Below are 47,159 nucleotides of genomic sequence, written 5' to 3' on the forward strand. Positions count from 1 at the left end.
GGCGCGTGCGGGGCGCCGCCGTCGCCGCCGCGGACGTGGACGCGGCGAGCAGGCCATGGTGCCCGAGGCGCAGTTCTCCTCGTACTACGGCAAGCCGGTCCTGAAGAAGCCGGTCTGGGCGCCCCTCGACATCGCCGGATACCTGTATCTCGGCGGGCTCTCCGGTGCCTCGTCGCTGCTGGCCGCCGGCGGGCACGTCACCGGGCGCCCGGGGCTGGCCAGGTCGGCGAAACTGGCCGCGGCGGGCGCCATCTCGCTGTCGCTGGTCGCCCTGGTCCACGACCTTGGCCGGCCGGTGCGATTCCTCAACATGCTGCGCGTCTTCAAGCCGACCTCTCCGATGAACCTGGGGTCGTGGCTGCTGGTCGGCTACGTCCCGCTGACGATGATCGCGGCCGTGAGTGACGTCACCGGCCGCGGCCGGCTCGTCGGCTCCGCCGCCACGGGGGCCGCGGCGCTGCTCGGCCCGGCGGTCACGACGTACACCGCCGTGCTGATCTCCGACACGGCGGTGCCCTCCTGGCACGAGGGGCACCGTGAAATGCCGTTCGTGTTCGCCGGTTCGGGCGCCACCGCGGCGGCGGGGCTCGCGCTGGCCACGGCCCCGCTCGCGCAGACCGGTCCCGCGCGCCGGTTGGCGCTGCTGGGGGCGGCCCTGGAGCTGGGGGCGTTCCATTTGATGAAGCGGCGCATGGGGCTGGCGGCCGAGCCCTACGAGGAGGGCGGGCCGCGGGCGCTGATGCGGTCGGCGGAGGTCCTCACGGCGGGCGGGGCGGCGCTCGCGGCATTCGCGGGCCAAGAGCGCCGACCGCTGGGCGCGGTGGCCGGGGCCGCCCTGCTGACCGGTTCGGCGGCCCTGCGCTTCGGTGTGTTCCACGCCGGTGTGGCCTCGGCCGAGGACCCGAAGTACACCGTCGTACCGCAGCGCGAGCGGCTGCGGGCCCGCACCGGCTGACGGAGGTGGGCCGCAGGCTCGGGTCCCCCGCGCACTCGGGGAACGCCCGGCACCGTGCCGCTACGCGCTGATCGAAGGTGCCGGCATCGCCGTACCGCGGGACAATCATCCACAGGAGAGCCGGAAGCAGCCGGGAGCAGCCGGAAGCAGCCGGGCGACGCCGAGGTCGTGCGGGTTGCCGGCCGCGCGGGAAACGGGTGGGAGGTCCCAGTGATGGGCGTGCGCACCTGGATCGACTCATGGCCGGTCTACCGCCAGCTCACGGGCACCGACCCGCTGGGCCGCGGGGCCGCCGCCAAGAGCGCGCGCAGCGCGCGGCTCACCCCCCGCACCGCAAGCGCGGACCGCGTGGTGAAGTCGGTGTGCCCGTACTGCGCGGTGGGCTGCGGCCAGAACGTCTACGTCGAGGACGGGCGGGTCACCCAGATCGAGGGCGACCCCGACTCCCCCGTCTCTCGCGGCCGGCTGTGCCCCAAAGGCTCGGCGAGCCTCCAGCTGACCACCGGCGACGCCCGCGAGCACTACGTGCTGCACCGGCGCCCGTACGGCACCGAGTGGGAGCGGCTCGATCTCGACCGGGCCATGGACATGATCGCCGACCGGGTGATCGAGGCGCGGCGGGCCGGCTGGCAGTGGGAGGTCGACCAGGCCCGCACCCGGCGCACGCTCGGCTTCGCGAGCCTGGGCGGGGCCACCCTCGACAACGAAGAGAACTACCTGATCAAGAAGTTGTTCACCGCGCTCGGCGCCATCCAGATCGAGAACCAGGCGCGCGTTTGACACTCCTCCACCGTTCCCAGTCTGGGAACCTCGTTCGGACGCGGCGGCGCGACCACCTTCCAGCAGGACCTGCAGAACTCGGACTGCATCGTAATCCAGGGCTCGAACATGGCCGAGTGCCACCCGGTCGGGTTCCAGTGGGTGACGGAGGCCCAGGCCCGCGGCGCGAAGGTGATCCACGTCGACCCACGCTTCACCCGCACCAGCGCGCTGGCCGACCTGCATGTGCCGCTGCGCGCGGGCACGGACATCGTCTTCCTCGGCGGGATCATCAACTACGTCCTGGAGCAGGAGAAGTACTTCCGCGACTATGTCGTGGCGTACACCAACGCGCCCGTGGTGCTGCGGACGGACTTCCGGGACACGGAGGACCTGGACGGCGTCTTCTCCGGACTGGACCCGGACAACCGCCGCTACGACAACGCCACTTGGCAGTACGAGGGCATGGAGGTCCAGGCGGCCTCCGGCGAACGCGAGCGCCGGATCGAGGACCGCACGGACGGCCGCAGGTCGGTGGCCGAGGCCGCGCGCGGCGAGGCGCACGGAGCGGGCGGCGCGCACATCGGCGCGGGCGAGCCCGAACGGGACGAGACGCTGAGCCACCCCCGCTGCGTGTTCCAGGTCCTCAAGCGGCACTACGCCCGCTACACACCGCAGATGGTGGAACAGATCTGCGGCGTGCGGCAGGACGTCTTCCGCCAGGTGTGCGAACTGGTCACGGACAACTCGGGCCGGGACCGTACGACGGCCTTCGCCTACGCCGTCGGCTGGACCCAGCACACGGTGGGTGTGCAGTACATCCGCACGGCCGCCATCCTTCAGCAGCTGCTCGGCAACATCGGCCGGCCCGGCGGCGGCATCCTCGCCCTGCGCGGGCACGCCTCCATCCAGGGGTCGACGGACATCCCCACCCTGTTCGACCTGCTGCCCGGCTACATCCCGATGCCGCACGCGCACCTGAACCAGGATCTGGACGCCTTCGTCGAGGCGGACTCGGCGCGCAAGGGCTACTGGGGCAACATGCGTTCCTACCTGGTGAGCCTGCTCAAGGCGTACTGGGGTGAGGCCGCGAGGGCCGAGAACGACTTCTGCTTCGACTACCTGCCGCGCCTGACCGGTTCCCACTCCACCTACGAGACGACCATGGCCCAGCTGGAGGGCACCTGCAAGGGCTACTTCCTGTACGGGGAGAACCCGACGGTGGGCAGCGCCAACTCCAAGCTGCAGCGCCTGGGCATGGCCAACCTGGACTGGCTGGTGGTACGGGACTTCTCCCTGATCGAGTCGGCCACCTGGTGGCAGGACGGCCCGGAGATCGAGACGGGCGAGCTGCGCACCCAGGACATCCGCACCGAGGTGTTCTTCCTGCCGGCCGCCGCGCACACCGAGAAGGACGGCAGCTTCACCAACACCCAGCGCATGCTCCAGTGGCACCACCAGGCCGTCGAGCCGCCCGGCGAGGCCCGCAGCGACCTGTGGTTCACCTTCCATCTCGGGCGGCTGATCCGACGCAAGCTGGCCGGCTCGACCGACCCGATGGACCGGCCGGTCCTCGATCTGACCTGGGAGTACCCCACAAAGGGCGAACTCGCCGAGCCGGACGCGGAGGCCGTCCTCGCCGAGATCAACGGCCGCGCCGCCGACGGCACCCCGCTGTCCTCCGCCCAGCAGCTGAGCGACGACGGCTCCACCGCGTGCGGCTGCTGGATCTACTGCGGGGTGTATGCCGACGGTGTCAACCAGGCGGCCCGCCGCAAGCCGGGCGCGGAGCAGAACTGGGTGGCGGCCGAGTGGGCGTGGGCCTGGCCGGCCAACCGCCGCATCCTGTACAACCGCGCCTCGGCCGACCCGGACGGCAGGCCGTGGAGCGAACGCAAGGCGCTGGTGTGGTGGGACGCGGCGAAGGCCCAGTGGGTGGGACACGACGTCCCCGACTTCCCCCGGGGCACGTCCCCGCGGTACCAGGCGCCGCCGGACGCGACCGGCGCCGAGGCCCTGTCCGGCACGGACGCGTTCATCATGCAGGCCGACGGCAAGGCATGGCTGTACGCGCCTTCAGGACTCACCGACGGCCCCCTGCCCGCGCACTACGAGCCGCAGGACTCCCCGTTCCGGAATCTGATGTACGCCCAGCAGCGCAACCCGGTACGGCATGTGATGCCCTCGCTGCCCGACAACCGCTACCAGCCGAGCGCCGACGATGCGGGCACGCGGGTGTTCCCCTACGTCGCCACCACCTATCGGCTCACCGAGCACCACACGGCGGGCGGCATGTCCCGCTGGCTGCCCTATCTGGCGGAGCTGCAACCGGAGTTCTTCTGCGAGGTCTCGCCCGAACTCGCGGCGGAACGCGGTCTGGCCCACACCGGCTGGGCGACGATCGTCAGCGCCCGCAATGTCATCGAGGCGCGGGTGCTGATCACCGACCGGGTGCCGCCGCTGACCGTGCAGGGCCGGACCCTGCATCAGATCGGGCTGCCCTACCACTGGGGTCCGAACGGCTACAGCACGGGCGACGCCGCCAACGAACTGCTGCACCTGTCCCTCGATCCCAACACCCACATCCAGGAGGCCAAGGCGATCGCCGTCGACATCCGGCCCGGACGGCGCCCCCGAGGACCGGCGGCCGTACAACTGGTGCGCGCCTACCGGCTGCGGGCCGGCATCGACGAGCACACCGGCACGGAGATGTGACCGGCCCCCGGACTCATCGGAGCACGGAGATGTGACCGACCCCAGGGCTCACCGGAGCACGAGGGTGTGCGGTCCGCGGGGCACGAGTTCCCCGATCACCGGTGCCCCGGGCACCTCACCGGCGACCAGCAGCCCGCCGGAGGTCTGTGCGTCGGCCAGAAGCACACGTGTGTCGGCGTCGGTCGTGCCGAAGTCGGTGGACGCAGCCACCCATTCCAGGTTGCGCCGGGTGCCGCCGCTGACGTACCCGTCCCGTACGGCCTCCCGTGCGCCGTCGAGGTACGGCACGGCGGCCGTGTCGATCACCGCGGTCACCTCGGAGGCCCGGGCCAGCTTGTGCAGATGGCCCAGCAGCCCGAAACCGGTGACGTCGGTGGCGCAGGTCGCCCCGGCCGCCAGGGCCGCGGCGGATGCGTCCCGGTTCAGGGCCGTCATCGTGGCGACGGCCTGCTCGAAGCGTTCGCCGGTGGCCTTGTGCCGGTTGTTGAGCACGCCGAGGCCGAGGGGTTTGGTCAGCGACAGCGGCAGGCCGGGGCGGCCGGTGTCGTTGCGCAGCAGCCGCGCCGGGTCGGCGAGTCCGGTGACGGCCATGCCGTACTTGGGTTCGGGGTCGTCGACGCTGTGCCCGCCGCCCACGTGGCAGCCGGCCTCGGTGGCGATCCGCAGCCCGCCGCGCAGCACCTCGCGGGCCAGTTCGTACGGCAGCACGTCACGCGGCCAGGCCAGGAGGTTGACGGCGAGGACGGGCCGGCCGCCCATCGCGTACACATCGGACAGGGCGTTGGCCGCGGCGATGCGCCCCCAGTCGTACGGGTCGTCGACGACCGGGGTGAAGAAGTCGGCGGTGGACACCACGGCCTGTGCGGGGGCGCCGTCCGGCGTGGGCAGCGCGATGACGGCGGCGTCGTCGCCGGTGGCCAGGCCGATCAGGAGCGGCGCGTCGGCCGTGGCCGGCGGGGGTGTCGTGAGGGCGCCGAGCACGTCCTCCAGCTCGCCGGGCGGGATCTTGCAGGCGCAGCCGCCGCCGTGGGCGAACTGCGTGAGTCGTGGGGCGGCGGGGCGGGTTGTGGTCATGTCGGTCTCCTGCGCGCGTAGCCTGGCGGTCGGTGGAGGCGTGTGGGTGCCTGGTGGCCCTCCCGGTCTTCAAAACCGAGGTGTCCGAGGATCTCGGGCAGGCGGGTTCGATTCCCGTCCGCCTCCGCTTGCCGTGCTGTTCCGGCAGCGCCGCCGCCGGTCGTCGATGCGCTCCGTGTACCCCTGGGCGTCCAGGTACTCCAACAGCGGCACGGCCACCCGGCGGGTGGTGCCGAGGGCCTGCCGGGCCTCGCTCAGCGTGAACGGCTGGGGCAGCCGGGCGAGCACGGCGGCGGCCCGCGCGTCCGCCCCGGGCAGCAGGACGATCCCGTCGGCGATCCGCAGCAGCGCGCCCACGGCGACCGCGGCGGCCACCGTCTTGCGGGTCAGACCCAGTTCGGTGAGGCGGTCGGCCTCCGGCGCGCTGAACGGCGCCTCGGCCAGCTCCCGCCCCACGGTGTCGACGGCCGCCCGGACGGCGGACGGCAGGGTCGGCCGGAGGCTTTCGGAGCGGTACAGCCTGCCCTGACGGCAGATGAGCGGACAGTCACCCGGCGCCTCGGCCAGGGCGTCCACCAGCGCCCGGTCGGGCAGGCCGAGCAGTTGCCGGGCCGCCTCCGTGGGCAGGCCGGGTTCCAGGGGGTGCCGGTGCGCGTACCGTTCCGCTTCGGCGGCCAGGTGCTCCCGCAGGACGGCCCAGTGCGCCGGGTCGGCGAGCCAGTCCCCGGCGACCGCGGGCACCGGGGCCGGCACGCCCATGGCGAGCAGCTCCGGACGACGGATCAGCCCGCGGCGCCGCAGCTCCGCCACCCCGTCCGGAACACCGGTCATGGCGGCCAGTTGCGCCGCCCTGGCCCGGCCCGCGCCCCGGCGGGCCAGCAGCGGCGGACGGACGTCCAGCACGGTCACCCCGCACGGCACCCGGCGGCCTCCGGGTTCGCGCAGCACGGCACGGTCGCCGACCCGCAGGGGCAGGGCTCGGTCCAGCGTCAGCCGGGCGGTGTCCGGGCCGAGCGGGCGGACGGCCACCGGGACGGCCGCGGTGCCGATGTGCAGGGTGACCGTCCGGGGCAGGTCGTCGACCGGTGCGCCGACGACCCGGACGTCGACGAGGTCGGTGAGCAGCCATCGCTGCGGCGCGAGCAGCACCTGACCGCGCCGGAGCGCTCCGGCCGCGGCACCGTGCGCGTTGACCGCGACCCGCGCCACCCCGCTGACGGCGGAGCGTGCCTCGTTCAGTGTCTGCAGGCCGCGCACACGGACCGTGGCCGCCCCCTCGCCCGTCACCAGGCGGTCGCCCACCCGGAGGGTGCCGGCGCCGAGCGTGCCGGTCACCACCGTGCCGTGCCCGCGCATCGTGAAGGCGCGGTCCAGCCACAGCCGTACGTCCGCGTCGGCGGGCGGGACCGGGAGCGCGTCGGCCAACCGGGCCAGTGCCTCGCGTAGTTCGTCAAGACCGGCGCCGGTCACCGAGCTGACCGCGACGGACGGTACGGCGCCCAGCGAGGTGGCCGCCATGCGGTCCAGGGCGGCGCCCCGGACCGGTTCGGGGTCGGCCAGGTCGCTGCGGGTCACGGCGAGGACCGCGTGTCTCACCCCGAGTGCGTCGAGGATCGTCAGGTGTTCCTCGGACTGGGGCTGCCAGCCCTGGTCGGCGGCCACCACGAACAGCACCGCGGGCACCGGCCCCGCCCCGGCGAGCATGGTCGGGACGAACTTCTCGTGACCGGGCACGTCCACGAAGGCGACCTGCTCCCCGTCCGGCCCGAGCCTGGTCCATACGAAGCCGAGGTCGAGGGTCAGCCCTCTGCGCCGCTCCTCCTCGAAGCGGTCGGGTTCCATGCCGGTCAGCGCCCGCACCAGGGCGGACTTGCCGTGGTCGACATGGCCGGCGGTGGCCAGGACGCGCATGCCGGCTACCCTCCCGCGGCCGAACGGACCGCCTCGGCCAGCCGTTCGTCGTCCTCGGGCGGCACCGCCCGCAGATCCAGCAGACAGCGCCCCGCCTCCAGCCGCCCGACGACCGGAGTGGGACCGGTGCGCAGCGCGGCGGCGAACGGCTCCGGCAGGGACAGCGCGGCACTGGGCAGGGTCACCCCGGGCGCGCCGCCTCCGCCGACCGTGGCCTCGCTCTCCACGGACCGGACATCGACGCCGTATGCGCTCAGGGCCGAGGCGAGCCGGTCGGCGCGGGCCCGGAGGGCGGCCGGGTCGGCGGTCAGCGCCTCGGCGGTCGGGGTCGGCGGTCCGGTGAGCGTGGCCTCCAGGGCGGCCAGAGTCAGTTTGTCCACGCGCAGGGCGCGGGCCAGCGGATGCCGGGACAGCGTGCGGACGAGGTCCTCCGCGCCCAGCACAAGCCCGCACTGGGGTCCGCCGAGCAGTTTGTCCCCGCTGGCGGTCACCAGCGAGGCACCGGCCCGCAGCTGGGTCTCGGCGTCCGGCTCGTCGGGCAGCACCGGGTGGGGGGCCAGCAGCCCGGAGCCGATGTCGACGACCACCGGGACGCCCAGCGCGGCCAGCTCCCGGACGTCGGCGCCGCGGGTGAAGCCGGTGATGCGGAAGTTCGAGGGGTGCACCTTCAGCACAAACCCCGTCCCGGGTCCGATCGCCGCGGCGTAGTCGGCGGCGGTGGTGCGGTTGGTGGTGCCGACCTCGTGCAGCCGGGCCCCGGTGGACACCAGGAGGTCGGGGAGCCGGAAACCGTCTCCGATCTCCACCATCTCGCCGCGGCTGATGACGATCTCCTTGCCGGCGGCGAGCGCGGTGGCGGCCAGGGCCAGGGCGGCGGCGCCGTTGTTGACGACGTGCGCCGCCGCGGCGGACGGCACCCGGTCGGTGAGGGCCCGTAGCGCCGTGCGTCCGCGCCGCGCCCGTACCCCGGTGGCCAGGTCCAGTTCCACGTCGGTGGGGCCCGTTGCCTCTCCCACGGCCCGGCGTGCCACCGCCGACAGGGTCGCCCGGCCGAGGTTGGTGTGCAGCAGGACCCCGGTGGCGTTGATCACCGCGCGCAGTCCGCCCGCCGTCCGAGGCAGGAGCGCGACGGCCGTGTCACCGATCCGCTCCGGCGGGATGCGACCGGTCCGCGCTCGTTCCTGTGCCTCCCGGACCGCGGCCTTGACGACGGACACCCCCAGCCGGCCGGCCGCCTCGGTCAGGCGCGGCTCCCGCAGGAGGGCGTCGGTACGGGGAATCCTCCGCCGCACGTCCCCGGCCGGACCGCCGGGCGTCTCCTGGGGCCCGGGCATGGCGGCCTGCGCCCGTCCCTTCCCGGTTTCCTCCGCTGCGACCTGCGGCTCCACGCGGCCCTGCCTTTCCGCCCGCCTCCGACTGTCGGAGATGTCTGAGATATCCATCGTCTCCACGTGCGTCTCCACGTGCCCGGACCGGACTGCCCGACACGCCGAGGCGAACGAACTCCCTTCGCAGCACCCCGGTCCCGGGTTTCCGGCCGCCGAACTCGTGAAACCCGTCGTACGTCCTGTGAAACCCGTCGGTACATCCTTCGGATCCGGACCTGCACTCGGACTTCGTCGACGTTGCGAGGCGCGCCATGAACTCCCCGGCCAGCATGAACTCCCCGGTCAGGAAGAAATCCCGTGACCAGACGGAAAAGGCGATCGTGCGGGCGTTGCTCGACCGGCAGAAATCCACCTACCCGGCTCAGGCGGGTATCCGGCTGGCCAACACACCCGGCCCGCTCTACCGGACACTGGTGCTCGCCGTGCTGCTCAGCGCCCGGATCAAGGCGGACATCGCGGTGGCCGCCGCACGCGCACTGTTCGAGGCGGGCATGCGCGACCCGCGCTCGATGGCCGATGCGTCATGGCAGCGGCGCGTCGACGCCCTCGGCGAGGGCGGATACCGGAGGTACGACGAGCGCACCGCCACCATGCTGGGCGACGGCGCGGAACTGCTGCTGGAACGGTACGGCGGCGATCTGCGCAGGCTGCGTGCGCAGGACGACCCGAAGAAGGCGCTCCGGAGGATTCCCGGGCTCGGCCCCACGGGCGTCGACATCTTCCTGCGCGCGGTCCAGACCGTGTGGCCGGAGTTCGCGCCCTACGTCGACCGCAAGGTGCGCGACGGCGCCGAACGGCTCTCCCTGCCCACCTCGCCCGATCGCCTGGCGAGCCTGGTGGGCAAGCGCGAACTGGCTCGGTTCACCGACGGACTGGTCCACGCGGCGCTGGACAAGCCGCTCGCGGACGATGTCCTCGCCGAGGCGCGGTCGGCATAACGACGTCGACATAGCCGTCGGCTCATGAAGGCCCAGGGCTGAGGGCCCACGCGTCATCGGGCCGGGGGCGGTGGTGCTACGCGGCCGGGCCCGCGTGTCCGGTGCGGACGGGTCGTCCTACGACGGTGGTGGGCGGCTCCGCCGGCCACCATGGCCAGGCCCAGGCAGAACAGCAGGGCCAGTGCGAGGCCGGAGCAGAAGACGCCGAGCGGGCCGAGGGTGACGATGTGATGGCCGAGCACCGACACCGCGTAGTCCGGCCCACCCGACAGATTGCCGACGATCGCCAGGGCGGTGAAGGCGGCCGTCGCCAGGAGGAGGAGCAGTCCGAGGAGCACCATCTCATTCATCTCCTCTTCAGGAAGTCGTTCATGAGGAAGTCGTTCATGAGGAAGTCGTTCTCCGGCATCGAGTACCTGCAATACGGCCGGTTCACACCGTGCCCCGGGAGCGGTGAGCCGCGCTCGCCGACGGCACACGGCGTCAACCGGTCGCCGGGGCGTGTGTGTCACTGCGGTACGCAGTCCATGCCGCCGTGGCCGCCGTTGCGGAAGAGCGGCCGGAGGACGGCTGCTGCCCCGACAAGGCGGCTACGGCCCCGACGGAGGGGGCACTTCCCAGGGGCCGTAGCCGTGGACGCGGTGCCGGTTCAGCAGGTGATGGTGCCCCTGCGCAGGGCGTGGCCGCTGTCATTGTCGTCGTCGGCCCAGTAGACGGGCTTGGAGCCGCCCACACACTCGTCGGCCCCGGCCACCGAGAAGCCTTCGTTGTTGATGTTGGCCATGCCGCTGGGACGGTCGTAGACCGCGAGGGTGGCGAAGGCACCGGAGCCGTTGACCCGCATGGTCCGGTGCCGGCCGTCGCAGGTGTTGTCGCAGACCACCCACAGCCGGGACGCCTGGGGCTCCCACTGCAGTTCCATGACGGCGGCCATGCCGCTGCCGAAGGATGCGACGCGGGTGAAGGCGCCGGTGTCCTGAAGGACGTAACCGTAGATCATGCCGGTGCCTTCGACGCTGACGAAGAACACACCGCCGGTGTGGGCACCGTAGCGACTCGGGGCGTAGGCCGCTCCGGTCGACTCGTCCTTGAACCCGGCGCCGGTCAGGTAGGTGTCGGGGACCCAGGTGATCCCCTCGAAGCCGAGGTTGGAGTCCACGGACGGCAGATCGGAGGTCAGGTTCCATTCCCTGGTGGCCGTCAGCGTGCCGCCGGTGCCGCTGACGTCGTACCGGAGCACGGACAGGCGGCTCGTCCCGGACGCGTCGCCGTTGCGCTCGCTCGCGACGAACACGCCGCCCGCGGAACCGGAACCGGTGAGGGTGACGCCCTCGCTGTCGGGGCTGCCGGAACCGCCGGGGAAACGGAGGGTCTTGCCCGAGGTCCAGCCGCTCGCGGTGTCCGGCTTCCAGCCGCCGGAGCCGTTCGGCACCAGCCGCCAGAGCTTGCCGGAGTTCTGCGCGCCCCACATCACGCCTCCCTCCTGGACGAGGCCGCTGAGGTCCTTGCCGAAGACATCGGAGGCGTCGGCGTTCGTGACGGAGCCGCTGCCGGGCCAGGCCGCCGGTGCGGTGCTGCCGCCCCCGCCGCAGTCGTTCGCGGCGCCCAGGGTCAGGGCAGCCGCCCGGAAGTCGCCGGTGCCGTCGGGGCAGCGCGACCAGGAGGGGGCGGAGTGGCCGCTCCAGCTGAAGCTGTCGACCAGGGTGGAGCCGTCGGGAAGGTACAACCGCGCCTTGTCCGCGGAGCCAAGGCCGAACGCGCCGTGCACATCGAAGGCCCGGAACGCCCCCGGGGCGAGTGTGGTCCCCGAAGCGATCTTGTACTTGGAGCTGTTGTTGTCGTCCTTGAGGATCCAGCCCGAGACATCGACGGCGGCCGTGCCCTTGTTGTACAGCTCGATCGAGTCGTTGACGTTTCCGGTCGTCACCACCTCGTTGATCCGGATGTCGTCTGCCGGTGCCGCCTGGGCGGGCGACGCCATCAGCGTGCCCGCGGCCAGCGCGGGGCCGGCCACGACGGCGAGAAGAAGAGCGAGGCGACGGCGCCACCCGGGCGCGCGTACTTCGGTCACGGTGTCCGTCCTCACAAGAGTGTTGTGACAGGGCGGCACGAGGCTTCCCGGCCGGACCCAACGGCCGCCTTCCGGTGGGTGGTTGTCGTGTGAACGGAGATCGAACCGGGGTCCGACGGCCCACGGTCGGCCGATCCGGGATCGGGCCGGTCGATCTGGGATCGGGCCGGTCGATCTGGGATCGGGCCGGTCGATCTGGGATCGGGCCGGTCGATCTGGGATCGGGTCGGTCGATCCACTGCCTCCCAGAACCATCGAGCGGTGTTCAGCCTTGCCCGCTCTTCGGGAGGGGCCTGCCGGAAGACCGGTGTTCACCATCGGCCGAACCATGTGGGACGGATACATGAGCACTAGCGCAGGTGCGGTGGGCAACACCATGTCGGCAGCCGTTCGAGGGCTCTTACCGTCCCCACCATCAACAACCGCGCCGCCGCCGTCCGTCGCACATGTCCGCCACACTCCAGGGCACGGACCGGCGCGGCCTCCACCCCCCAGGAGCCGGTCGATGCCCACCATGCCCACGCACTCCGCACGCCCCCGCCGCACCAGAATCCTCGCCGGGGCCGCCGTCGCGGTCGCCGCCCTGCTCGCCTCCGGCTGTACCCAGGCCGGCACGGCGGGCTCCGATTCCGCCGGTGACGCCAAGGGCAAGGCCGTGAAGGTCGGCCTCGTCTACTCGAAGACCGGCCCGCTCGCCGCCTACGGCAAGCAGTACATCGAGGGTTTCAAGGCCGGTCTCGACTACGCCACCAAGGGCACCGGCAAGGTCGACGGCCATACCATCGAGATCACCGAGCGCGACGACGCCGGTGACGCCTCCAAGGCCGTCGCCGCGGGCAAGGACCTGATCGGCAGGGGCACGAAGATCATCGCGGGCAGCACGGACTCCGGCATCGCCCTGCAGATGGCCCCGCTGGCCGCCCAGAACAAGGTGCTGTTCATCGACGGCCCGGCCGCCACGGACGCCGTGACCGGCATCAACAAGTACACGTTCCGCTCCGGTCGGCAGTCCTACCAGGACATCCTGACCGCCGCCGCGATGCTCGGCGACGCCAAGGGCAAGAAGGTCACCGTGCTGGCCCAGGACTCCACCTTCGGCCAGGCCAATGTCGCCGCCGTGAAGGCGGTGCTCGGCGGCGAGGGCGCCACGGTCTCCTCCGTGCTGGCCCCGCCCAGCGCCACCGATCTGACCCCGTTCGCCCGGCAGGTCAAATCCGCCGCGCCCGACCTGGTGTTCGTGGCCTGGGCGGGCGCCACCGCCCCCGCACTGTGGACCGCTCTCGACCAGCAGGGCGTGCTGACCTCGTCGAAGGTCACCACCGGCCTGGCCGGAATCGCCTCGTACCCCGTCTTCGGGACGGGCGGCGAGAAGATCACCTTCCTCGCACACTACTTCCCGGGCGCGGCCGGCACCGACGCCGAGAAGGCCATGACCGCGTCGGTCGAGAAGGCCGGCGGCACCCCCGATCTGTTCACCCCGGACGGCTTCACCGCCGCCCAGATGATCGTGCGCGCCGTGGGGGCCGACGCCACCGACACCGACGCCATGGTGAAGTCCCTGGAGGACTGGACGTTCGACGGCGTCAAGGGCGAGCAGCGGATCCGCGCCGAGGACCACGCCCTGCTCCAGCCGATGTACCAGGCGCGGCTCAAGGGCAGCGGCAAGACCGCCGAGCCCGAGCTGGTCCGGACGCTCCCGCTGGACAAGGTGGCCCCGCCCGTCAAGCCTCTGGCGGGCTGACCCGTGACCACGGCATCCCCCGGCACCGGGCCCGCGCCCGGTGCGACGGCGGCGCCCGCCGCCGTCCTCGGCCTGGAATCCGTGGGCTGGAGCGTCGGCGGCGCGACCATCCTCTCGGACGTCTCCCTGGACGTGTACGAGGGCGAGTTCCTCGCCTTCATCGGTCCCAACGGGGCCGGCAAGACCTCGCTGTTCAACCTGATCAGCGGGCTCGTCCCGGCCACCGCCGGCCGGGTCGTCCTCGACGGTAGGGACATCACCGGCGAGGCCCCGTACGCGCGGGCGCGGCGCGGCCTCGGCCGCACCTTCCAGACGTCCAGCCTGTGGCCCGCGATGAGCGTCGCCGAGCATGTGCGGCTCGCCGCGCAGGCCGCGGTCGGCGGCTCGTACCGGTTGTGGCGGCGGGCCTCCCAGTACCGGGACAAGGTCGACGACGTGCTGACCCGCACCGGCCTCGCGCATCGCGCCGACGTGCCCGCCCAGTCCCTCTCGCACGGCGAGAAACGGAAGCTGGAACTCGCCGTCCTGCTGGTCGGGGAGCCCCGGCTGATGCTGCTGGACGAGCCGATGGCGGGCGTCAGCGCCGAGGAAGTGCCCGCCCTGACCGAACTCATCCGCACCCTGCACCGCGACGAGGGCCGCACCGTGCTCATGGTCGAGCACCACATGGACGTCCTGCTGGGCCTGGCCGACCGGCTCGCCGTGATGCACCACGGCAGCCTGCTCGCGCTGGACACCCCCGAGGCCGTCACCGCCGACGCCACCGTCCAGCAGGCATACCTCGGGGAGGCCCTGTGAGTCCCGACCGGACGGCCGGGGCCGTCACCGGCGCACGCCGCGCCCCGGGCGCCGCCGCCCTGCTGACCGTGCGCGGCCTGCGGGTGCTGATCGGCGGCCGGCACATCCTGCACGGCGTCGATCTCGATGTCGCCGGACAGGGCGTCACCGCCCTGCTCGGCCGCAACGGCGCGGGCAAGACGACCACCGTGCGCGGCGTGCTCGGTCTGGTGCCGCGCACCGGCAGCGTGCTGCTGGACGGCGAGGAGACCGTGGGCCTGCCCACACACACCCTGGTGCGCCGCGGCATCGGCTACGCCCCCGAGGACCGCGGTGTCTTCGCCGGGCTGACCGTCGCGGAGAACCTGCGCCTGGCCGAACGCGGCGACGGCGCACCGGACTACGACCTCGTCCACGAGCTCTTCCCCGAGCTGCTCAAGCGGGCCGGGCAGGCGGCCGGCACCCTCTCCGGCGGCCAGCAGCAGATGGTGGCCATCGGCCGCACCCTGCTGAACGGCAATCGGCTGATCATCGCGGACGAGCCCACCAAGGGCCTGGCCCCGAAGGTCGTCACCGAGGTCACCCAGGTGCTGGAGCGGGCCGCCGAGGCCGTCCCGGTGCTGCTCGTCGAGCAGAACCTCGCCATGGTCCGCCGGCTCGCCACGCACTGCGCGGTGCTCGCCGACGGACGCACCGCCCACCAGGGGCCCGCCGCCGACCTGCTGGGCGACCCGGACGCCACCCGCCGTCTGCTCGGTGTGGGCCGGGCCCCCATCGCGCCCGCCACCCGCGCGGCGTCGGCATCGGCCCCGCCCACCGAATCCAGTGAATCCGCCGAGTCCGCCGACGCCGACGCGCCCGCGGGGCCGCGGTCCGACCGTACGGAGGCCGACGCCTGATGGACACCGTCGTCCTGCTCACCCTGACCGGACTCGGCCTGGGCGCGCTGTACTTCCTCGTCGCCTCCGGGCTGTCGCTGATCTTCGGCCTGATGGACGTGCTCAACTTCGCGCACGGCGCGCTGCTGTCCATCGGCGCCTACGCCACCTGGTGGGCCGCCTCCGGCAATCTGCCCGGCGCGGGCTCCGGCGGTCTCGGCTTCGTGTTCGCCGTCGTCTTCGGTGTGGTGGTCGGCACCCTCGCGGCGGTCCTTCTCGAACTGGCCGTCGTGCGGCCGCTGTACGCCAGACCCCGCGAGCAGGTGCTCGCCACGGTCGGCGTCTCGCTGGCCGTGCCCGCGCTGCTCGCGGGCATCTGGGGCACCGACGCCCTGACCTTCCCCGGGCCGAAGGCGCTCAAGGACACGATCGGCGTGCTCGGCGCGCAGATCCCGGCCAACCGGTTCGTGCTGATCGCCGGGGCCGTCCTGGTCTGGGCGGGCCTGAAGCTGTTCCTCGACCGCACCCGGCACGGACTGGTGGTCCGGGCGGGTGTCGAGGACCGGGCCATGGTGACCGCGTTGGGCATCGACGTCCGCAAGGCGTTCACCCTCGTCTTCGCCATCGGGGGTGCCGCCGCCGCGCTGGGCGGCGCACTCGGCGGCCTGTACTTCGGTTCGGTCGACCCGCGCCAGGGCACCTCGCTGCTGATCTTCGCGTTCGTGGTCGTCGTGACGGGCGGCATGGGCTCGGTGACCGGCGCGGCCGTCGCGTCCGTCGTGATCGGCCTCGTCCAGCAGTTCGCCAACTACTACACCACCGCCGGACTCGGCGACCTCGCCGTCGTCGTGCTGCTCGCCGCCCTCCTGCTGGTGCGCCCGCGCGGTCTCACCGGGAGGCTCGCATGAGCACCGTCACCGACACCGGCGCCCGGGTCGCGGCCGGCCCGGAGCGGTCCACCGCCCGCCGCCTGCTGCGCTGGTGGCCCGTGGGTCTGTTCGTCCTGCTGTTCGTGCTGCCGTACAGCGCCGTCGAGATACCCGGCCTGCTGGACGGACCCGTCGGCAGCCCCGGAAGTCTGCAACTCCTCGCGCTGTGCCTGCTGTTCGGCGCGCTGGCGACCGGATACGACCTGCTGCTCGGCCGCACCGGGCTACTGTCCTTCGGCCATGCGCTGTACTTCGCGGCGGGCAGCTATGCCACCAACACGATGATGCAGGAGGCCGGGCTGTCGTTCGGGCTGTCCGCCGTGCTCGGCCTGGTCTTCGGCATCGCCCTCGCGGTGCTGCTCGGCTCGGTCAGCCTGCGGGTCACCGGCATCGCCTTCTCGATGGTGACGCTGGCGTTCGCACAGGCCGCCGCCATCCTGGTCGCCCGCGACCCGGGCGGCTTCACCGGCGGCGAGGAGGGCCGCGCGGTCGTCGGCGACCTGCTGCCGTCCGCACTCGTCGGCATCGAGAACACCGCCAACCTGTACTGGATCACCCTCGCGTTTCTCGCCCTCACCCTCGTGGTCGTGCACTGGACCACCCACTCCCCGACCGGGCGGGTCTGGGAGGGCATCAAGGAGAACGAGCGCCGCGTCGAGGTTCTGGGCCTGCGCCCGTACGGGTTCAAGCTGGTGGCCTTCACCGTCGCGAGCGGACTGGCCGCGCTGGGCGGCATCGTGCACCTGATGCTGACCGGCGGCTCCACCCCGCACACCACCAGTTCCGATTTCACGCTGTCGCTGCTGGTGATGGTCGTCCTCGGCGGCTCCGGCACCCGTTGGGGCCCGCTGCTGGGCGGCGTCCTGTACACGTGGGCCGACCAGCGCCTCGGCGACGTGGCCAACTCGGCGGCCGTCGCGGACCTGCCCGCGGTGCTGCGGGTGCCGCTCAGTCAGCCGCTGTTCCTGCTGGGCGTGCTGTTCGTGGTCGTCGTCAACGTGCTGCCCGGCGGTCTCGCCGCCCTGCCCGGCCGGATCCGCGCCGCACGTGCCACCCGCCGCGGCGCCGAGGACGGCCCTGGGAGCGGGGGCGGCGGTCACAGGAGAGAATCGGACCCCGACGGCGGGTCCGGCAGCGGCGACGCACCGACCCCTCCCGCCGTCCGGCACAACAGGGCGTCGGCCGCCTCCGCCGACGCCGACGTCAACGAAAGGCAAACGTCGTGACCACCGCCGACACCCCGCCCGCCGCCGCTCCCGCGGGCCCCGAACCGCTGCCCTTCGAGGAACTCCACGTCCCCGTGCCGGGCGGCGACCTGACCGTGCTGCGCTGGGCAGCGGCCGATCCCGGGGCGCCCACGGTGCTCGCCCTGCACGGCATCACATCCAACGGGCTGGCCTGGGGACCGGTCGCCCGCCGCCTCGCGGGCCGCGCCACTCTCGTCGCCCCCGATCTGCGGGGACGCGCGGGCAGCCGGGACCTGCCCGGACCGTACGGCATCGCCGCGCACGCCGACGACGCCGCCTCGGCGGCCGAGGCACTGGGACTGGGCCGGCCGGTGCTCGCCGGGCACTCGATGGGCGCGTTCACGGCGGCCCTGGCCGCCGTACGCCACCCCGAGCGGTTCGGTCCCCTGTTGCTCGTGGACGGTGGGGTCGGGTTCCCGGCTCCCACCCATCTGTCCCCCGACGAGCTGCTGACCGCCGTCATCGGCCCGGCCATGGACCGGCTGTCGATGACCTTCCCCGACCGGGCCGCCTACCGTGCGTTCTGGCGGGTCCACCCCGCGTTCGCGGACCGCTGGACGCCGGAGGTCGACGCCTACATTCAGCGCGATCTGGTCGGCGAGGAACCGGAGTTGCGGTCCTCGTGCCGTCTGGAGGCGGTCCGCACCGACGGCGTCGGCCAGCTCGAGGAGGACGTGCTGACCGCGGTCCGCCACCTGCCCCGCCCCGCCACGCTGCTGTGGGCGGAGCGCGGTCTGATGGACGAGCCGCAGGGGCTGTACGACGAGGAACGCCTCGCCCGCGCCAAGCTCGACGGCACGGGTGTGACACCGCTGCGCGCTCCGGACACCAACCACTACACGGTGCTCACCGGCGAGGAGGGTGCGGCGCTCGTCGCCGACCTGCTGCTGAAGGCCGCCGGGCAGACCACCGCCTGACCGACGGCCCGCCGACCCGCGCGGGTGGCGGCCCGGCCGCCACCCGCCGGGAGGGAGCGGGTCAGCCGCTCAGTTCCCGCAGCCTCAGCGCCAGCTGAAGCTCCAGCGCGCGGTCCGGGCGGCTCCAGTCCGCGCCGAGCAGCGCCTCGATGCGGTCCAGGCGTTGCACGACCGTGTTGACGTGCACGTGGAGTGTGTCCTTGGCGCGGGTCATGCTGCCGCCCGCGCCGAAGTAGGCGGCGAGCGTGGGGACCAGCTCGGTGCCCCGCCGGGCGTCGTACTCCAGGAGCGGCCCGAGCGTGCCGCGCACAAACCCGCTCACATCCTTCTTGTCGCCCAACACCACGCCGAGGAACCCGAGTTCCTCGGCGGACGCGCCGTCGCCATGGCGGCCCAGCACATGCAGGGCGCGCAGACAGCGCACCGCCTCGGCGTGCGCGTCCGCGATCCGGGGCGCGCCGGACACCGGACCTGCGGCCGCCACCGTGACCGGGGCGCCCGCGAGGTGCCCCAGCTGTACGGCCGCGGCACGGGCGGACTGACCGGGCCCGAGCCGCTCGTCGACCACCGTCAACAGGACGACGGCGCCGGCGTGTTCGGCGGCGGCGCAACCGGCCGGAGCCCCGAAGAGATAGCGTACGGCGGCCGAACCGAGCCGTTCCCGGGCCGCGGGCTCGGTGTCGGCGACCAGCACCAGATACGGCTGGTCGAGGTCGACGCCCAGTCTGCGGCCTCGGTCGGCGAGCAGCGTCGGGTTGCGTCCGGCATCGGTCAGCAGGTCGGTGACGAGTTCGCCACGCACCCGGTTCTCGGTCTCCGCGACCGTGCGCCGCAGCAGCATGAGCAGGCCGGTGACGACGCCCGCGCGCTCGAACATCCGCCGGTCGGCGTCCTGCAGCATGCGGTGCCGGTGCAGCACCATGATGGCCAGCAATTCGTGCCCTGCCAGCACCGCGCAGATCCACCGTCCCGAGCGGGCCACCGCGCGCCCCGCCGTACGGGACTCCTCGGCGGCCGAGACCAGCCAGCCCGCGTCCATCGAGTCGGCGGCGAACGGCCCGCCGTCGTAGCGGACCGCGGCAAGCGGCCGGCCGGCCGGATCGTGCACGGTGAGCGCCCCGTCGAGCAGTCCGGCCACCGCGACGGCCACCTCGCGCACGTCCCCGCCGCGCAGCACCAGGTCGGTGAGCCGGTCGTGCGCCTCCTCGGCCCGCTGCACGGCCGCCGCGTGCGCCCGCACGACCTCGTTGACCTCGGCGAGTTCGGCGAGCGCGGCGCGGGTGTCGTCGAGCGCGCGGGCCGTGTCGATGGCGATGGCGGCGTGCGCGGCGAGCGAGGAGAGCAGCGCCACCTCGTCGGGGCTGAACGGGCGGGGGCTGCGGTCGGCGGCGAACAGCACGCCGATCACCTTGCGGTCCCCGCCGTGCACCGAGCCGAGCACCAGGGGAACACCGAGGATCGCGATCAGGCCCTCCTCGGCCACGCCCGCGTTGATATTGCGGGTGTGGCGGAAACGAGCGTCGGTCGAGTAGTCCGGGGTCGCGTACGGGCGGGCGGTCTGCGCCACCAGACCACCCAGCCCTTCGCCGAGATCGAGCCGGAGGTTCTGGAACACCGAGGACACGGAGCCGTCGGTGACCCGCATATAGGTGTCCCCTGCCTCCTCATCCGGCAGCGTCAGATAGGCCGTGTCGGTGCCCAGCAGCATCCTGGCCCGCCGGACGATGGCCTTCAGCACCTCGTCGAGGTCGCGGGAGGCGGCGAGGTCACCGGCCGTGTCGAACAGGGCGGCGAGTTCGAGTTCACGACGGCGATGCGCGCGCAGCGAGCTGCGCACCCGCAGCGCGGTGGCCACGGCCCGTTCGGTCTCCGCCAGGTCCGCCCCGTCGACGCCCGCCTCGCGCGCCTCTCCGCTGACCGCGCCCAGCGCCTCGGCGGGCGCGTCGGTGGCGAGGAGTTCCAGCAGGCGCCGCAGGTGGGGGGCGGCGGATGCATCCTGCCCGGTGGCCGCCTGCGCGGCCGGGCCGGAGGTCTCGTCGACGCTCCCGATCCGGTCCGTACCGCTTACCGCCTCGCGGTCGCCGCTCCCCGTGCGGTCCGCCTCCCCGTCGAGGACGCGGGGCAGGGGCTCGGTGGCGCGGGCCGGGGGCACCGGCATCGCGGCGACGGGCGGCCCTTCGCCGCCTGCTGCCGTGCTCGCGTCCATGTCCGCCTCCCGTGTCGTTCCCTCCGCCCCTGCCTCGCGGGTCGGATCGGTGCCGCGTGCGGGCACACCCTCGTACGGGGCGGCACCACTCGGGCGGCGGGCGATCAACCAGCCGATGCGCAACCTTGCCAGCCCGGCCCGCCTACGTCACCCCCGTGAACTGGCGTTAGACCTGTGTTAGTTCTGCGAAGGTAGGGTGAGTGTCCCGGTGAACGATGTCGATGCCGTCCCATGCTGCGGACGGTGGTCCCTGCGTTTCCTGGCCGCCCACCGTAGGAAGCCGAACCGGCCGAACACACAGGGGCGGCCCATATATTCCCGCGCCCAGTCATGGTGTCCGGCCCCATGGAATCGGACCACAAGGGGAGACGCCCGTTCGCCGGGCGTGCCCGGCGACGACGACCCGACCCGACAGCCGGGTGAGAGCGTCGGACACTTGGCACTTGGCGCACTTGGCGCTTGACGCAGATTCAGGCAACGGCCCGTACCCACACGTCCCGGGACGCCCGATGGCGCACAACCACATGTCCGCACCCTCCACACTGCGCCTACGTTCCAAAAGACCGCCAGCGCCGCGCGGGATCCGGTCAATCCTTCCGGCTTCCGTGCGCCCCACGCCTCGGAGGTATTACAGTGCGCCCCACACTTCTCAGCCGACTCGCCCGGCTGATCGGACGGTTCGCCGTGTCCGGTCTGCTCATGGCGGCGGCCGGGACCACCGTCCTCGCCCAACCTGCCTCGGCCGCAGGCGGGTTGACCGAGGTCACCGGGTTCGGTTCCAACCCCGGCAATCTCTCCATGTACACATACGTCCCCGCGGGCCTGCCCGCCGGCGCCCCGCTCGTGGTCGCGATGCACGGCTGCACCCAAACGGCCAACGACTACTACGCGAACTCCGGTTGGACCAAGTTCGCCGACCAGTACGGCTTCGCGGTGGTGTTCCCGCAGACCAACTCGGCGAACAACATGACGTCCTGCTTCACCTGGTTCGACCCGGCCGACTCCACCCGCGACAAGGGCGAGGCCGCCTCCGTCACCCAGATGGTCACCAAGGCCGAGTCGCTGTACGGCTCCGACGCGAAACGCGTATATGTGACCGGCCTGTCTGCGGGCGGGGGCATGGCCGCGAACCTGCTCGCCGCGTATCCGGACGTGTTCGCGGGCGGCTCGATCGACTCCGGCCTGCCCGCGCAGTGTGCGACCAGCCTGCTCGGCGCGTCCAGCTGCCAGCTCGGAAGCCTGGGCCTCAGCCCGGCCCAGTGGGGCGACAAGGTCCGCGCCCAGTACCCCGGGCACACCGGACCGTGGCCGCGCGTCGCGATCTGGCAGGGTGCCTCGGACTTCACGGTCTACCCCGTCAACGCGACCGAGCTGCGCGACCAGTGGACCAATGTCCACGGCATCTCGCAGACCCCGTCCAGCACCGAGAACCTGCCCGGCGGCACCACGCTGACCAACTATGACGACGCGTCCGGACAGCCCGCCGTACAGCTCTACCAGATCAGCGGGATGGGCCACGGCCTCGCCGTCGACCCTGGCTCCGGCGCCGAGCAGTGCGGCAGCACGGCCGCGTACTTCCTCGACACCATCTGCTCCACCTACTACACGGCGAAGTTCTGGGGACTCGACAAGGACGGCACCACCGGACCGGGCGAGGGCGGTGAGAAGCTCCCCGCGCCGACCGGCCTCGCGGCCGGCTCGGCCACCGACACCTCGATCGCCCTGAGCTGGACCCCGGTCGAGGGTGCCGCGTCCTACCGCGTCCACCGGGGCGGCACTCAGGTCGGCACACCCACCGGCACCACATTCACCGACTCCGCCCTGACCCCGGCCACGACCTACACCTACACGGTCGCGGCGGTCGCCGCCGACGGCACCGTCGGCACGACCTCCTCGACCATCACGGCCACCACCACCGGCAACGCCCCGACCTGCACGAAGGCCACCAACTACGCCCACGTCACCGCGGGCCGGGCCCACACCAGCGGCGGCTCCACCTACGCCAACGGCTCCAACGAGAACATGGGCCTGTACAACACGTTCGTCAGCCATACCCTCAAGCAGACGTCGTCCGGCTACTACGTGGTGGCCGACTCCGGCTGCTGACCCAGTCGGTCACCCGTTCCCGACGCGCCGTCGTCTCCCCTGTCCTCTCAAGTCCTCCCCTGTGATCCAAACCGTCCGCCGCACCATGGCGCGATTTTCAACCGAGTGGTAGAAAAGTGCCGACGGTTCCGGACCAGAGGGTGGGAGAGGGCATGAGACAGCGGCGCGTCGGCCTGGCCGCGTCTAGTCCAGCTAGTCCAGCGGGATGGTCAGCACCTGCTGGAGAAAGAACCTCAGCGGGCTCACCAGATCCACTTCGTCGGGATTGGTCAGCCACTGGACCTGGAGCCCGTCCATGAGGGCGATGAAGCTCATGGCGGCCGTTCGCGGGTCGACTCCCTCCCGCAGATGCCCGCCTCGGGCCATGGCGGAGAAGGCGGAGTGCATGTAGTCACGCGCGTCCCGGTAGTGCCGGGTGAAGTAGTCGTGCGCCGGATGCTCGGGCGTGATCGCCTCGGCCGCCAGGCGAACGTACAGCTCGACGATGCCGGGGTGGCGCGCGTTGTGGGTCGCGAGAGCGAGAAGGTGGCGTACGCCACCGATGCCGACGGGTTCCCGGGGAAAACCACGGGCGTCGTCCTCCTCGTCGCGCCGCTCCAGCACGGCGGCGAGCAGCGCCTCCCGGTTGGGGAAGTAGTAGATCAGCGTGGCATGACTGATGCCGACCCGCTTCGCGATCTCCCGCAGCGATGCGCCGTGGTATCCGGCATCGGCGTACACGGACGCGGCCGCGGTGACGATCTCCTCACGACGCTGTCGGCCTTTGGCATAGGCGGGAGTGGTGCCCGCCGTGCGGGTCTCGGCAGGAGTCATGCGCCCATCATGCCCCAGCCCCGGCAGTGATCAGCGGTCGCGTCCCGCTGCCCCTCCCACCCCGGATCGGCAAGTCAGTGACGAGGAGAGAAGTGATGGCCGAGCCGGCCAGGAAGAAGACAGCCCCGGCCCGCGCACCGGTTCGCGCCACCGCGAACCGGCCCTGGCCGTCGCCCCGCCGCCTGCGTCTGCGTCTGCGCTGAATGCCTGAACCCGGCCCGCCCTTCCCGCCCCGTCTCCGCCGTCACATCCGAATCTGTCATTACCTCTGTATCCGCCCCTGCATCCACCTCTGCATCTATCTCTGTATCCACCTCTGTATCTGCGTCACGGACAGGAACGACACATGACCGACCTCCTCTACCGCGATCCCGCACTTCCCATTCCGGCACGGGTCGACGACCTGCTGGCGCGCATGACACTGCCGGAGAAGGTCGGGCAGATGCTCCAGCTCAACGCGAAGGACGGCGTCACCCATCTCATCGAGGACCTGCATGTCGGATCGATCCTGCACGCGTCGCCGAAACGCATCGTCCAGGCCATGGAGCTGGCCGAGGCCTCCCGCCTGGGCATCCCTCTGCTGATCGGCGAGGACTGCATCCACGGGCACTCCTTCTGGCCCGGCGCCACCATCTACCCCACCCAGCTGGGCATGGCCGCGTCCTGGGACCCGGAGCTGGTGGAGCGCGTCGCGCGCGCGAGCGCCGTCGAGATCTCCACCACCGGCGTCCACTGGACCTTCTCCCCCGTGCTGTGCATCACCCGCGATCTGCGCTGGGGACGGGTGGGCGAGACCTTCGGCGAGGACCCGTACCTGCTCGGCGAGTTCGGCTCCGCGATGGTGCGCGGATACCAGGGCGACGGCCTGGACGACCCCACCGCCGTCCTCGCCTGTGCCAAACACTTCGCCGGCTATTCCGAGACCCAGGGCGGCCGTGACGCGAGCGAGGCCGATCTCAGCCGCCGTAAGCTGCGCTCCTGGTTCCTGCCGCCCTTCGAACGCGTCGCGCGCGAGGGCTGCCGCACCTTCATGATCGGATACCAGTCGATCGACGGCGTCCCCATCACCATGAACCAGTGGCTGCTGCGTGAGGTCCTGCGCGACGAGTGGAACTACACGGGCACCCTCGTCACCGACTGGGACAACGTCGGCCGCATGGTGTGGGAGCAGCACGTGTGCGCCGACCACACCGAGGCCGCGGCACGGGCCGTGCGCGCGGGAAACGACCTCGTCATGACCACCCCGCAGTTCTTCGACGGCGCGCAGGACGCCGTGGCCCGCGGGCAGTTGACGGAGGCCGAGATCGACGCCGCCGTACGTCGCATCCTGACCCTGAAGTTCGAACTCGGGCTCTTCGAGAACCCGCGCCGGCCCGACCCCGCACGCCAGGCCGCCTCCATCGGTTCCTCCGATCACACCGCGCTGAACCTGGAGATGGCGCGCCGCAGCCTCGTCCTGCTCTCCAACGACGGCACGCTTCCGCTGCTCGACGAGGCGACGCCCGATGCCTCGGGGCGGGTCGCCGCCCCGGCCGGGGCCGCCCCGCGGCGCATCGCGGTGATCGGCCCCAACGCCGATGCGGTCGACGCACAACTCGGCGACTGGGCCGGTTCGTCCGGGCAGGCCGACTGGCTGCCGGACGGCCATCCGCGGCATTTGACTCAGACCGTCCTGGACGGTCTGAAGGCGGTCGTGCCCGCCGACTGGTCGGTCACCCATGCCCGTGGCTGCCACATCGCGGAGTTCGTGCCCGACCCGAACGGGCCGCTGCTGCCCGACGGGCAGCCCGCTCCGGACGTCGTCGTCCCCGCCCGGCCCGACCCGGTGCTGCTCCGTGCAGCCGTCGCCACCGCCGAGCAGTCCGATCTCGTCGTCGCCGTCGTCGGCGACACCATCGGCCTGATCGGTGAGACCCGTTCCACCGCCACCCTGGACCTGGTCGGCGGCCAGATCGAGTTGCTCGACGCCCTCGCGGCCACCGGCAAACCCATGGTCGTCGTGGTGATCAGCTCCAAGCCACAGGTGCTGCCGCCGTCGGCGGTCGACGCGGCAGCGCTCATCCAGGCGTTCAACCCGGGCATGCGCGGCGGACGCGCCATCGCGGAACTCCTCCTCGGCCTGATCGAGCCCAGTGGCCGCCTCCCGCTCACCATCCCGCGGCACGTCGGCCAACAGCCCGTGTACTACAACCAGATCCGCGGGCAGCACGGGGACCGCTATGCCGATCTGACGCAGGACCCGCTGTTCGCGTTCGGTGAAGGACTCGCGTACACCGACATCACCTACTCGGACCTGCGGATCCACACGCCGGAGGTCGGCCCCGGCGACGACGTGCGTGCGACGGTCACCCTCGCCAACACCGGCCACAGGCCCGCCCGCGAGACCGTCCAGATCTACATCCGCGACCTGGTCACCTCGGTGACCTGGGCCGACAAGGAACTCAAGGCCCATCGTCAGGTCGATCTGCGGCCCGGCGAGAAAGCCGACGTGGACATCGTTCTGCCCGCCGCCGCCTGCACCCTCGTCGCCGCGGACGGGCGCCGGGTCGTGGAACCCGGCTCGTTCGACCTCCTGGTCGGCTCCTCGTCCCGTGACCGCGACCTGCTGGTGGGGCGGTTCACGATCGGCTAGGCCGCCGGCCGGAGGCGAACCGGACGAGCATCGCGGCGTCGATGATTCCTCGCACATTTCGTCAGGTCCCTTGAGTTTCGGCGAGGCCGACCGGAAGTCGGCCGACTGGTACGGAAAGCCCGCCGAAACTCAGGCAACAAAGCCTTCCAAATACCCTGGCAAAGAAAAGAGAAAGATGCGGAATTGAGATTGCCAAGTCCCCTGATTCGCCTCTGACCAGCGGCGTTGTGAGGTGATACGCGGGGCCGTCCGGGCCGGGTGACTTCTGGGCAACCGGTATGGGCGGAGTCGGCTGATATCCGTTCGAAGAACGTTCAACTCGCTGTCTGCGCATGGGCTGTGTGTGGTCCTTAAGGTTCCTGTGGTTTTCGAATGAAGGGGCCTCATGGACACACCCTTGGCAATCCGGGCTCGCGGAATCACAAAGTGTTTCGGCGATGTCGTGGCGCTCGACGGCATCGATCTGGATGTGACGCAGGGTCAGATCCACGGCCTGGTGGGACCGAACGGCGCCGGCAAGACGACACTGCTCGGCCTCCTGCTGGGCCTCTCCGTCGCCGACGGCGGCACCCTCGACATCCTGGGTACGCCGGTCGGCCGGACGCTCGCCGTCCCCGACGGCGTCGCCGGTTTCGTGGACGGCCCCGGTCTCTACCCCGCGCTCACCGCCCGGCAGAACCTCGCCGCGCTGGCGGCCCTCCGCGGCCAGGACGCGCGAACCGCCGGGATCGACGACGCGCTGGACCAGGTCGGGCTCACCGATGTCGCCGACGACCGGGCCCGCGGCTTCTCCCTGGGCATGCGTCAGCGGCTCGGGCTCGCCGCGGCCCTGCTCACCAGGCCCCGACTGCTCGTGCTCGACGAACCGTCCAACGGTCTCGACCCGGCCGGCAAGAGACACGTACACGGTGTCCTGACCCAGCTCGCGGCCGACGGGACCAGCGTCGTGCTCTCCAGCCACCGCATGGACGACCTCGAAGCGCTGTGCTCCGAGGTCACCATTCTCACCACCGGGCGGGTGGTCTTCTCCGGTCCGCCCGGCAAGCTGGCCGCCGAGAACCGTGAACTCGACTACCGGCTGCTCACCTCCGACCCCGAGGCCGCCCGCCGGCTGGCCGCCGACACGGCCGGGATCCGGACCGTGGACGGCACCGGGCCCGCACGGCAGGACACCGGGGTGATCGTCGTGCGCGCGGCGGTGCCCGCCCTCGACGAACTGGTGGCGCGGCTCGTGCGGTCGGGCATCGCGTTGCGTGAACTCGCGCCCGTGGTCTCGCCGCTCGAGGCCGCGTTCCTGGCCCTCACCGAGCGGCAGACCGAACAGCGGGAGGGCGGCCGATGACCGCGACCCTCACCGACGGCCCGGCCACCGTCGCCCGCCGGATTCCGCTGACGCGCTGCTACCGCTTCGAACTGGTCAAGCTCGTCTCGCAGTGGCGGATCCGCCTGCTGGTACTCGCCTGCTGGAGCGCGCCCGCGCTCTTCGTGATGGCGGTGAGCCAACAGAGCACGCTGCCCACCGACACCCTCTTCGGCCGCTGGATGCACGCCACGGGATGGGCCGGAGCGCTGGTGATGCTCGGTTTCGCGGGCACCTGGGCGCTCCCGCTGCTGACCTCGGTGGTGGCCGGCGATGTGTTCGCCTCCGAGGACCGGCTGGGCACCTGGCGTCATCTGCTCGTGGCGGTCCGCTCCCCACGGCGGATCTTCGTGGCGAAGGCGCTGGCCGCCCTCACCGTCATGGTGCTGCTGGTGGCCGGGCTGGCCTGCTCCAGCGTGGTCGGCGGGCTGGTGTCGGTCGGCAACCGGCCGCTGGTCGGCCTCGACGGCCATCTGCTGACGCCGGGCGACGCCGCCGGCAAGGTCCTGCTCGCCTGGGTCTGCGCCCTCGCCCCGACACTGGCGCTCGCCGCGATCGGTCTGCTCGGGTCGGTCGTGCTGGGGCGGTCTCCGATGGGCTTGCTGCTGCCCGCGCTCGTCGCGCTCGTCATGCAGCTCGCCCAGATGCTGCCGCTGCCCGTCGCCGTACGTCTCGCCCTGCCCGGTTACGCGTTCATCTCCTGGAACGGGCTGTTCACCGATCCGGCGCAACTCGGTCCCCTCCTCGTCGGCATCGTCGTCAGCCTGGTGTGGGCCGTGACCGCCACGGCGCTGGCCTATGTGCTGTTCCTACGGCGGGACTTCACCAACCCGACGTATGACGGCTCGGGGCGCCGCGCGGTCACCGTCGGTGCCCTGCCGATGGTCGCGCTCCTGGCCGCGACGGTCGCGGTCCTCGCCCCGGCGACCGGGGCCACGGGCTCGGGGATCGAGCAGGCCAAGGTGCAGCGCTCGGTCGCCACGGCGTTCGCCCACCTCTATCGCCTGCAGACCGAGGAGCTCAACCGCCCCGCCGTCACCGAGGCGCAGCTGAAGGCCACGGCGGCCTGCACCAAGGGCGGCGTCCAGGACTCCTCCGCCCAGGGGTCGGGCAACGACTGGCGTTGCGTCGTCTCCTGGCATCTCCCCGACGTCGCGGCCACAGGCACGGCCGTCTATCAGCTCGACGTCACTCCAGACGGGCGGTTCGTCGCCGATGGCGACGGACCGAAGGAAGTAAATGGCTACTTCCTGGTGCGGACCCCGCAGGGCGACGCGCCGAACCCGCTATGGCAGTTCGACGGCAACGTCGAACTGCCGGCCGACACCCCGAAGGGATAACTTCCATGCAGGTATCACGCCGTAGGCGTGTCGAGAAGGACCGTTCCGGCCTTCTCGGTAGAAACATCGGCCGCCGCACCCCCCTGGTGACCGCCGGCATCACCGCCATGGGCCTCCTCGCCGCCGGTACCGCCTTCGCCCAGACCCGCCAGTTCGGCACCGACCAGGTCGGCCAGACCACCCCCCAGGGCCAGGTCGTCTCCGGCAACCAGTACATCGATCCGTACGGTGACCACACGGTCATCAACAACGGCAAGATCATGTCGTCCACGGTCAGCCCGGACGGCACCCACCTCGCAGCCTCGGTCACCGATGGCGACTCGGCGCTGGTCATCGTGGATCTGAAGACCCGGCAGGTGGTGCAGCGCGTCGGCAACTCCGCGACCGTGGACCTGAAGATCACCGGCAAGGACGTGGGCCAGGAGGGCCCCACGTACTCGCCCGACGGCAAGCAGCTGTGGCTGGGCCGGACCAACGGCTACACCAAGTTCACCGTGAACGCCGACGGCACCCTCGCCAACCCGGTGAGCGTCTCGATCCCGGCGGACGGTCCCCGGCACGCGCTGGCGAGCGCGGCCGTCTTCTCCGCCGACGGCGCCACCGTGTACGCGGCGGTCAACGGCCAGAACCGGGTCGTCGCCATCGACACATCGACCGGCACCATCAAGCAGAGCTGGGCCACCGGTAACGCCCCGCGCGGGATGGTCCAGGTCGGCTCCAAGCTGTACGTCAGCAACGAGGGCGGGCGTCCGGCCGAGCCGGGCGACACCACCATCAACTCGTACAACACCCAGGTGCCGGCGGACCCGAAGACCGGGGCCACCACCACCGGCACGGTCAGCGTCATCGACCTGGCGGATCCGGCTGTCGCCCCCCTGAGCATCACCGTCGGTCTGCACCCGACCGCGCTGTACGCCAAGGACGGGGCGGTGTTCGTCACCAACACCGGCACCAACGACGTGTCGGTCATCAGCACCGCCACCAACAAGGTCGTGCAGACCATCGCCACCCAGCCGTGGCCGGAGGCTTCGGTCGGCTACGAGCCGAACGCGGTGACGCTCACCGATGACGGTCACCTGCTGGTGACGCTGGGCCGCGCCAACGCGGTCGCCGTCTACACGTACACGAGCCCGCAGGAGCCGGTCGGTTATGTCGGCCTGCTCCCGACGGACTACTTCCCGTCGGAGATCACATCCGTCGGCAAGCAGATCGTCGTCTCCAACACCCGCGGTATCGACGCCCGCCGTCCCACCACCAACGCCGGGCACGGCACCCACGACACGACGTCGAGCCTGCAGTACTTCACGCTGCCGAGCGACAAGGTCATCAAGTCCGAGACGGCCAAGGTCTTCCAGCAGAACGGCTGGACCAACGGCTCGGTCAAGCTGGCCCGGGGCAAGAGGGCGAAGGCCGTGCCCGTACCGGGCCGGATCGGTGACCCCTCGACGATCAAGCACGTCTTCCTGATCGTCAAGGAGAACCGGACCTACGACCAGGTCTTCGGTGACATACCGCGGGGCAACGGCGACCCGTCGCTGGCCCAGTTCGGCGAGAACGTGACGCCGAACCAGCACGCTCTGGCCGAGCAGTTCGGGCTGTACGACAACACGTACGACATCGGCACGAACTCCGCCGAGGGCCACAACTGGCTGATGCAGGCCGACAACCCGGAGTACACCGAGTCCTCGGCCGGCGAGTACCTGCGCAGCTACGACACCGAGGACGATGCCCTCGGCCACCAGCGGACCGGTTTCATCTGGTCCGGGGCGCAGGACGCCGGCAAGTCCGTGCGGAACTTCGGCGAGTTCCACCAGTTCCTGTCCAAGCCGGCGGGCGCGAGCTGGCAGAACCTCTACTGCGACGCCAAGAACATGGCGGCGACGGGGCAGGACACCGCCTACAAGCTGACCTCGTCCTCGCCGATCCCGTCGCTCAACAGCGTCTCGGTGCCCGGATTCCCGAAGTTCGACACCAGCGTCCCGGACGTCTACCGGTCCGAGATCTGGAAGAAGGACTTCGAGCAGAACGGTCCGGCGAACCTGAACATGTTCTGGCTCTCCAGCGACCACACCGGTGGCCCGGTGAACTCGGCGTCCCAGGTCGCGGACAACGACCTGGCGACCGGCAGGATCGTCGACGAGATCTCGCACAGCAAGTACTGGAAGGACTCGGCGATCTTCGTCGTCGAGGACGACTCCCAGGCCGGCCAGGACCACGTCGACGGCCACCGTGCCCCGGTCCAGATCATCAGCCCCTGGGCCCAGCACGGACAGGTCGACAGCCACTACTACTCCCAGATCAACATGGTCCGGACCATCGAGCAGATCCTCGGGATCAAGCCGATGAACCAGAAGGACAGCGCGGCCACCCCGATGAGTGCGGCGTTCACCAAGACCCCGGACTACACGCCGTTCACCGCCCTGCCCAACCGGATCTCGCTGACCAACGGTCTGGCCACACAGCCTTCCTGCGGCCCGGACGTCCCGGCGCCGCAGAACCCCGACGCGGCGGCCGTGCCGTCGGCGAAGGTCCCGGCGGACAAGCAGTCGATCGAGGCGAAGTGGCAGGACTGGCAGTCGCACCAGCGACTGACCGGGTCCAACGCCGTTCCCGACTTCGCGAACCCCGCGCAGATGAACCACTTCACCTGGTACCAGACGTACGGGTACACGAAGCCGTACCCCGGCGAGCACAGGATCTACGCGCCGAAGGACGTGCCCGGCGCCTACATCCCGTCGTCGGAGTCCGACGGCTGACCCAGTCCCCTCGCGTCCTGGGCCCCTGGCCGACGTCACCGTCGGCCGGGGGCCCTTGGCGAGCGACAAACGACAACAGGCCCCAGGCGTACGGCAGTTTCCCGCCCGGCCACCGTGAACCGACTTCTTGAGCCGCGCTCATCCTGCGGGCCGACTCCCCCCGTCCGACTGTGCGAGGAGGCGCCGGAGCCAGCGGGTGCGGGCGGCGCGCGCGTCCTGGCTGAGGGCCGCCCGCGGTGCCACACTGTCGAAGCCGTGATAAGCACCGGGCCACACGTGCAGTTCGGCCTGGCCGCCCGCCTGCCAGATCGCATTCGCGTAGGCCACGTCCTCGTCCCGGAACATCTCGGCCGATCCGACCTCGACATACGCCGGGGGCAGCCCGGAAAGGTCCGTGGCACGGGCGGGGGCCGCATAGGGCGGCAGGTCCTCAGCGCCGTACCGGTCGCCCAGCAGTGCCTTCCACGCCGTCGCGTTGGAGGTGCGGTCCCACAGGCCGAGGCCCGTCATCTGATGGCCGGAGAAGGTGTTGTCGCGGTCGTCGAGCATCGGGCACAGCAGCAGTTGCCCCAGTGGCACGGGACCGCCGCGGTCACGGGTCAGCAGGGCGAGGGCCGCGGCGAGCCCGCCGCCGGCACTCTTGCCTCCGACGATGATGCGGTCCGCGTCGATGTCCAGTTCGGCCGCGTGTCCGGCCGCCCAGACGAATCCGGCGTAGCAGTCCTCCAACGGGCCCGGGTAGCGAGCACCCGGCGCCAACCTGTACTCGACCGAGACGACGGCCAGTTCCAGCGGCAGGGCCCACTCCCGAAGAATCCGTGGCAGCACGGACCAGGCGTTGCCCATGATCATTGCGCCGCCGTGCAGGTAGTACAGCAGCGGCAACGGCCCGGTGAGCCCGGCGGGCCGCGCGCTCACCAGCGTGACGTCCGGACCGTCCGCGGGGCCCGGCACGCACAGCTCCGCCACCTCGAAACGGCCGTCCGCGCAAAGGGTTTCGGCCGTCGGCCGGGGCCGGGCCGCGGCATCCCGTGCTCGCCGAACCTCAAGATTTTCCGGGGTGACCGGCTCCCTGGGCCCGTTGCCCATGACCGCGAGCGCGGCGCTCAGTTCGGGATCGAGCGGGGGCACGGCCTTCGGCGCCGGGACACGGCCGGACGCCGACGGTGTACGACGGGCGGTCATGGCCTGCCCCCGGGGAGTGCTCGCGTGAAGTCCATACGGCGTAGCCAATCACCCCGCCCGGCGACCCCCCGCGGCTCAAACCCGCACCGCCAACCGTGTGGCCTGCGAGGCGGGCGGACTCGCAGGCCCGGCAGGTCAGTTGACGAGGAAGAGCCGCACCTCGGCGGTCTTGGTCCGGGGGAAGGAGAAGTCGAAGTTGGTCCGGGTCCCCCAGCCGCATGCGTCCGCGGTCCGGGTCTGCCCGTTGCCCCCGTCGGCGCTGACGAACGCGCAGTCCCCGTCCGCGCGGGTGTCTTCGAGCCAGCCGTAGACTTTCAGGGTGCTGCCGGAACAACTCAGTGTCCAATGCGCCTTCGCTCCCGGAATCACGGGGGAGGCGGTGGACGGGCACGAGGCCGCGGCAGCCGGGCTCGCGGCGGTGAGCGAGAGTCCGGCAGCGAGCGCGGCCGCGGACAGGGCGGAGGCAAGTTTCCTGATCACGACCGCATGAATAGCGGCCCGACGAGCCGTCCGGTGCAGGAAAGTGCTCTTCGATCAACCGAGTGAGTGAACGGATTCACCGCAGGAACGATCCGCTGCGTGACCTGCACCTGTGCCGAACTGGTCACCTCCGGGGCCACAGCAGCGGAGAACCTCCCGCCCGGCCCACGGCCCGCGGCCCACCGCACCGAGTTCACCGGTGTACGACGCTGCGCTCCCGCCTCGGGCCGCGCGAACCCCTCACCCACCGGTCCGCGGCGCGCAGGCGGTCGGCAGGCTGACCGTTCCGGCGCCGCCTGGCCCGTCCGCCGCCCGCCGGTCCCGCACGTTCCGTAGCTCCTCGGCCACCGGCCGCGCTGCCACGGCATCCCGACTCGAAGTGCTCCCCGGGGCTCCCACGGGGACAATGAGGTGGTCCCCGGACCCTGTGAGGTGGTGGCGATGCCCGCATGGCATCTACGCGACTATCACGACGACGATCTCGACCAGGCCGTCCAGATCTGGGACCAGAGCCGCCGCGCCGACGAGGACCGGGTGTTTCCGATCTCCGAAGTGATGGCCGCGGCCAAGACCGGCCAGACGGCGGTGGTCGCGGCGGTCGGCGAGGAACTGGTGGGCATGGCCGTGGCTCAGGCGCACGGAAAACGGGCGTGGATCCTGCTGGTGGCGCTCGCCTCCCGGTGGCGCAAGCGGGGCATCGGCAGCGCCCTCCTCGCCGAGCTGGAACGGCGGCTCAGGGCCATGGGCATCCGCCACATCAGCGCGCTGCTGCCCGCCCACGCGGCCGGGACGAAGGCGCTGGAGAACTCCGGCTACCAGTCCCGCGAGGGCCTGACCTACTACGAGAAACTCGAACCGCCCGGGGCCGCGAACGTCGACGTCCTCGCCGCTCTCGGCGGCCGTATGCTGCCCGATGGGCTCTGGGACGCCATGGCCGGCATGGAGCGCGAGAAACTGGTCGTCGAACGCCGTGTCGTGCTGCCGCTGACGAAGCCGACGCTCGCCGACCGCTACGGTGTCGTACCGCCCAAGGCGGTCATCCTGTTCGGCCCGCCCGGCACCGGTAAGACCAGCTTCGCCAAAGCGGTGGCCTCGCGGCTCAACTGGCCGTTCGTGGAGCTCTTCCCGTCCCGGCTCGCGGCCGACACGAGCGAGGGACTCGCCGCGGCGCTGCGGGAGGTTTTCGCGGACCTGGCGGAACTGGACTCGGTGCTGCTCTTCATAGACGAGGTCGAGGAGATCGCCGGCGCCCGGTCCGGCAAGGCGGTGGATCCCGGGCACGGGGTGACCAACGAGTTGCTGAAACTCATCCCCGGCTTCCGTGAGCACGACGAACGGCTGCTGGTCTGCGCCACCAATTCCGTACGCTCGCTCGACGCGGCTTTCCTGCGGCCGGGCCGGTTCGACTACGTCATTCCCATCGGCCCGCCCGACCCCACCGCCCGCGCGGCGATCTGGACCCGCTATCTGGGCACCGCCGGCGGCTCGGTGGACGTGACCCAACTGGTCGGGGCCAGTGAGCTGTTCACCCCGGCGGACATCGAGTTCGCCGCGCGCAAGGGCGCGCAGGCCGCATTCGAACGCGAGGTCACCGATCCCCAGGGCCGGCCGGCCACGACCGAGGACTATCTGACGGCCATCGCCGACACCCGACCGACGCTCACCGCGAGGGCGGTCGAGCAGTTCACCGAGGACATCCAGCGGTACAGCCGCCTCTGAGTCCGGTCCGTCGGACCGCGAGGCCGACGACATCGCCTTTCCTGCGTTCAACTCGCCGCTGTCCACGCCCCGTTGACGAGCAACGGTGTTTCGGAGCGCCACTGACGGCCCGTCAGACACCGAATGCGGCGGGGTACCTGATCGTGCCGGTGGGGATGGCGCGGGTGTCATCGAGGGCCAGGGCCATCATGGCCTCGTCGGGTGCCTCGAACGGCGCTCGGATGCCGAAGCGGGAGGCGGGTGTGAAGCCGAACCGCGGGTAGTAGGTGGGGTGTCCGAGCACGAGGACGAGGTTTTCTCCCCTGGCCCGGGCGGTGTCGAGGGCGGCGCGGACGGCGGCGGAGCCGACACCGGCGCGCTGTACGGACGGCAGCACCGCGCAGGGGGCGAGGGCGAGCGCGGGCTCGGTGTCGACGTGGCAGCGGGTGAGCAGGGCGTGCCCGACCGGAGTGCCGTCGGCGGCGGTGGTGACCATGGACAGGCCGTCGATCCACGCCTGGGGGTCGGCGCGCAGGGCGTCGACGAGGTCGGCCTCACCGGCGGTGGGGAAGGCCGCGAGGACGATGTCACGGATGGCGGTGATGTCGCCGGTGGTCTCGGGGCGGGTGGTCCAGGTGGTCATGGCCCTTCCGTTCTAGCCGGCGTGTCTGTGGTCGAGGATCGTCCTGGCGGGCACCGCGCGGGGCAGCGTTCCCCGCGAAGGTCTCGATCTCCGGCTGCCGCAGGGCCGACACCACATGGCCGCGGCGGGCGCGCCACCGCGCAGGATAGCGCGGGTCTTCTGACCTGGCGCACCCGACCGGGCGGGGCGCCCCGTCATCGGTGGCCCGCGGTGGCGGCGACGGCGCAGAGGATCGCGAGGCCGAGCAGGCCGACGGAGCCGCCGGGTGCCGCCGGGTGCTGTACCAGGAGCACCGGCCCGTGTCGGCCGCGCCGGGCGGTCCGCGTGATGCCTCTGTCCTACCGGCGTCTCCCGTTGCCCCCGCACGATGCCCGGTACACGATGCCCAGCCGATTATGTACATTTGTACAAGTCGTCTGGCGCCCGTCATGCTCCCCGGAGCCGCGCCTCCTGTTCGTTCACTGCGGAGACTCTGCCCGATGGACCTCGCCATGCGCCGACGACGTCGGTCACTGTTCGTCTTCTTCTTCATCCCCGGCATCGCCATGTCGTCATGGGTGACACGGACCCCGGACGTGCGGGACCGGCTGGGCGCCTCCACGGCCGAGATGGGGCTCGTGCTGTTCGGCCTCTCGGTCGGCTCCATGCTCGGCATCCTCTGCTCCGGCCGACTGGTCGCCCGTTACGGCAGCAGGCCCGTCATCGGACTGGGCACCTCCCTGGTGATCGCCAGCACGGCCGTCATAGCGGCGGGCAGCTTCCTGTCCTCGGCCGCCGTCGTCGCCGCGGGGCTCTTCACGTTCGGCGCGGGCATGGGATCGGGCGAGGTCGCGGTCAACATCGACGGCGCGGACGTCGAACGGGCCACCCGGAGCACCGTGCTGCCGACCCTGCACGGATTCTTCAGCCTCGGCACGGTCATCGGCGCGGTCGCGGGCATGGCCGCCACGGCGGGACGGTTTCCCACCCACTGGCATCTCGCGGTGACCACGCTCGTGTCCGCCGTGGCGTTCGGGTACGCGTACCGTGCCGTGCCCGCGGGTGTCGGACGCAGCGAGGCCCTGTCCACCCGTTCCGCGGGCCGCTCCTCCAGTCGGCTGTGGCGGGAGTCCAAGCTGCTGCTGATCGGCCTCATCGTCCTGGCCATGGCCCTCGCGGAGGGTGCGGCCAACGACTGGCTGCCGCTGCTGATGGTCGACGGACACGGGCTCGACCCGGCGCTGGGCTCCCTCGTCTACGCCGGTTTCGCCGCGGCGATGACCCTGGGGCGTTTCGGCGGCGCCGTGTTCGTGGACCGGTTCGGTCGAGGCGCCGTGGTCCGGGCCAGCGCCTTGTCCGCGTCCATGGGGCTCGTCCTGGTGATCTTCTCCGACAGCGCCGTGCTCGCCGGAACGGCCGTACTGCTGTGGGGACTCGGCGCCTCGCTCGGGTTCCCGCTGACGCTGTCCGCGGCGGGCGACTCCGGCCCGGACCAGACGGCACGGGTGAGCCTCGTGGCGACCGTCGGATATGTCGCGTTCCTCGTCGGGCCTCCCAGCCTCGGATTCCTGGGCGACCACTTCGGCCTGCGCACCGCCATGATCGCCGTGTTGGCCTGCACCATGGCGGCCGTCCTCATCGCCCCCGCCGTCAACACCCCCCGCGCCGCCGGGCCCTCGGGCTCCCCCCTGGCGCCGCCGGTCGACGCCGCCGCTTCCCCCGCGGAATCCGAACGGACGGGCCCGCAGGGCCAGTCGGGCGGCTGAGCGGCTTCTAGCACCGGCGGCGACCATACCGTCGGACCCCGTTTCGCCGACGGGGTCCCCGGATCCGGCGAAGGTCACGCGTCGCACGCAACCCACCCGGCCGCGCACCGTTGTTCCGGGCATGAAACTTCACCCACGAGCCGGTTTGCTGTTGGGCTGCGGCCTCGCGGTGACCGGCGCGGCCCTGGCACCCGTGGTCGTCGCCGCCGACGCCCCCGCGGCCCCCCGGGACTCCTATGTCGAGACCACGTTGTACTTCGGGACCGAACGGCCCGGCGGCGGCAGACCGGTGACCGAAGCGGAGTTCCAGCGGTTCCTCGACACCCGGGTCACACCGCGCTTCCCGGACGGACTGACCGTGGACGAGGGGCGCGGCCAGTACCGGGACCGATACGGGGTGATCGAGAAGGAGCGCTCCTACCAGGTGATCGTCCTCTACCCGACCCGTACCGGGTCGGCGGCCGACGCACAGCTCGAAACCATTCGGCGTCTGTACGAGGAGACCTTCCAGCAGGAGTCGGTCGGCCGCGTCGACGAGGCCGTCCACGCCTCTTTCGACTGACCGTGCTCCGCTCTGCCCGCCGGTGTCCGTCCGGGCGGCCGTCCCGGGTGGACACCACCCATCCCGAGCCGATGGAGTGCGCGCGGACCACCGCCGTACCCCTGTCCCGTGAACGGCGGCCCGGCCGTCCGCCGTGCGGCCCGGCATCCGCGAAGGTGACGCAGGCGACGCCCCGGCACCGAGGAACGGTCCGGGATCTCCGCGATCCGGTCCGGCTCCGCCGTCGCGGTGGGCGTCGGGGCACTCCTTCCAGGTAGTGGTCCGCCGGAAGGCGACACGGCGGCATGCGGTCCGGCGGCGAGGGCTCGCGCCGACGGCTGCGGCAACGCCGTGACCTGGCCGCGCGAGGGGCGCGGGCGGGTGGCCGGATCGGGCGCCGACCAGGGGTGCGGGTCCGGCCGAGCCCTGCCGCCGCCCGCCGCGGCCCGGTTCCCCCGGTTGCGGGGACAGCGGCCGGCGCCTAGGGCGAGGGGTCTGCCGGGTGGTGGTGTCCTGTGCTCGGGATGCGTGCGCGCGGCCCGGGCCGGCGCCGCCATCGGCCCTGCCCGCGGCTCCGCCGCCGGAACCCACCGCAGGGGTGGGGCTGCGCCGATCGGACGCACCGGACGGTCGCGCCGTCGGCCGATTGTGCCGGTTAGTCCATCGAGCCGAACGCGTCGGTGGCGAACACCGGTCCGCGCCGTCTCCCATGTTTCCATCGCCCCAGGAGGCTTTTGTCATGGCTGACGAGCGACAACGAGATCCCCGGTCCCGACCATCCGCGTCCCGGCCCGGAGTGCCCGACGCGGCCACCGCGGTGTCCGTCCGCACCGAGGTGCCGGCCTGCGCCCGCGCTCTGTCCGCCCCGGCTCGACACCATGGTCCGCACCGGTGCCCTGACGGCCGCCGTGGCGCCGTTGCCGACGCCCGGCCGGACCGCCTCCGAAACGGGCACCGCCGTCTGCGTCGGCCTCCGGTCGGCCGCGGAAGCGTCACGCCGAGCGGTGCTGATCGCCGATGAGGTCCGGGCCGCCTCCGGGATCCGCGACGCGGCAAAGTCGCACTCGCCGAAGCGGCCCACCGCCTGCCCCAGGACCGCATCTCCTCCTCGTCCACTCCTGGACCTCCGGAGACACCGTCGGGCTCGCCGTGGGCCTCCGTCAGCCGTGGACATCACCAACGTCGTACCACTTGCCCCAAGGAGCCATCCGATGACCGGGAACGATGAGACCATCACCTGCCCGTTCGACTTCAGTGACGCCCTGGACTTCGACCCCGTGCTCGCGGACCTGATGGGTCGCGACAAGCCCGTGCGGATCCGGCTTCCGCACGGCGATGCCGATGCCTGGCTGATCACCGGCTTCGACTCGGTCAAGCAGGTGACCACCGACCACCGGTTCAGCCGGGCGGGCATCATGGGCCGCGACTACCCCAGGATGACGCCTGAGCCCATCGTCTCGCCCGAGTCGATCAACGTGATGGACCCGCCGCAGAGCAGCCGGGTCCGGCACCTGGCCTCGCAGGCGTTCACCCAGCAGCACGTCGAGAACATGCGGCCCCGGATCATCCGGCTCGCGGATCAGCTGCTGGACGACATGGAGAGGCAGGGGCCGCCGGCCGACCTGGTCCAGCACCTGTCCGACCCGCTTCCCCAGCAGACCGTCCTCGACCTGATCGGCATCGAACGGGAGGAATGGCCGCGGATCCAGAAGTCCCTGCACCAACTGCTCGTCGTGGGCGCGGGCAACAAGGAGACAGCCGCCAACGCCAAGGCCGAGTTGACGGCCTACTTCGCCGAACTCGTCGAGCAGCGCCGGAAGTCACCAGGTACGGACATCATCAGCGCGATGGCCGCGGCCCGGGAGGGTCAGGAGCAGCTCGACGACAGGGAACTGGCGGTCATGACGCTGGTGCTGGCGCTCAGCGGCCAGGACACGGCGACCTGCGAGATCAGCGACATCATGTTCCTGCTTCTCACTCGCCCCGAACTGATGGAACACGTCAGGAACCGGCCCGAGAAACTGACCGATGTCCTGCACGAGTTGCTCCGCTACATCCCGTTCCGCAAGGGCGTCGGGATTCCCCGGGTGGCGCTTGAGGACGTGGAACTCGACGGTGTGCTGATCCGCGCGGGAGACTTCGTCCACGTGTCGTATCTGACGGCCAACCGCGAGGCGGAGCGCTACCCGAATCCACACGTCATCGACGTGGACCGGCCGAACGCGCCTCATATGACGTTCGGTTGGGGTGGACACCGGTGCATCGCGATGCCGTTGGGCATGGCGGAACTCGAAGTGGCCATCGGGCGGCTCCTGGAGCGTTTCCCCGGGCTCCGGCTCGCGGTGGCGCCGCAGGAGGTGAAGTGGGACACGGCGACGATCCGCCGGTTCCCGCTGGAACTGCCGGTGGCTTGGTAGGAGACAGCTCGGACGGTCCCGTGCGGCGGGCCGTGGTCGGCGGCAGCGATCGGCCTCTCCTCCGCGGGCAGGATGTGCCCCGTCCCGCCCGCGGTCCCGGGCCTCACCGAGGCAGCACGATGAGATGAAGCGACGGCGGTCAGCGGCCCGGAGAACGACGCTCGCCCCTTCGTCGGTGTACGCCGCTCTCAGCACGGTCGGGCCGCCGAACGCCGTCATCGTCTCGGGCAGGGGTGGCGCCGTGGTCATGGGACGGGCGGGCCGGTGATGAGGTGTCCCTCGGCGTCATACGGCCAGACGTTGGGGACGCAGCCGTGCATGCCCTTGATCTGCTGCATCATCGCGGGGGCCGGTTTCCCCTTTCCCGGGCAGGTGACGTGGCCGTGGCCGAGGAAGTGGCCCACCTCGTGGTTGATGATGAGGGCCCGGTAGGCGGTGACGTCGTCCGCGTAGACGGGGGTCGCCAGTTCCCAGCGTTTCAGGTTGACCATGACGTTGCGCTCGACGCTGCAGTTGACCTCGCCGCCGGTGTCGAGGCCGTACTGTCCGCAGATGTCGTCGACGGTTCCCGGGGTGGCAATCCGGACCGCGAAGTCGGTGGGGCCGCCGGCGACCCGCTGGAACGCCGAGTGCCCGTCTGCCGTCCAGCCGCGCGGATCGCTGAGGATGCGCTCCACCTCCTCGGCGGCGTCGGCGGCGGACACCCCGCTGCCGTTCTCCACCTCGACCCGGTAGCGCAGCACCTTTCCCGTGCCCGTCCTCGCGCTCTGGCCGGACGCGATGACGAACGTACCCGGGCCCTTGCTGGGGATGGCGGATCCGGAAGGGCGGGCGGACGCACGGTGCTCGGCGGGGGCGCTCGACGTGCCCGTGGCGCTCGGTGTCGGTGCCGACGGTTCGGGGGAACGCCGGGCCGGTGGGGTCCGCTCGGCGCGTACACCGGATTCGCCTGCCGCCGTCGGGTCTTTCGCGTCGGACGGCGGCCACACCACCACCGCGCAACCAGCGGCCGCGAGGGCCACCAACACGGCCAGCCCGCCCGCCAGTTGCTTCCCCTGCCGCTTCCCACGCCTGCTCCCGCGCCGCTTCCCGCTCCGCGCGGCGGCGTGCGCGGAGCCGCTCCGACGGCGGCGGGAACCGGGGGACTTTCCTTGGTACGCAGTCACAATCGTTCACGGTGTGACCGCAATGTGATCGACCCTGGCTCAATTCATAACGGATCGATAACACTCGATCTTGAGTGCGTTTATATGATCAACCCGTAACAATTTTCCGGGCGGACGGATGGCAATACCGATACTGGGCCCATGGCACGTGTACTGCTGATCGAAGACGACCGAGCCGTCCGCGAGGGCGTCACCCTGGCCCTGCGTCGGCAGAGCCATGACATCGTCGCCGCCGGGACCGGGGAGGAGGGGCTGGACCGGCTGCGGTCCTTCCGGCCGGACATCGTCGTCCTCGATCTGATGCTGCCCGGTATGACGGGGCTGGAGGTGTGCCGCGGTATCCGGGCCGTCGACCAGACGCTGCCGATCATCATGGCGACCGCGCGGGGCGGCGAGGTGGACATCGTCGTCGGTCTGGAAGCGGGCGCCGACGACTACGTGGTCAAGCCCGTGCAGGCGCGGGTCCTCGACGCGCGTATCCGCGCCGTTCTGCGCCGGGCCGGCGGGACATCCGCCGGCACCGCTCTACCGAAGATCGACACCTACGGCGACCTGGCCATCGACCGGGCCGGGCTCGGCGTCACGCTGAGCGGCGTGCCGATACCGCTCGCCCCCTCCGAGAGGCGGCTGCTGCTCACCCTCTCCGCCTCACCCGGCCAGGTGTTCAGCCGGCAGCAGCTGCTGGAGGCGGTCTGGGAGCACGACTACCACGGCGACGCCCGCCTGGTGGACGCCTGTGTCAAACGGCTGCGCACCAAGCTGGACGAGCCGCCGCGCGCACCCCGCTACATCCACACCGTGCGCGGTTTCGGCTACCGCTTCGCCGCCCGGTGAAGACGCATCGGCTGCGCGGCCTGCGCCCACGCCTGGTGGTGGGCTTCGGACTCGTCGCCACCGTCGCCGCCACCACGACGGGTGCCCTCACCTTCCGGGAGGCGCGCACCGGGGTGCTCCAGCAGAGTCAGGACGCCGTGATCAGGCAGCTGCGGACCCAGGTCAGCCAGCGCGCCCCCGCACTCGGCTTTCCCCCCGACCGGTCGGCGTTGCAGCGGTTCGCGTCCGATGTGGCGGCCACCGAAGCGCAGGGGCACTGGCGTGTGCTGGTCACGTTCCGGGATCTGAGCGCGCCCTCCGTCCCCGGCGATCGCTTCGAAGAGCTGACTCCGGCCGTCCGGGAGGCCGTCGGATCCAGCCGGGCCACCGTCTTCCAGCGGGTGCGCAGGGACGGGCGTACCTCGCTGGTCGTCGGCATGTCCGTGACCTTCGACGCCCGGGACGCAGGGCAGCCGCCGTCCGGGGTCCAGGTGTTCCTCGTCGTCGCGCTGACCACCGAGCAGGCGTATGTGGACGCCCTGGTCACCGCTGTCGAACGGGCCCTGGTACCGGCCCTCGTCCTCGCCGTGGCGCTCGCCCTGCTGGCCGCCCGTGGAGTGCTGCTGCCGGTGCGGGCGCTGCGGCACGCCACCCGCAGCATCGCCCAGGGCCGTCTCGACACGCGGCTCGCGGTCAACGGCTCCGACGAACTCGCCGATCTGTCGCACACGTTCAACGAGACGGCCGCCGCGCTGGAGGCGTCGGTGGCGGAGTTGCGGGAGATGGAGGCCCGGGCCCGCCGCTTCGCCGCGGATGTCTCGCACGAACTGCGCACTCCGCTGGCCGCCATGTCGGCGGTCACGGACGTGCTGGACGAGGACGCCGCCGGGCTGGATCCGGACACGGCCACCGCGGTACGGCTGATCAGCGAGGAGACCGTGAAACTCGCCCGCCTCGTGGACGACTTGATGGAGATGTCCCGGTTCGACGCGGGCGCGGTGGTCCTGCACCTGGACGAGATCGATCTCGCCGAGTCGGTCCGGCGTACGCTCGCCGCCCGCGGCTGGTCCGACTCGGTGGCGACGGATCTGCCGGCGCCCGACGCGCTGCGCGGACGCGTCGACCCGCGCCGCCTCGATGTGGTCGTCGCCAATCTGGTCGGCAACGCGCTGCGACACGGCGCCCGTCCCGTGCGGGTACGCCTGCACGCGCGCGATACGGCCGGGGGCGAGCGCCTCGCGGTCATCGAAGTACGGGACAGCGGGCCCGGTATCCCCGACGACGTACTGCCGCATGTGTTCGAGCGGTTCTACAAGTCGGACGGCGCCAGGGCCCGTTCCGAGGGCAGCGGGCTCGGTCTGTCGATCACCGCCGAGAACGTCCGGATGCACGGCGGCACCATCCACGCGGCGAACCATCCCGCGAAGGGCGCCGTTTTCACCGTGGAACTCCCGCTGCGGCGGGACGATCCGGCCCAGGAGAACCTGTCATGAAGGCCGCCCACCGACTCGCGCTGCTGACCGTGCCGGCCCTCTTCGGGCTCTGCGCCTGCGGGATTCCCGCGACCGGGGTGGTGGAGGCCGGCGGTCCGGCGAGCGGGATCGTACCGGTGACGCCGGTGTACTTCGTCCGGGACGGGGCGCTCGTCGCCGTGGAGCGCCCGACCGCCCGGCCCGGGGACGCCGGGGCGGCCCTGGAGATGCTCTTCGCCGGCCCGACGCCCGCGGAGGCGGTCGGGAACCTCTCCACCGAAGTGCCCGGAACACCGACCGCCGCGCTCATGCCCCCGGGGGGCGCGCTCCTGTCCCCGGCCACCGCCTACCCAGGAACCGAGAAGAGCGCGGCGGACGGCACGACCGTGTCGGTGAAGGGCGACGCGCTCGCGATCCGGCTGCCCGCCGACTTCGGCAGGTTGTCCCGGCTTGCGACACGGCAGCTGATCTGTACGGCGGCCGCGGCGCACCGCATCGGCGAGCCGTCCGCCGATACGGTGACGGTCACCCTGTCCTCCGGCAGCGGATGGCGGGCCGAGGGAACGGACGAGAACTGCCCCGGCGCGTGAGGGCGGATCCGCGCCGGGCGCCCGCTCGGTCAGGTGGTCTCCTCCGGGTCGGAGGCGGGGAGCGCGGAACGGGGGAACGGTACGCGGGCCGGATCGGGGGGCTCGACGGGATCCGGGAGAGCGATGCGCTCGGCGGGGTCCGGGAGGGCGACGTGGTCGACGAGCCCCTCCAGGCGGCCGGTACCGCGGTGCAGTGCCCGCTGGCGGTCGGCGGCGCCGCCCTCGTCGGCGAACCGGTCCAGCCAGGCGTTCACCAACGCCCGGTCGTCGAGGTCCGGGAGATGAGGCCGCAGCAGGCGGCGCGCCGTCTCGATCTGTTGCACGACCGGGGTCGGCGCGGGGGCCGAGCCGCTGATCAGGTCCAGCAGATCTCCGGTGACCCCTTCACGCGCCGCCTGCCAGCAGGCGGCGACGAGCACGTCCTGCTCCAATCGCGGCGGGTGGACGCCCGCCCGGACCGCGGCACGGGCCCGTACGACCACGGCCCGCACCACAAGGGCGTAGGCCACCGTCTCGGCCACGGTCGGCAGCACGTCGGCGACGCGGACCTCGACGGTCGGCACATGCCGCGAAGGGCGGGCGTACCAGTAGACCATCGCCGGATCAAGGGCCGCGCCGCTGGCCACGAGGGTCGAAACGAGCTCCTCGTAGTGCTCGGCAGAGCGCAGCACGGGAGGCGGGCCGGCCGTGGGCCATCGGCGCCAGAGCATGGTGCGCCAGCTCGCGTACCCGGTGTCGGCGCCGTTCCAGTAGGGCGAGTTGGCGGTCAGCGCCAGCAGCAGCGGCAGCCAGGGCCGCAGATGGTTGACGACGGCGACGGCGGTGGCCAGATCCGGCACTCCTACATGCACATGACAGGAACATACGCCTTGGTCCCGCACGAGCGGCCCGAAACGCCGCTGGATACGGAGATACCGCGGGTGTTCGCGCAGCGGCGGTATCTCCGGAGGATCGTCCTCACCTCCCGGTCCGGTACGCCCGATCGGCGAGGTTCCCGAGGCGAGCAGCAGACAGTCCCGCTCCCCCGCGGCCCGCGCGGCTGCCCCGCGCAGCTGCGTGAGTTCCCCGCGGAGCTGGGCCGCGGTACCGCATACGCCGCTGACCGTCTCGACCATCGCCTCAGAGATCTCCGGCACCAGGTGCTCGGCCCCGAGCCGCCTCCGGCCGACCTCCAGCACCTGACTGCCCCGCCCCACGGGCCGGTACGCCTTCCGGTCGAGGAGCAGGAACTCCTCCTCGACACCCAGCGTGACCGTCCCGCGTAAACCCTCTGATCCCGAGCTGTCCACCCAGCCTCCCCATCGTCGGCACACGGCGCGGTCGGCACCGTATGGTGTACGTCGGTGACTCAGTGCTACCCGCGGCGGGCACGGCTCACGACTGTTCGGGAACTCAGGTGTCAGGCGCTGATCGCCACCCGGTCCCAGAACCAGTAGAGGCTGATGATCACGACGGGCACGGTCAGGGCCGGCAGGACCCAGCGGTGGACCGGTGAACGGCGCAGCAGAAGCAGCAGCGGGAAGACCACGACGACGATACCCAACTGCACCGCCTCGATGCCGACGTTGAAGCTGAGGAGCGACAACAGCAGTTCCCAGGACCAGCGTTCGCCGATGCCCAGCGATCCCGCGAAGCCCAGGCCGTGCACGAGGCCGAAGACGAAGACGGTGGGCAGTCGCCAGCGGGCATTGTCCGTGCGGTCGCGCAGCAGGAGACCCGCGATTGCGACGACGGCGATGGACGCGGCGATCAGCGGCTCCACCAGCCCCGCGGGCACGTCGACTACACCGCACGCGGCCAGCAGGAACGTGATGCTGTGCGCGGCGGTGAACGCGGTCGCGGTGAGCGCGATGTCACGCAGGCCGCGCGCCCCGATGAGCAGGGAGAGCAGGAAGAGGATGTGGTCGAGGCCGAACAGCAGATGCTCGGTGCCGAGCAGGAAGAACTCCCGGACCTGGTGGGACTCCTGCCGCGGTGTCGCGACGGCGGTCACGGAGGGTTCGGTGGCGGTGAGGATCTGCGAGCCCCGCCGACCGTCGATGTCATAGTGCACGATCGTCCTCGTGCTGTGCACAAAGCTCTCGGCGTCCGGGAACAGCGCGCTGGAGATGGTGACCGGCCCGGTGGCGCCGGCCGGGCAGGTGAAGGCGAAAGTGAGCACGGCGTAGGGGCGTTCGCCGCGGGTGCGGAGGTCCGCGTCGCCCACGGTGCGGGCCGGGCACGCCGCGTCGCCCCGGGTGATCACGAAGCGCCCGGTGACGTACTCGGACACCGCGTCCGCGTTCAGCTTGAGCTGGCGCAGTTGCTCGGCGCGGCCCTTCGCGTCGTACGCCTCGGCGTACAACCAGGCCGACTTCATCAGCAGGTCGTATTCGAGGTCGAGGACGGCCTCGGGGCGGGCCGCACTGCCGTCGACCTCGGCGTAGGCGGTCGAGGTGGCGTCGTGCGCGGCGGCGGGTGCCGCCTGGAGCAGGCCGGCGCCGAGCAGCGCGGCCAGGGCGGCGAGCACGGTGAGCACGGTGATCAGGGCGCCGCGCGGCCGACCGGGTCGCGGCGCGGGAGCGGACTCAGGAGCGAGACCCGACCCAGGAGCGAGACCGGATTCACGAGCGAGACCGGTCTCAGGAGCGGAAGCGGGAGGAAGAGTGGGGGTGGTTGTGGGATGCATGGCGGGCTCGGTTCTCGTGGCTGATGAGTACGGCGGTGACCGTGGTCGTGATCCGGAGGGTGAGGGACGGTGTGGGCCCGCCGCCCCGGACCGCGCCGGGGCGGGGGGGGGGGCGGTGGCGGGGGCGGGGGGGGGGGTGGGCGGGGCGGGGGCGCCCGGCCGGGCGTGGTCCGTCCCGCCCTTCGTGGTCCGGGTCGACGGCGGCGGCCGGGCCGGGGGCGGGCCGCA

Annotated in this window: 34 protein-coding genes, 1 tRNA gene and 2 pseudogenes; 23 read left to right on the forward strand and 14 right to left on the reverse strand. The window is 71.8% G+C overall.

The annotated features are described in order from the left end of the window. Together nrfD and fdh are read left to right on the forward strand one after the other, a co-directional pair. Positions 1-955, forward strand: a 955-nt coding sequence (nrfD, locus tag ACWEKM_RS28545; protein ID WP_451624119.1) for an NrfD/PsrC family molybdoenzyme membrane anchor subunit, incomplete at its 5' end; no start/stop codon positions are given. A 213-nt stretch (positions 956-1,168) separates the two neighbouring features. Further along, the gene (gene fdh / locus ACWEKM_RS28550) at positions 1,169-4,429 is read left to right on the forward strand and encodes a formate dehydrogenase (RefSeq protein ID WP_451624120.1); all 3,261 of its coding nucleotides are present in this window, start codon (positions 1,169-1,171) and stop codon (positions 4,427-4,429) included. Positions 4,430-4,477: 48 nt separating this feature from the next. On the opposite strand, the gene selD is transcribed toward fdh, so the two are convergent. Beyond that, positions 4,478-5,503 carry a selenide, water dikinase SelD gene (gene selD, locus ACWEKM_RS28555; RefSeq protein WP_451624121.1) on the reverse strand — a complete coding sequence of 342 codons (1,026 nt, stop codon included), beginning with the start codon at positions 5,501-5,503 and terminating at the stop codon, positions 4,478-4,480. A gap of 34 nt (positions 5,504-5,537) precedes the next feature. On the opposite strand from selD, the gene ACWEKM_RS28560 reads away from it, so the two are divergent. Continuing rightward, positions 5,538-5,631: transfer RNA gene (locus ACWEKM_RS28560), tRNA-Sec, on the forward strand. Between the two features lie 82 nt (positions 5,632-5,713). On the opposite strand, the pseudogene ACWEKM_RS28565 reads toward ACWEKM_RS28560, so the two are convergent. Next, positions 5,714-6,262, reverse strand: a pseudogene (locus ACWEKM_RS28565) (selenocysteine-specific translation elongation factor); the annotation flags it as partial. On the opposite strand from ACWEKM_RS28565, the gene ACWEKM_RS28570 reads away from it, so the two are divergent. Next, positions 6,152-6,949 carry a hypothetical protein gene (locus ACWEKM_RS28570; RefSeq protein ID WP_451624122.1) on the forward strand — a complete coding sequence of 266 codons (798 nt, stop codon included), beginning with the start codon at positions 6,152-6,154 and terminating at the stop codon, positions 6,947-6,949. The pseudogene ACWEKM_RS28565 and the gene ACWEKM_RS28570 sit on opposite strands and share 111 nt — an antisense overlap. A 36-nt stretch (positions 6,950-6,985) precedes the next feature. Here ACWEKM_RS28570 and ACWEKM_RS28575 read toward each other — a convergent pair. Both ACWEKM_RS28575 and selA read right to left on the reverse strand, forming a co-directional pair. Continuing rightward, a pseudogene (locus tag ACWEKM_RS28575) lies at positions 6,986-7,414 on the reverse strand (GTP-binding protein); the annotation flags it as partial. Positions 7,415-7,419: 5 nt separating this feature from the next. Next, the gene (selA, locus tag ACWEKM_RS28580; protein ID WP_451624150.1) at positions 7,420-8,748 is read right to left on the reverse strand and encodes an L-seryl-tRNA(Sec) selenium transferase; all 1,329 of its coding nucleotides are present in this window, start codon (positions 8,746-8,748) and stop codon (positions 7,420-7,422) included. Between the two features lie 305 nt (positions 8,749-9,053). Between selA and ACWEKM_RS28585 the strand changes: the two genes are divergently transcribed. Next, complete coding sequence (locus ACWEKM_RS28585; RefSeq protein ID WP_451624123.1) at positions 9,054-9,740, forward strand: endonuclease; 687 nt, start codon at positions 9,054-9,056, stop codon at positions 9,738-9,740. Positions 9,741-9,793: 53 nt separating this feature from the next. Here ACWEKM_RS28585 and ACWEKM_RS28590 read toward each other — a convergent pair whose 3' ends face one another. Continuing rightward, a complete protein-coding gene (locus ACWEKM_RS28590) occupies positions 9,794-10,090 on the reverse strand; it encodes a hypothetical protein (RefSeq protein ID WP_451624124.1) in 297 nt (98 codons plus the stop codon). Between the two features lie 299 nt (positions 10,091-10,389). Continuing rightward, the gene (locus ACWEKM_RS28595) at positions 10,390-11,811 is read right to left on the reverse strand and encodes a lamin tail domain-containing protein (RefSeq protein ID WP_451624125.1); all 1,422 of its coding nucleotides are present in this window, start codon (positions 11,809-11,811) and stop codon (positions 10,390-10,392) included. 505 nt (positions 11,812-12,316) lie between these two features. On the opposite strand from ACWEKM_RS28595, the gene ACWEKM_RS28600 reads away from it, so the two are divergent. The 6 genes from ACWEKM_RS28600 (at position 12,317) to ACWEKM_RS28625 (ending at position 18,300) form a co-directional block, all read left to right on the forward strand. Further along, entirely contained in the window at positions 12,317-13,552 is a 1,236-nt protein-coding gene (locus ACWEKM_RS28600; RefSeq protein WP_451624126.1) for a substrate-binding domain-containing protein, read from the forward strand. A 3-nt stretch (positions 13,553-13,555) separates the two neighbouring features. After that, complete coding sequence (locus ACWEKM_RS28605; protein ID WP_451624127.1) at positions 13,556-14,350, forward strand: ABC transporter ATP-binding protein; 795 nt, start codon at positions 13,556-13,558, stop codon at positions 14,348-14,350. A 68-nt stretch (positions 14,351-14,418) separates the two neighbouring features. Next, entirely contained in the window at positions 14,419-15,228 is an 810-nt protein-coding gene (locus tag ACWEKM_RS28610) for an ABC transporter ATP-binding protein (protein WP_451624151.1), read from the forward strand. Next, complete coding sequence (locus ACWEKM_RS28615; RefSeq protein WP_451624128.1) at positions 15,228-16,115, forward strand: branched-chain amino acid ABC transporter permease; 888 nt, start codon at positions 15,228-15,230, stop codon at positions 16,113-16,115. Before ACWEKM_RS28610 ends, ACWEKM_RS28615 begins: the two co-directional genes overlap by 1 nt. Next, a complete protein-coding gene (locus ACWEKM_RS28620; protein WP_451624129.1) occupies positions 16,112-17,362 on the forward strand; it encodes a branched-chain amino acid ABC transporter permease in 1,251 nt (416 codons plus the stop codon). Before ACWEKM_RS28615 ends, ACWEKM_RS28620 begins: the two co-directional genes overlap by 4 nt. Then, positions 17,359-18,300 carry an alpha/beta fold hydrolase gene (locus tag ACWEKM_RS28625; RefSeq protein WP_451624130.1) on the forward strand — a complete coding sequence of 314 codons (942 nt, stop codon included), beginning with the start codon at positions 17,359-17,361 and terminating at the stop codon, positions 18,298-18,300. Before ACWEKM_RS28620 ends, ACWEKM_RS28625 begins: the two co-directional genes overlap by 4 nt. Positions 18,301-18,361: 61 nt before the next feature. Here ACWEKM_RS28625 and ACWEKM_RS28630 read toward each other — a convergent pair whose 3' ends face one another. Beyond that, complete coding sequence (locus ACWEKM_RS28630; protein WP_451624131.1) at positions 18,362-20,506, reverse strand: helix-turn-helix domain-containing protein; 2,145 nt, start codon at positions 20,504-20,506, stop codon at positions 18,362-18,364. Positions 20,507-21,139: 633 nt separating this feature from the next. Here ACWEKM_RS28630 and ACWEKM_RS28635 point away from each other — a divergent pair. After that, complete coding sequence (locus tag ACWEKM_RS28635; RefSeq protein ID WP_451624132.1) at positions 21,140-22,612, forward strand: extracellular catalytic domain type 1 short-chain-length polyhydroxyalkanoate depolymerase; 1,473 nt, start codon at positions 21,140-21,142, stop codon at positions 22,610-22,612. Positions 22,613-22,804: 192 nt separating this feature from the next. On the opposite strand, the gene ACWEKM_RS28640 is transcribed toward ACWEKM_RS28635, so the two are convergent. Continuing rightward, positions 22,805-23,425, reverse strand: a complete 621-nt coding sequence (locus ACWEKM_RS28640; RefSeq protein WP_451624133.1) for a TetR/AcrR family transcriptional regulator — start codon at positions 23,423-23,425, stop codon at positions 22,805-22,807. Positions 23,426-23,771: 346 nt separating this feature from the next. On the opposite strand from ACWEKM_RS28640, the gene ACWEKM_RS28645 reads away from it, so the two are divergent. From ACWEKM_RS28645 to ACWEKM_RS28660, 4 genes are all read left to right on the forward strand, one after another. Continuing rightward, on the forward strand, positions 23,772-26,057 hold the full coding sequence (locus tag ACWEKM_RS28645) for an exo-beta-d-1,3/1,6-glucosidase (protein WP_451624134.1): 2,286 nt from the start codon (positions 23,772-23,774) through the stop codon (positions 26,055-26,057). Between the two features lie 385 nt (positions 26,058-26,442). After that, entirely contained in the window at positions 26,443-27,399 is a 957-nt protein-coding gene (locus tag ACWEKM_RS28650; RefSeq protein ID WP_451624135.1) for an ABC transporter ATP-binding protein, read from the forward strand. Further along, the gene (locus tag ACWEKM_RS28655) at positions 27,396-28,757 is read left to right on the forward strand and encodes an ABC transporter permease (RefSeq protein ID WP_451624136.1); all 1,362 of its coding nucleotides are present in this window, start codon (positions 27,396-27,398) and stop codon (positions 28,755-28,757) included. The genes ACWEKM_RS28650 and ACWEKM_RS28655 overlap by 4 nt, the downstream gene beginning before the upstream one ends. A gap of 5 nt (positions 28,758-28,762) precedes the next feature. Continuing rightward, positions 28,763-31,513 carry an alkaline phosphatase family protein gene (locus tag ACWEKM_RS28660; RefSeq protein ID WP_451624137.1) on the forward strand — a complete coding sequence of 917 codons (2,751 nt, stop codon included), beginning with the start codon at positions 28,763-28,765 and terminating at the stop codon, positions 31,511-31,513. Positions 31,514-31,651: 138 nt separating this feature from the next. Here the strand turns inward: ACWEKM_RS28660 and ACWEKM_RS28665 are convergent, their stop codons facing one another. Together ACWEKM_RS28665 and ACWEKM_RS28670 are read right to left on the reverse strand one after the other, a co-directional pair. Next, positions 31,652-32,698: an alpha/beta hydrolase gene (locus ACWEKM_RS28665; RefSeq protein ID WP_451624138.1), complete on the reverse strand. Its 1,047-nt coding sequence runs from the start codon at positions 32,696-32,698 to the stop codon at positions 31,652-31,654. 135 nt (positions 32,699-32,833) lie between these two features. Further along, positions 32,834-33,178: a hypothetical protein gene (locus ACWEKM_RS28670; RefSeq protein WP_451624139.1), complete on the reverse strand. Its 345-nt coding sequence runs from the start codon at positions 33,176-33,178 to the stop codon at positions 32,834-32,836. Positions 33,179-33,610: 432 nt separating this feature from the next. Between ACWEKM_RS28670 and ACWEKM_RS28675 the strand changes: the two genes are divergently transcribed. Beyond that, positions 33,611-34,897, forward strand: a complete 1,287-nt coding sequence (locus ACWEKM_RS28675) for an ATP-binding protein (protein ID WP_451624152.1) — start codon at positions 33,611-33,613, stop codon at positions 34,895-34,897. A 112-nt stretch (positions 34,898-35,009) separates the two neighbouring features. On the opposite strand, the gene ACWEKM_RS28680 is transcribed toward ACWEKM_RS28675, so the two are convergent. Next, the gene (locus ACWEKM_RS28680; protein ID WP_451624140.1) at positions 35,010-35,519 is read right to left on the reverse strand and encodes a GNAT family N-acetyltransferase; all 510 of its coding nucleotides are present in this window, start codon (positions 35,517-35,519) and stop codon (positions 35,010-35,012) included. A gap of 479 nt (positions 35,520-35,998) precedes the next feature. Between ACWEKM_RS28680 and ACWEKM_RS28685 the strand changes: the two genes are divergently transcribed. The 3 genes from ACWEKM_RS28685 to ACWEKM_RS28695 all read left to right on the forward strand — a co-directional run bounded on the left by ACWEKM_RS28685 (position 35,999) and on the right by ACWEKM_RS28695 (position 40,222). After that, entirely contained in the window at positions 35,999-37,264 is a 1,266-nt protein-coding gene (locus ACWEKM_RS28685; protein ID WP_451624141.1) for an MFS transporter, read from the forward strand. A 121-nt stretch (positions 37,265-37,385) separates the two neighbouring features. After that, positions 37,386-37,826, forward strand: coding sequence for a DUF3574 domain-containing protein (locus ACWEKM_RS28690; protein WP_451624142.1), 441 nt, complete (start codon positions 37,386-37,388; stop codon positions 37,824-37,826). 1,190 nt (positions 37,827-39,016) lie between these two features. Next, positions 39,017-40,222: a cytochrome P450 gene (locus tag ACWEKM_RS28695; protein ID WP_451624143.1), complete on the forward strand. Its 1,206-nt coding sequence runs from the start codon at positions 39,017-39,019 to the stop codon at positions 40,220-40,222. Between the two features lie 245 nt (positions 40,223-40,467). Here ACWEKM_RS28695 and ACWEKM_RS28700 read toward each other — a convergent pair whose 3' ends face one another. Beyond that, positions 40,468-41,388, reverse strand: a complete 921-nt coding sequence (locus ACWEKM_RS28700; RefSeq protein ID WP_451624144.1) for a DUF3152 domain-containing protein — start codon at positions 41,386-41,388, stop codon at positions 40,468-40,470. Between the two features lie 141 nt (positions 41,389-41,529). Here ACWEKM_RS28700 and ACWEKM_RS28705 point away from each other — a divergent pair, with 141 nt between their 5' ends. The 3 genes from ACWEKM_RS28705 to ACWEKM_RS28715 are packed head-to-tail and all read left to right on the forward strand — an operon-like array spanning position 41,530 to position 44,263. Further along, positions 41,530-42,222, forward strand: coding sequence for a response regulator (locus ACWEKM_RS28705; RefSeq protein ID WP_451624145.1), 693 nt, complete (start codon positions 41,530-41,532; stop codon positions 42,220-42,222). Further along, positions 42,219-43,694, forward strand: coding sequence for a sensor histidine kinase (locus tag ACWEKM_RS28710; protein ID WP_451624146.1), 1,476 nt, complete (start codon positions 42,219-42,221; stop codon positions 43,692-43,694). Before ACWEKM_RS28705 ends, ACWEKM_RS28710 begins: the two co-directional genes overlap by 4 nt. Then, a complete protein-coding gene (locus ACWEKM_RS28715; protein ID WP_451624147.1) occupies positions 43,691-44,263 on the forward strand; it encodes a hypothetical protein in 573 nt (190 codons plus the stop codon). The genes ACWEKM_RS28710 and ACWEKM_RS28715 overlap by 4 nt, the downstream gene beginning before the upstream one ends. 29 nt (positions 44,264-44,292) lie before the next feature. Here ACWEKM_RS28715 and ACWEKM_RS28720 read toward each other — a convergent pair whose 3' ends face one another. Both ACWEKM_RS28720 and ACWEKM_RS28725 read right to left on the reverse strand, forming a co-directional pair. Beyond that, positions 44,293-45,552 (reverse strand): carboxylate-amine ligase, encoded by a 1,260-nt coding sequence (locus tag ACWEKM_RS28720; RefSeq protein ID WP_451624148.1) that lies wholly within the window; start codon positions 45,550-45,552, stop codon positions 44,293-44,295. A 110-nt stretch (positions 45,553-45,662) separates the two neighbouring features. Further along, positions 45,663-46,772, reverse strand: a complete 1,110-nt coding sequence (locus ACWEKM_RS28725) for a HupE/UreJ family protein (protein ID WP_451624149.1) — start codon at positions 46,770-46,772, stop codon at positions 45,663-45,665. Between the last annotated feature and the right edge of the window lie 387 nt (positions 46,773-47,159).

The organism is Streptomyces sp. NPDC004752 (genome assembly GCF_053601275.1).

Excerpts from the sequence above, each read along its gene's own strand:
- selD (WP_451624121.1), bottom strand. The coding sequence starts at position 5,503 with ATGACCACAACCCGCCCCGCCGCCCCACGACTCACGCAGTTCGCCCAC.
- selA (WP_451624150.1), bottom strand. The coding sequence starts at position 8,748 with ATGCCCGGGCCCCAGGAGACGCCCGGCGGTCCGGCCGGGGACGTGCGG.
- ACWEKM_RS28585 (WP_451624123.1), top strand. The coding sequence starts at position 9,054 with ATGAACTCCCCGGCCAGCATGAACTCCCCGGTCAGGAAGAAATCCCGT.
- ACWEKM_RS28590 (WP_451624124.1), bottom strand. The coding sequence starts at position 10,090 with ATGAATGAGATGGTGCTCCTCGGACTGCTCCTCCTCCTGGCGACGGCC.
- ACWEKM_RS28600 (WP_451624126.1), top strand. The coding sequence starts at position 12,317 with ATGCCCACCATGCCCACGCACTCCGCACGCCCCCGCCGCACCAGAATC.
- ACWEKM_RS28615 (WP_451624128.1), top strand. The coding sequence starts at position 15,228 with ATGGACACCGTCGTCCTGCTCACCCTGACCGGACTCGGCCTGGGCGCG.
- ACWEKM_RS28620 (WP_451624129.1), top strand. The coding sequence starts at position 16,112 with ATGAGCACCGTCACCGACACCGGCGCCCGGGTCGCGGCCGGCCCGGAG.
- ACWEKM_RS28630 (WP_451624131.1), bottom strand. The coding sequence starts at position 20,506 with ATGGACGCGAGCACGGCAGCAGGCGGCGAAGGGCCGCCCGTCGCCGCG.
- ACWEKM_RS28640 (WP_451624133.1), bottom strand. The coding sequence starts at position 23,425 with ATGACTCCTGCCGAGACCCGCACGGCGGGCACCACTCCCGCCTATGCC.
- ACWEKM_RS28645 (WP_451624134.1), top strand. The coding sequence starts at position 23,772 with ATGACCGACCTCCTCTACCGCGATCCCGCACTTCCCATTCCGGCACGG.
- ACWEKM_RS28650 (WP_451624135.1), top strand. The coding sequence starts at position 26,443 with ATGGACACACCCTTGGCAATCCGGGCTCGCGGAATCACAAAGTGTTTC.
- ACWEKM_RS28655 (WP_451624136.1), top strand. The coding sequence starts at position 27,396 with ATGACCGCGACCCTCACCGACGGCCCGGCCACCGTCGCCCGCCGGATT.
- ACWEKM_RS28660 (WP_451624137.1), top strand. The coding sequence starts at position 28,763 with ATGCAGGTATCACGCCGTAGGCGTGTCGAGAAGGACCGTTCCGGCCTT.
- ACWEKM_RS28665 (WP_451624138.1), bottom strand. The coding sequence starts at position 32,698 with ATGACCGCCCGTCGTACACCGTCGGCGTCCGGCCGTGTCCCGGCGCCG.
- ACWEKM_RS28680 (WP_451624140.1), bottom strand. The coding sequence starts at position 35,519 with ATGACCACCTGGACCACCCGCCCCGAGACCACCGGCGACATCACCGCC.
- ACWEKM_RS28685 (WP_451624141.1), top strand. The coding sequence starts at position 35,999 with ATGGACCTCGCCATGCGCCGACGACGTCGGTCACTGTTCGTCTTCTTC.
- ACWEKM_RS28690 (WP_451624142.1), top strand. The coding sequence starts at position 37,386 with ATGAAACTTCACCCACGAGCCGGTTTGCTGTTGGGCTGCGGCCTCGCG.
- ACWEKM_RS28695 (WP_451624143.1), top strand. The coding sequence starts at position 39,017 with ATGACCGGGAACGATGAGACCATCACCTGCCCGTTCGACTTCAGTGAC.
- ACWEKM_RS28705 (WP_451624145.1), top strand. The coding sequence starts at position 41,530 with ATGGCACGTGTACTGCTGATCGAAGACGACCGAGCCGTCCGCGAGGGC.
- ACWEKM_RS28715 (WP_451624147.1), top strand. The coding sequence starts at position 43,691 with ATGAAGGCCGCCCACCGACTCGCGCTGCTGACCGTGCCGGCCCTCTTC.